Origin of the sequence: uncultured Roseovarius sp. (assembly GCF_947489715.1) — a bacterium.
GTDB lineage: Bacteria > Pseudomonadota > Alphaproteobacteria > Rhodobacterales > Rhodobacteraceae > Roseovarius.
The window spans coordinates 168,225-224,650 of record NZ_CANLER010000003.1; the positions used below are offsets into that span (position 1 = coordinate 168,225).

At 60.0% G+C, this 56,426-nt stretch carries 55 protein-coding genes (2 of these 55 cut by a window edge); 23 read left to right on the plus strand and 32 right to left on the minus strand.

The features are described from left to right. The 3 genes from Q1B27_RS10405 to Q1B27_RS10415 form a co-directional block, all read right to left on the minus strand. On the minus strand, positions 1–386 hold the start of the coding sequence (locus tag Q1B27_RS10405; RefSeq protein ID WP_367181349.1) for an FAD-dependent oxidoreductase. 1,105 nt of this gene lie to the left of the window's left edge; only the first 386 of its 1,491 coding nucleotides appear in the window; the start codon lies at positions 384–386; the stop codon falls past the left edge of the window. Positions 387–479: 93 nt separating this feature from the next. Further along, positions 480–884: a hypothetical protein gene (locus Q1B27_RS10410; protein ID WP_299847193.1), complete on the minus strand. Its 405-nt coding sequence runs from the start codon at positions 882–884 to the stop codon at positions 480–482. Then, the gene (locus Q1B27_RS10415) at positions 885–1,703 is read right to left on the minus strand and encodes a sulfotransferase family protein (RefSeq protein ID WP_299847195.1); all 819 of its coding nucleotides are present in this window, start codon (positions 1,701–1,703) and stop codon (positions 885–887) included. A gap of 150 nt (positions 1,704–1,853) precedes the next feature. On the opposite strand from Q1B27_RS10415, the gene Q1B27_RS10420 reads away from it, so the two are divergent. Then, positions 1,854–3,431: a DUF5928 domain-containing protein gene (locus tag Q1B27_RS10420; protein ID WP_299847197.1), complete on the plus strand. Its 1,578-nt coding sequence runs from the start codon at positions 1,854–1,856 to the stop codon at positions 3,429–3,431. A gap of 11 nt (positions 3,432–3,442) precedes the next feature. After that, positions 3,443–3,820 carry an HIT domain-containing protein gene (locus Q1B27_RS10425; protein WP_299847198.1) on the plus strand — a complete coding sequence of 126 codons (378 nt, stop codon included), beginning with the start codon at positions 3,443–3,445 and terminating at the stop codon, positions 3,818–3,820. Positions 3,821–3,973: 153 nt separating this feature from the next. On the opposite strand, the gene Q1B27_RS10430 is transcribed toward Q1B27_RS10425, so the two are convergent. After that, positions 3,974–4,429, minus strand: a complete 456-nt coding sequence (locus Q1B27_RS10430) for an Lrp/AsnC family transcriptional regulator (RefSeq protein ID WP_299847200.1) — start codon at positions 4,427–4,429, stop codon at positions 3,974–3,976. 118 nt (positions 4,430–4,547) lie between these two features. On the opposite strand from Q1B27_RS10430, the gene Q1B27_RS10435 reads away from it, so the two are divergent. Then, positions 4,548–5,744: a methionine gamma-lyase gene (locus Q1B27_RS10435; protein WP_299847202.1), complete on the plus strand. Its 1,197-nt coding sequence runs from the start codon at positions 4,548–4,550 to the stop codon at positions 5,742–5,744. Positions 5,745–5,756: 12 nt separating this feature from the next. Then, positions 5,757–8,147, plus strand: coding sequence for a transketolase (locus Q1B27_RS10440; protein ID WP_299847204.1), 2,391 nt, complete (start codon positions 5,757–5,759; stop codon positions 8,145–8,147). Positions 8,148–8,261: 114 nt separating this feature from the next. On the opposite strand, the gene Q1B27_RS10445 is transcribed toward Q1B27_RS10440, so the two are convergent. The 7 genes from Q1B27_RS10445 to Q1B27_RS10475 form a co-directional block, all read right to left on the minus strand. Further along, positions 8,262–9,575 (minus strand): pitrilysin family protein, encoded by a 1,314-nt coding sequence (locus Q1B27_RS10445; protein ID WP_299847205.1) that lies wholly within the window; start codon positions 9,573–9,575, stop codon positions 8,262–8,264. Continuing rightward, the gene (locus tag Q1B27_RS10450; protein WP_299847207.1) at positions 9,572–10,900 is read right to left on the minus strand and encodes a pitrilysin family protein; all 1,329 of its coding nucleotides are present in this window, start codon (positions 10,898–10,900) and stop codon (positions 9,572–9,574) included. The genes Q1B27_RS10445 and Q1B27_RS10450 overlap by 4 nt, the downstream gene beginning before the upstream one ends. Positions 10,901–11,013: 113 nt before the next feature. Further along, positions 11,014–11,532, minus strand: a complete 519-nt coding sequence (locus Q1B27_RS10455) for a DUF3035 domain-containing protein (RefSeq protein WP_299847209.1) — start codon at positions 11,530–11,532, stop codon at positions 11,014–11,016. A 52-nt stretch (positions 11,533–11,584) separates the two neighbouring features. Next, positions 11,585–12,055 carry a signal peptidase II gene (lspA, locus tag Q1B27_RS10460; RefSeq protein WP_299847211.1) on the minus strand — a complete coding sequence of 157 codons (471 nt, stop codon included), beginning with the start codon at positions 12,053–12,055 and terminating at the stop codon, positions 11,585–11,587. Between the two features lie 13 nt (positions 12,056–12,068). Beyond that, the gene (gene purH / locus Q1B27_RS10465) at positions 12,069–13,658 is read right to left on the minus strand and encodes a bifunctional phosphoribosylaminoimidazolecarboxamide formyltransferase/IMP cyclohydrolase (RefSeq protein WP_299847213.1); all 1,590 of its coding nucleotides are present in this window, start codon (positions 13,656–13,658) and stop codon (positions 12,069–12,071) included. A gap of 36 nt (positions 13,659–13,694) precedes the next feature. Then, positions 13,695–15,440, minus strand: coding sequence for a heparinase II/III family protein (locus tag Q1B27_RS10470; protein ID WP_299847215.1), 1,746 nt, complete (start codon positions 15,438–15,440; stop codon positions 13,695–13,697). A gap of 99 nt (positions 15,441–15,539) precedes the next feature. Further along, positions 15,540–16,805: an RsmB/NOP family class I SAM-dependent RNA methyltransferase gene (locus tag Q1B27_RS10475; protein ID WP_299847217.1), complete on the minus strand. Its 1,266-nt coding sequence runs from the start codon at positions 16,803–16,805 to the stop codon at positions 15,540–15,542. Between the two features lie 69 nt (positions 16,806–16,874). Here Q1B27_RS10475 and Q1B27_RS10480 point away from each other — a divergent pair, with 69 nt between their 5' ends. Further along, a complete protein-coding gene (locus Q1B27_RS10480; RefSeq protein ID WP_299847219.1) occupies positions 16,875–17,051 on the plus strand; it encodes a DUF1674 domain-containing protein in 177 nt (58 codons plus the stop codon). A gap of 12 nt (positions 17,052–17,063) precedes the next feature. Here Q1B27_RS10480 and Q1B27_RS10485 read toward each other — a convergent pair whose 3' ends face one another. Beyond that, positions 17,064–17,684, minus strand: coding sequence for an XRE family transcriptional regulator (locus tag Q1B27_RS10485; protein WP_299847221.1), 621 nt, complete (start codon positions 17,682–17,684; stop codon positions 17,064–17,066). Positions 17,685–17,749: 65 nt separating this feature from the next. Between Q1B27_RS10485 and Q1B27_RS10490 the strand changes: the two genes are divergently transcribed. The 5 genes from Q1B27_RS10490 to Q1B27_RS10510 all read left to right on the plus strand — a co-directional run bounded on the left by Q1B27_RS10490 (position 17,750) and on the right by Q1B27_RS10510 (position 23,924). Then, positions 17,750–19,267 carry a class I adenylate-forming enzyme family protein gene (locus Q1B27_RS10490; protein ID WP_299847223.1) on the plus strand — a complete coding sequence of 506 codons (1,518 nt, stop codon included), beginning with the start codon at positions 17,750–17,752 and terminating at the stop codon, positions 19,265–19,267. Then, positions 19,264–19,908 (plus strand): DsbA family oxidoreductase, encoded by a 645-nt coding sequence (locus Q1B27_RS10495; protein WP_299847225.1) that lies wholly within the window; start codon positions 19,264–19,266, stop codon positions 19,906–19,908. The genes Q1B27_RS10490 and Q1B27_RS10495 overlap by 4 nt, the downstream gene beginning before the upstream one ends. A gap of 141 nt (positions 19,909–20,049) precedes the next feature. Next, a complete protein-coding gene (locus Q1B27_RS10500) occupies positions 20,050–20,412 on the plus strand; it encodes a potassium channel family protein (RefSeq protein WP_299847226.1) in 363 nt (120 codons plus the stop codon). Then, a complete protein-coding gene (locus Q1B27_RS10505; RefSeq protein WP_299847228.1) occupies positions 20,409–21,626 on the plus strand; it encodes an MFS transporter in 1,218 nt (405 codons plus the stop codon). The genes Q1B27_RS10500 and Q1B27_RS10505 overlap by 4 nt, the downstream gene beginning before the upstream one ends. Before the next feature lie 93 nt (positions 21,627–21,719). After that, positions 21,720–23,924, plus strand: a complete 2,205-nt coding sequence (locus Q1B27_RS10510) for an NADP-dependent isocitrate dehydrogenase (RefSeq protein ID WP_299847230.1) — start codon at positions 21,720–21,722, stop codon at positions 23,922–23,924. Positions 23,925–24,172: 248 nt separating this feature from the next. On the opposite strand, the gene Q1B27_RS10515 is transcribed toward Q1B27_RS10510, so the two are convergent. Together Q1B27_RS10515 and Q1B27_RS10520 are read right to left on the minus strand one after the other, a co-directional pair. Beyond that, the gene (locus Q1B27_RS10515) at positions 24,173–24,970 is read right to left on the minus strand and encodes a class II glutamine amidotransferase (RefSeq protein ID WP_299847232.1); all 798 of its coding nucleotides are present in this window, start codon (positions 24,968–24,970) and stop codon (positions 24,173–24,175) included. Then, a complete protein-coding gene (locus tag Q1B27_RS10520; RefSeq protein ID WP_299847234.1) occupies positions 24,971–25,177 on the minus strand; it encodes a DUF6356 family protein in 207 nt (68 codons plus the stop codon). It lies immediately after the preceding gene. 122 nt (positions 25,178–25,299) lie between these two features. Between Q1B27_RS10520 and Q1B27_RS10525 the strand changes: the two genes are divergently transcribed. The 4 genes from Q1B27_RS10525 (at position 25,300) to Q1B27_RS10540 (ending at position 28,866) form a co-directional block, all read left to right on the plus strand. Beyond that, positions 25,300–25,776, plus strand: coding sequence for an Lrp/AsnC family transcriptional regulator (locus Q1B27_RS10525; RefSeq protein WP_299847236.1), 477 nt, complete (start codon positions 25,300–25,302; stop codon positions 25,774–25,776). Then, entirely contained in the window at positions 25,773–26,747 is a 975-nt protein-coding gene (locus tag Q1B27_RS10530) for an alpha/beta hydrolase (protein WP_299847238.1), read from the plus strand. The genes Q1B27_RS10525 and Q1B27_RS10530 overlap by 4 nt, the downstream gene beginning before the upstream one ends. Positions 26,748–26,763: 16 nt before the next feature. Then, complete coding sequence (locus tag Q1B27_RS10535) at positions 26,764–27,552, plus strand: exodeoxyribonuclease III (protein ID WP_299847240.1); 789 nt, start codon at positions 26,764–26,766, stop codon at positions 27,550–27,552. Between the two features lie 156 nt (positions 27,553–27,708). Next, positions 27,709–28,866 carry an exo-alpha-sialidase gene (locus Q1B27_RS10540; protein ID WP_299847242.1) on the plus strand — a complete coding sequence of 386 codons (1,158 nt, stop codon included), beginning with the start codon at positions 27,709–27,711 and terminating at the stop codon, positions 28,864–28,866. Here Q1B27_RS10540 and Q1B27_RS10545 read toward each other — a convergent pair. Together Q1B27_RS10545 and Q1B27_RS10550 are read right to left on the minus strand one after the other, a co-directional pair. Then, positions 28,863–29,249, minus strand: a complete 387-nt coding sequence (locus Q1B27_RS10545; protein ID WP_299847244.1) for a hypothetical protein — start codon at positions 29,247–29,249, stop codon at positions 28,863–28,865. The genes Q1B27_RS10540 and Q1B27_RS10545 overlap by 4 nt on opposite strands. A 10-nt stretch (positions 29,250–29,259) precedes the next feature. Continuing rightward, on the minus strand, positions 29,260–30,180 hold the full coding sequence (locus tag Q1B27_RS10550) for an EamA family transporter (protein WP_299847246.1): 921 nt from the start codon (positions 30,178–30,180) through the stop codon (positions 29,260–29,262). A 111-nt stretch (positions 30,181–30,291) separates the two neighbouring features. On the opposite strand from Q1B27_RS10550, the gene Q1B27_RS10555 reads away from it, so the two are divergent. Beyond that, positions 30,292–31,740: a pyridoxal-dependent decarboxylase gene (locus Q1B27_RS10555; protein ID WP_299847248.1), complete on the plus strand. Its 1,449-nt coding sequence runs from the start codon at positions 30,292–30,294 to the stop codon at positions 31,738–31,740. A 184-nt stretch (positions 31,741–31,924) separates the two neighbouring features. On the opposite strand, the gene Q1B27_RS10560 is transcribed toward Q1B27_RS10555, so the two are convergent. Continuing rightward, positions 31,925–32,074: a hypothetical protein gene (locus tag Q1B27_RS10560; RefSeq protein WP_299847250.1), complete on the minus strand. Its 150-nt coding sequence runs from the start codon at positions 32,072–32,074 to the stop codon at positions 31,925–31,927. A 97-nt stretch (positions 32,075–32,171) separates the two neighbouring features. On the opposite strand from Q1B27_RS10560, the gene Q1B27_RS10565 reads away from it, so the two are divergent. The 4 genes from Q1B27_RS10565 to Q1B27_RS10580 all read left to right on the plus strand — a co-directional run bounded on the left by Q1B27_RS10565 (position 32,172) and on the right by Q1B27_RS10580 (position 36,669). Further along, on the plus strand, positions 32,172–32,873 hold the full coding sequence (locus Q1B27_RS10565) for a hypothetical protein (protein WP_299847252.1): 702 nt from the start codon (positions 32,172–32,174) through the stop codon (positions 32,871–32,873). Positions 32,874–33,013: 140 nt separating this feature from the next. Next, a complete protein-coding gene (creD, locus tag Q1B27_RS10570; RefSeq protein ID WP_299847254.1) occupies positions 33,014–34,441 on the plus strand; it encodes a cell envelope integrity protein CreD in 1,428 nt (475 codons plus the stop codon). Between the two features lie 67 nt (positions 34,442–34,508). Then, positions 34,509–36,152: an FAD-binding dehydrogenase gene (locus Q1B27_RS10575; RefSeq protein ID WP_299847256.1), complete on the plus strand. Its 1,644-nt coding sequence runs from the start codon at positions 34,509–34,511 to the stop codon at positions 36,150–36,152. Positions 36,153–36,267: 115 nt separating this feature from the next. Continuing rightward, entirely contained in the window at positions 36,268–36,669 is a 402-nt protein-coding gene (locus Q1B27_RS10580) for an ACT domain-containing protein (protein ID WP_299847258.1), read from the plus strand. Between the two features lie 166 nt (positions 36,670–36,835). On the opposite strand, the gene Q1B27_RS10585 is transcribed toward Q1B27_RS10580, so the two are convergent. From Q1B27_RS10585 to rpe, 3 genes are all read right to left on the minus strand, one after another. Continuing rightward, a complete protein-coding gene (locus tag Q1B27_RS10585; protein ID WP_299847259.1) occupies positions 36,836–37,453 on the minus strand; it encodes a class I SAM-dependent methyltransferase in 618 nt (205 codons plus the stop codon). A 289-nt stretch (positions 37,454–37,742) separates the two neighbouring features. Then, positions 37,743–39,023 (minus strand): acetylornithine deacetylase/succinyl-diaminopimelate desuccinylase family protein, encoded by a 1,281-nt coding sequence (locus Q1B27_RS10590; protein WP_299847261.1) that lies wholly within the window; start codon positions 39,021–39,023, stop codon positions 37,743–37,745. A gap of 146 nt (positions 39,024–39,169) precedes the next feature. Then, a complete protein-coding gene (gene rpe / locus Q1B27_RS10595) occupies positions 39,170–39,856 on the minus strand; it encodes a ribulose-phosphate 3-epimerase (protein WP_299847263.1) in 687 nt (228 codons plus the stop codon). A 211-nt stretch (positions 39,857–40,067) separates the two neighbouring features. Between rpe and Q1B27_RS10600 the strand changes: the two genes are divergently transcribed. The 4 genes from Q1B27_RS10600 (at position 40,068) to cueR (ending at position 44,469) form a co-directional block, all read left to right on the plus strand. Beyond that, positions 40,068–41,090, plus strand: coding sequence for a phosphotransferase family protein (locus tag Q1B27_RS10600; protein ID WP_299847674.1), 1,023 nt, complete (start codon positions 40,068–40,070; stop codon positions 41,088–41,090). Further along, a complete protein-coding gene (locus Q1B27_RS10605; protein ID WP_299847265.1) occupies positions 41,087–41,503 on the plus strand; it encodes a PaaI family thioesterase in 417 nt (138 codons plus the stop codon). Before Q1B27_RS10600 ends, Q1B27_RS10605 begins: the two co-directional genes overlap by 4 nt. A gap of 72 nt (positions 41,504–41,575) precedes the next feature. Then, on the plus strand, positions 41,576–44,071 hold the full coding sequence (locus Q1B27_RS10610; RefSeq protein ID WP_299847676.1) for a heavy metal translocating P-type ATPase: 2,496 nt from the start codon (positions 41,576–41,578) through the stop codon (positions 44,069–44,071). Positions 44,072–44,082: 11 nt separating this feature from the next. Next, positions 44,083–44,469, plus strand: coding sequence for a Cu(I)-responsive transcriptional regulator (gene cueR / locus Q1B27_RS10615; RefSeq protein ID WP_299847267.1), 387 nt, complete (start codon positions 44,083–44,085; stop codon positions 44,467–44,469). A 6-nt stretch (positions 44,470–44,475) separates the two neighbouring features. Here the strand turns inward: cueR and Q1B27_RS10620 are convergent, their stop codons facing one another. The 12 genes from Q1B27_RS10620 to Q1B27_RS10675 all read right to left on the minus strand — a co-directional run. Continuing rightward, positions 44,476–44,985, minus strand: a complete 510-nt coding sequence (locus Q1B27_RS10620) for a DUF4334 domain-containing protein (RefSeq protein ID WP_299847268.1) — start codon at positions 44,983–44,985, stop codon at positions 44,476–44,478. Between the two features lie 42 nt (positions 44,986–45,027). After that, the gene (locus Q1B27_RS10625; RefSeq protein ID WP_299847270.1) at positions 45,028–46,359 is read right to left on the minus strand and encodes an FAD-binding oxidoreductase; all 1,332 of its coding nucleotides are present in this window, start codon (positions 46,357–46,359) and stop codon (positions 45,028–45,030) included. Next, positions 46,356–47,087, minus strand: a complete 732-nt coding sequence (locus Q1B27_RS10630) for an SDR family NAD(P)-dependent oxidoreductase (protein WP_299847272.1) — start codon at positions 47,085–47,087, stop codon at positions 46,356–46,358. Before Q1B27_RS10630 ends, Q1B27_RS10625 begins: the two co-directional genes overlap by 4 nt. After that, positions 47,087–47,815, minus strand: a complete 729-nt coding sequence (locus Q1B27_RS10635; RefSeq protein ID WP_299847274.1) for an SDR family NAD(P)-dependent oxidoreductase — start codon at positions 47,813–47,815, stop codon at positions 47,087–47,089. Before Q1B27_RS10635 ends, Q1B27_RS10630 begins: the two co-directional genes overlap by 1 nt. Next, positions 47,812–49,002 (minus strand): cytochrome P450, encoded by a 1,191-nt coding sequence (locus Q1B27_RS10640; protein WP_299847276.1) that lies wholly within the window; start codon positions 49,000–49,002, stop codon positions 47,812–47,814. The genes Q1B27_RS10635 and Q1B27_RS10640 overlap by 4 nt, the downstream gene beginning before the upstream one ends. A gap of 3 nt (positions 49,003–49,005) precedes the next feature. Then, a complete protein-coding gene (locus tag Q1B27_RS10645; protein WP_299847278.1) occupies positions 49,006–50,112 on the minus strand; it encodes a mandelate racemase/muconate lactonizing enzyme family protein in 1,107 nt (368 codons plus the stop codon). Further along, entirely contained in the window at positions 50,112–51,662 is a 1,551-nt protein-coding gene (locus tag Q1B27_RS10650) for a trimethylamine methyltransferase family protein (protein ID WP_299847280.1), read from the minus strand. Before Q1B27_RS10650 ends, Q1B27_RS10645 begins: the two co-directional genes overlap by 1 nt. Then, positions 51,659–53,149 (minus strand): aldehyde dehydrogenase, encoded by a 1,491-nt coding sequence (locus tag Q1B27_RS10655; RefSeq protein WP_299847282.1) that lies wholly within the window; start codon positions 53,147–53,149, stop codon positions 51,659–51,661. The genes Q1B27_RS10650 and Q1B27_RS10655 overlap by 4 nt, the downstream gene beginning before the upstream one ends. After that, positions 53,146–54,054, minus strand: a complete 909-nt coding sequence (locus tag Q1B27_RS10660) for a dihydrodipicolinate synthase family protein (protein ID WP_299847284.1) — start codon at positions 54,052–54,054, stop codon at positions 53,146–53,148. The genes Q1B27_RS10655 and Q1B27_RS10660 overlap by 4 nt, the downstream gene beginning before the upstream one ends. Beyond that, positions 54,044–54,748: a GntR family transcriptional regulator gene (locus Q1B27_RS10665; protein WP_299847286.1), complete on the minus strand. Its 705-nt coding sequence runs from the start codon at positions 54,746–54,748 to the stop codon at positions 54,044–54,046. Before Q1B27_RS10665 ends, Q1B27_RS10660 begins: the two co-directional genes overlap by 11 nt. 264 nt (positions 54,749–55,012) lie before the next feature. After that, the gene (locus Q1B27_RS10670; protein WP_299847288.1) at positions 55,013–55,603 is read right to left on the minus strand and encodes a hypothetical protein; all 591 of its coding nucleotides are present in this window, start codon (positions 55,601–55,603) and stop codon (positions 55,013–55,015) included. Beyond that, a protein-coding gene (locus Q1B27_RS10675) for a carbon-nitrogen hydrolase family protein (protein ID WP_299847290.1) crosses the window boundary here: on the minus strand, positions 55,600–56,426 show its 3' portion. 22 nt of this gene lie beyond the right edge of the window; the window shows 827 of its 849 coding nt (coding positions 23–849); its start codon lies beyond the right edge, outside the window; its stop codon occupies positions 55,600–55,602. Before Q1B27_RS10675 ends, Q1B27_RS10670 begins: the two co-directional genes overlap by 4 nt.

Genomic DNA, 56,426 nt, shown 5'->3' on the forward strand with positions numbered 1-56,426 from the left:
CGGAAGGTACCGTTTGCCGTGTCCGGCTCGATCCAACCATTGTCATAGGTGACCGCATAACCTTGACGGGGAATCGCCTGCCCGCCCATCGAGTGCCGCGCCGCACCGACGTTGAATGGCAGCCCGTTGGCTCGGGCATCACTTAGCTCGGCACGGATCGCGGCGACCAGCGCATCGCCGGGGTCCTGGTTCAGGATTGCATGTCTGAAAATCGGTGTTTCGCTGAGCCCACTGGCGTCGTTCATTGTAGTGGCGGCCCCAGTGGGCTCCAGCGATCTGGTCCCATCCAGAATGGGTTTGGCGGGGGTGAAATGCCGGGTCGCCCACCCGCCAATCACCGCCCCGCCGCCCAAGAGCAAAGTACGTCGGGAGATACTATTCATCATACTAAAATTTGCCCCTAAAATCAGTTTTCAATATTTTGGAAAAAATAGATAGGTCTGGAAATCCTGACCTTGTGCAACTATGGCACGAGTGCATCACCGCAGTTCTTTCCGTATCATCAGCTTCAGCCCCGACCAGGTGTCATCGACGGCGCAGACCTTTACATCCACCAGCCCCAGGGACAGCGCAATGTTGCGGATCACATCCTCGGTCAGGTCCGTGGGTTGTTTCGAGGCTTTCTTGGGCCAGCTGACCCAGATCATCCCGTTCCGTGCCATCAATGGCAGCGCTGCTTGTAGGTGACTTTCCACATCAACCCGCCGGTTACTGAAGATGTGGATAAAATCCGCGCCCGCCGCCAGCGTCTTTCGAAACACAAGATCGGGCGCCTCCGGCCCCAGCAGATCGGTATACCTGTCCGGAGCATCCAACAGCACGGCGTTCTGGCCGGCTTTCAGCCCTAGCTTGGCATGCAGCGGACGGCCCGAATACCCTGCCATTTAGTCACCCAGCTTGACGTGCACCTCGTCCAGATCGATCTCGCCAATGGGCATCTTGTTGGACGGGTCCTGAAAATCATATTTGAAAAGCTCGAAATCGCGTTTGTAGATTTCGTAGACCAAATGCATCGACAGATCGTCGAAATAATCTTCGACCGGGTGCGCACGCTTCGGGCCGTGACCTTCGGATTCGTTAAACCGCGGTATCTTCTTGATGTTCACCTTCTTCGGCGTCTTGATGGATTTCAGAACCTCGGCCATGCCGTCGTTGAATTTCTCGGTCCAGAAAATCTTGTCATAGGTACCGCCGTTTACGATGAAGGTCGACACATGGCCCGACTGTGCCGACCAGTGAATATCCGGCTCCATCGGGCGGCGCCAGCGGATGGTATCGCGGGCAAAAAGCAGGAACCGGCGGAAGCTTTTGATCTGGTCGAACTCCTGCTTGCCGTCATCACCACCGACCTCGATCCCGTATTTCTGCACCAGGAGAGGCACGAGCTTGCCACGATAGCGTTTGCCATTGCGCTGAATGCCACAAATCTTGTCGAAAAAACTACTCAGAATACGTGTGTAAGGGTTACGCACGCAGGTGAAGGCATAGGATTGGTGCGCAGTTACGTTGGCCGAGATCGTCGGCTGACTGTCTTCGCGCGCCCATTTGTGCAAGCCATCGGTGGCGTCGTGGATGTCGCCATCGAAAAATTCGCCGTGATCTGAATAATACATAATCTGACCAATAGTCGAGCAGGCGCATTTCGGCACCACGCGATAGACCACACTTTCACTTTCGGTCATCCAGGTGCCGGGAAACCCCATTCTGCCGCCTCCACGCTCGATCTGCCCGCTTTTTGAGAGCTTTATGGTTTTTAACCCGTTAAAAAATTCAAAGAAAGCCTGTTTATTCAAGGCTTGTTCATGCGTATCAATGTAAACAATCGACGCAGCATCGGGTAGATCGTTTCCAGAATGGCTAAAATCGCCTTTATTCTTCTGTGCCACAAGGATCCGGATGCGATCATTGGTCAGGCCGAGATGCTGACTGCGGCGGGCGATTACATGTCGATCCATTTCGATGCTCGCGCCAAACCTGAAAATTACCGCAAGATCCGCGAAGCGCTTGACGAAAATCCTAACGTCACATTCGCAAAAAAACGGGTCAAATGTGGCTGGGGGGAATGGTCACTGGTGCAGGCAACGCTGAACGCGATAGATGCCGCAGCCACGACCTTTCCGCGCGCCACGCATTTCTACATGCTCTCGGGTGATTGTGCGGCGATCAAATCCGCGAAATACGCGCATGATTTCCTGGATGCGCGGGACATGGATTACATTGAAAGCTTCGATTATTTCGAAAGCGATTGGATCAAGACCGGCATGAAGGAAGAGCGGCTGATCTACCGCCACTACTTCAATGAACGCAAAAACAAGCGCCTGTTTTACACCAGCGTCAATCTACAACGAAAACTGGGCCTGACCCGCGAGATTCCGAACGACATTCAGATTCAGATCGGCAGCCAATGGTGGTGCCTGCGTCGGCGCACCGTTGAATGGATTTTGGATTTCACCCGTCAGCGCAAGGACGTGATGCGGTTTTTCCGCTCGACCTGGATCCCGGATGAGACTTTCTTTCAAACCCTTGTGCGCCATGTCGTGCCCGAGGCCGAAATCGAAACCCGCACCCTGACCTTCCTGATGTTCACCGATTACGGGATGCCGGTTACATTCTACAACGATCACTACGATCTGTTGCTTTCCCAGGATTTCCTTTTTGCCCGCAAGATCAGCCCCGAAGCGCTGGAACTCAAGGAACGGCTGGGCGCGCTTTATGCCGACGATGACGCACAGTTCCAGATCTCTAACGAGGGGCGCAGCCTGTTCAAGTTCCTGTCGGGGCGCGGCCGGATCGGACGGCGCTTTGCCAGCCGCTTCTGGGAGACCGAAAGCACGCTGGGGCGCGAGCGCGAACTAATGATCGTGATCTGCAAAAAATGGCACGTCGCCAAGCGCCTGCTGGACCGCATCCGCCAGATCACCAATGTGCCGGCGATCGAATATCTCTTTAATGAAGAGGATACCGCCCTGCCCGATCTGGGCGGCATTCAGGCGACGCTGGGCAAGCGTACCCGCCACCGTCGCGCGCTGATGCGGATGCTGTTTGACTATTACGAGACGGATCGCCTGATCGTCTGCATTGATCCCGGCAATTTGGATCTGTTGCAGGATTTCTGCGGCGACCGCTCCACCACCAAGCTCTTGGAGGTGCAATGCGACTTCACCGACAGTTATCTGATAGGCCACGCCATGCGCGTGGGGCTGGCGGGCGAACAGACACCTGCGGAAACGCTGGAGCGACTATTGCCCACGATCCGCGGCGACATGACATTCGAAAGCGACCGGATCAGGGATGCCGAATTTGAAAACCACATGGTGATGCGGCAATCTGCGGATCGCGACCAGAATGCCAATCTGCTGGCGCGTTTCCTTGATCTTCCCGCCGAGAAGACGCAAGAGATTGTCGAACAGGACTATCTATTTGCCGATTAAGGATGTGCCCCATGCCCTACAACTATGATGACCAGAATATCTTTGCCAAAATCCTGCGCGGTGAAATCCCCAACGACACAGTGCTGGAGACCGAACACACATTAGCTTTCAACGACATCCAACCTCAGGCCCCCGTGCATGTGCTGGTTATTCCGAAAGGGCCTTATGTCTGCCACGACCATTTCGCCCTTAATGCCAGCGATGCCGAGATTGCTGATTTCACCCGTGCGGTTGGCAAAATCTGCCAGATGAACAGCATCCAGCCGGGTGAGGGTGGCGAGGGTTACCGCACCATCGCAAACGCTGGTTCGGACGGCGTACAAGAGGTGCCGCATTTCCACATGCATATCCTTGGCGGTCGCCCATTGGGTCGGATGCTTTCAAAATAGCGAATGACCACGACGCATGAAGTTTCTGTTTGTCGCATTGGTCGATGCGCAGACCAAAATTTCGATCCGAAATACGAATTGAGTGCTAGCTTTGCTTTGGCGGCCCGATTTGCAGCCCTACCAATTCAAACCAAAATCTCTCACCCATGAAAACTACAGTTGAGGAAACACGCTCGTCTTTTTGACCACACCATAAACAAAGCTTGTATCAATCGACCCGACACCACCAATGGAGTGGATGCGCCTACGAATAAAATTCTCGTAGGCATCCAATCCCGACACCATCACTTTTAGGAAGTAGTCGGTGCCACCGGTCAGCATGTAGCATTCCAGTACCTCTTCCATCCGTCCGACCTGTTGCTCAAATTGCTTCACTGTCTCTTCGTTGTGCCGTTCCAGACGAACCTGCACGAAGGCAGTGATCGGCAATCCGTAGACGGCTGGATCAACATCCGCGCTGAAACCGACGATCGCACCGGAAGATTCCAGATTGCGCAAACGGCGCAGGCAGGGTGATGGTGACAGGTTTACACGCTCTGCAAGATCCTGGTTCGTCATCCGGCCTTCTTGTTGAAGAGCACGTATGATTTGGCGATCTTTTCTGTCCATTCGTATCTCTCTGGCATTTTATGCCAATATTCTTACTAATGTTAGCATAAAAGGCAATATACCACCTCGTGACCTGTGCCATGATTCCCGAAAATCATTCACAGGAGTTTGCCGCCTCATGACCCAAGGTTTCGCCACCCGCGCCATCCACCACGCCTATAACCCGCAGGAAAACGAAGGTGCCCTGACGCCTCCCTTGCATCTGACGTCAACCTTCGCATTTGAAAGCGCCGAGGCTGGCGGGGAGATGTTTGCGGGTGAACGACCCGGCCATTTCTATTCCCGGATATCAAACCCCACTTGCGATCTTCTTGAGAAGCGTATCGCCACCCTGGAAGGCGCCGAAGCAGGGCTTGCTTTGTCCTCTGGCATGGGTGCCATCACAGCGACCCTATGGACGTTACTCAGCCCCGGTGATGAGGTGATCGTCGACAGAACGCTTTATGGCTGCACTTTTACCTTTCTTCAGCACGGGCTGGCGAAATGGGGGGTAAAGGTGACCCATGTGGATTTGACGAATCCCGACAACCTTAGGGATGCAATCACCGGAACGACCCGTGTCATCTATTTTGAAACCCCAGCAAACCCGAATATGCGGCTTGTGGACATCGCCGCCATTTCCGAGATTGCACATGACATGGGTGCGACGGTTGTCGTGGATAACACCTATGCCACACCGTACCTGACCCGGCCGATTGCATTAGGGGCGGATATCGTTGTTCACTCCGCCACCAAGTATCTTGGCGGCCATGGTGATGTGGTGGCTGGTCTGGTGGTCGGCAGTACAGAAAAGATTACAGAAATACGTCTGATCGGCATGAAGGATCTGACCGGGGCAGTGATGGCGCCGTTCAATGCGATGCTGATCTTGCGGGGACTGAAAACCTTGGCGCTCCGTGTCGATCGTCACTGTGCCTCAGCCCAGATCGTTGCTGAATGGCTTGAAAAGCAGCAGGGTGTCGGCAAGGTATTTTATCCAGGTCTGGATAGTTTTGAACAACATGATGTTGCCAAGTCTCAAATGGATCAGCCCGGCGCTATGATTGCCTTCGAACTTGATGGCGGTTTTGAAGCAGGCCGCGCGATGATGAACCGGCTGAGCATGATCCAACGCGCTGTCTCACTTGGTGATGCGGAAACGCTGATCCAACACCCAGCCTCTATGACCCATTCGGTCTACACGCCTGAAGAACGCGCTGCGCATGACATCAGCGATGGCCTCATTCGTCTCTCGGTCGGGCTGGAAGAAGTAGACGACATCATCGCGGACCTGCAACAAGCGCTGCCAGCACCCGCCCGCATGGCTGCCGAGTAAGGGAGCAAGACCATGAGTGACAAAACCCACCTGAAGACCATCGAGCAGCGGCTTTTATGGCTTTCTCACTGGATGGTCCATCATGCGAACCATATTCGCCCCAAGGAAGACGGGATTAAAATCGGCGGTCATCAGGCCAGCTCAGCCTCGATAGTGTCGATCATGACTGCGCTCTACTTCTCGGCGCTCAGGCCCGAGGACCGTGTTGCGGTGAAGCCCCATGCCAGTCCGATTTTTCACGCGATACAATATCTCATGGGTAATCAGACCCGCGAGAAGATGGAGAATTTCCGTGGTTTTGGCGGCGTGCAGAGCTATCCCAGCCGAACCAAGGATATTGACGATGTAGATTTCTCCACCGGCTCGGTTGGACTTGGCGTGGCGATCACATCATTTGCGTCCATGATGCAGGATTACATTCAGGCGAAACCCTGGGGGCAGGACGTGCCCATGGGACGGATGGTTGCGTTGGTCGGTGATGCTGAACTGGACGAGGGCAATATCTACGAATGCCTTCAGGAAGGTTGGAAAAACGACCTGCGCAACACCTGGTGGATCATCGACTACAACCGCCAATCCCTTGACGGGATAGTCCGCGAAGGTTTGTTCTCGCGGCTGGAAAAAATCTTTGATGCGTTTGGGTGGGATGTGGTGCGCGTGAAGTACGGCGCGCTTCAGCAGGCAGCGTTTCAGGAACCGGGCGGCGAAAAGCTGCGCGCGTGGATCGACGCCTGCCCAAACCAGGAATATTCCGCACTGACCTTTATGGGCGGTGCTATCTGGCGCAAAAGGCTGCTTGATGACCTTGGGGATCAGGGCGAGGCGAGCGCACTCATTGAACGGCGCAGTGATGCGGAATTGGCCGCGCTGATGGAAAATCTCGGCGGCAATTGCGTACAGACGATGGCCGACACCTTTGCCGCCATAGCACACGACCGCCCCACCTGCTTTCTTGCCTATACGATCAAAGGATGGGGAACACCCATCGCTGGTCACAAGGACAACCACGGCGGATTAATGAACAAAGCCCAAATGGCCAAATGGCAGCAACATATGGGTGTGGCCGAAGGCACGGAATGGGATATGTTTGCAACGGTCAAGGACATCCCCGGGTTGCAGAATTTTCTTGGCAAGGTGCCTTTCTTTGCCAATGGCCCGCGCCGGTTCAGCGACACAAAATTGCCCGTGCCAGCCATTGCCATAGACACGGATCGAGAGATTTCGACCCAGATGGCCTTTGGGAAAATCCTTGACACATTGTCAAAAGGTAACACCCCTTTGGCGGAGCGTATCCTGACCACCTCTCCCGACGTGACCGGTACGACCAATCTAGGGCCTTGGGTGAATAGACGGAAGCTATTTGCCCGCGAGGCACAGGCTGACGTTTTCATCGAACATCGCATCCCGTCCACCGCTAAGTGGGAGTTTGCACCTGAAGGTCAGCATTTGGAACTCGGCATTGCCGAGATGAACCTTTTTCTGCTGCTGGCTTCAGCGGGGCTGTCACATAGCCTGTTTGGCAAGCGCGTGATCCCGATTGGAACGGTTTACGATCCGTTTGTGTGCAGGGGCCTCGATGCCCTGAACTATGCTTGCTATCAGGATGCGCGGTTCATGATCGTCGGCACTCCCTCGGGGCTGACATTGGCGCCCGAGGGTGGTGCACATCAATCCATCGGCACCCCGTTGATTGGCATGGCGCAGGATGGGCTGGCATCGTTCGAGCCCGCCTTTGCCGATGAGCTTACCGTGATAATGGAATGGGCGTTTGATTACATGCAGCGCGATGGCGAGGATGACCCGGATGAGCGCACCTGGCTGCGTGACGAAACCGGCGGCAGTGTCTATCTGCGTCTCACGACCAACCCGATTGAACAACCCGGCAAGCGCGTTGATGACACCTTCAGGCAAGGCGCCATCGACGGGGCCTATTGGCTGCGGCAGCCGGGTCCGAATTGCGACGTGGTCATCGCCTATCAGGGTGCGGTCGCACCCGAGGCGATCAAGGCGGCTGGTGCGTTGGCAGATGCGCGTCGCGATATCGGTGTGCTGGCCATCACCTCGGCCGATCGCCTGAACGCGGGTTGGTCGGCGGCGCAACGCACCCGTGCGCGCGGCAATGAACACGCCACCTCCCATATCGAACGTTTGTTGGGCGTGCTGCCTGCCCACTGCAAGATCATTACTGTGATAGATGGTCATCCGGCGACTTTATCATGGATTGGCAGCGTTGCCGGCCATCAGACAATTCCTCTTGGTGTCGAGCATTACGGTCAGGCCGGCACCATCGGCGACCTTTATCGCCACTACGGGATTGATGCAAAAGCGATCGTCGACAAGGTACATGGCCTAACGATCGGAAGACCCCGGCGATCAGCCTCGACTACTACCTTGTCAGCCTAGCGACACATCACAACCAAAAACCGGGGCTATGATCGTTCACAAGGCATATCTAAATCGCTGGTCTGACCAACATGTCGCCGCAGGATTTTTCGAGCCAGCTCGGAGGCTTCGGTCCTAATTGATCGTAGTTTCCAGGCCTTCGGGTTTTCCTGTGACCACAAAGGTCAGGCTGTCAGGATCCAGCAATTCCTTTGCGACGCGATTGATATCCTCCAGCGTGACGGCATTAACTTTGTCATTGCGCCTGGCGATGTAATCGGTCGGCAGACCTTCCATCTGCATCCCTACAGCGATGTTTGCAATCGGACCGTTGCCGTCAAACCGCAAGGGATAAGCACCGGTCAGATAAGTCTTAGCGTCGTTCAACTCAGCCTCGGTCACACCATCTTCTCGGATACGCTCCCACTCGGCGCGTATCACCTCAATTGCTTCGGCTACGCGATCATTGGCAGACGAAACTGACCCCATCCAGACCTGCGCGCTATCCATGTCCAAAAGGTAGGAGTAAACACCATAGGTCAGTCCGCGTTTCTCGCGCACTTCGGTCATCAGACGGCTTTCGAACCCACCGCCCCCAAGAATGTGGTTGAGGATATAGGCGGCAAAGAAATCATCATCATCACGGTCAATTCCAGGCTGTGCAAAGGTCGCTACCGACTGCGGCGTGTCAAAATCCACCACCTTTATACCACCCGGTAGATTGGTTTCGGCATAGCCAGGCATCGGCGCGCCCTCGGCAGGCAACCCTCCCAGCAGATCGTCCAGTAGAACTGTCAATTCCCCAGCGGTAATATCGCCGACGGCACTTACATAGACCCGGTCCAACGCCAGCGCATTCTGGTGCGCCGCAATGATATCTTCGCGGGTCAGGGCAGCCACGCTTTCCAGCGTGCCATTGCGCGACGAGCCATAAGGATGATCACCATAGACCAGCGTATCGAAGGCACGAGCAGAGATGTCGCGCGGATCTTTCAGGTCGGACTGGATGATCGAAATCACTTGCCCCCGCACCCGATCCAAATCCGCCTGTTCAAAGCGCGGTTGTATCAGGCTGGCCCGCAACAGTGCTGCTGCCTCATCGCGGTTTTCGCTCAGCATCTTGGCCGAGACCGACACCACGTCGTCGCCGGTATCATATTTGAAAGATGCCGCCAGCCCTTCGACAGCACGGGCAAAGCCGCGCGAATCCAATCCGTCAGAGCCTTCTTCAAGCAGGGCCATCATCAGGTTGGTCGCCCCGCGCTTGCCCGGTAGATCCAGCGCAGCACCACCGCGAAAACGCAGTTCAAGTGCCACGAAAGGGATCGAATGATCCTCAACCAGCCAAGTATTAATACCGCCCGGCGTCGTCAGTTCCTGTATCTCGACCTCTGCACTGGCTGGCAGGGCCGCGAACAACGCAACAAAGGCGAAAACAAAACGGATCATTGGGTCACCTCCGGGGCGCGCAGCCATCCAGTGACGGCATTCTTGCGGTTAAACACATTCTCGGCCGCTGTCATGATGTCCTCGGCCGTGACCGCATCCAAAATATCAGGCCAGGCCTGCACATCCTCGATCGTCAACCCTTGCGACAACGCCCGGCCATAGCGATTGGCAAGTGAGCCGACATTGTCTCGCTCATAAATCTGGGAGGCCCGAATCTGCATCTTGATGCGCTCCAATTGCTCGGCATCAATCCCATCCTTCATAAAATCGGCAACGACCTGATCCATCGCCGCCTCTGCATCTGCCAGCGAAACACCCGCAGCCGGGACAACGAAAAGATTGAAAGTCGTATCATCCAGTGAAGACCCACTATACCAAGCGCCGGATTGCACGGCGGTCTGGGTGTCGAATTGTAGCTTCTCGGCAAAGACCGAGGTCGTACCGCCACCCAAAACCTCCGACAATATGGTCAGGGCTGCGGCCTCTTCTTGCGCACCGCTATCGCGTTCCGGTGCCAGATAGGAACGGCTCACATAAGGCTGTGCAACGCGTGGATCTTCAAACACCAACCGACGCTCAGCCATCTGCTGCGGTTCCTGAGCGCGCAGACGTTCGGGCAGCGCAGGATTGGCCGGAATCACGCCATAATAGGTCTCCGCCAGCGCACGTACATTCTCTGGTTCAACGTCACCAGCCACAACCAATATCGTGTTGTTGGGTGAATAATAAGTACCATAGAAGGATAGCGCATCCTCCAGCGTCAGTTCCGGCATTTCATGCCGCCAGCCGATGATGGGAACCCCGTAGCGGTGATTGAGGTACTGTGCCGCGTTCTTTTGCTCACTGAACAGGGCCGACGGGTTGTTTTCGACCCGCTGGTTGCGCTCTTCGATGATCACGTCGCGCTCGGTCAGGATCTCTTCTTCACCCAGCTGGATGTTTTTCATCCGGTCACTTTCCATGCGCATCATCAGCTCTAGCCGATCGGCGGCAACCCGCTGGAAATAGGCAGTGTAATCATAGCTGGTGAAGGCGTTATCAGTACCGCCATTGCGTGCCACGGTGGCGGAAAACTCGCCCGGTTCCAGCGTTTTTGTGCCCTTGAACAGAAGATGCTCCAGGAAATGCGCAACCCCCGACGCGCCCGGCGGTTCATCCGCCGAGCCTGCGCGATACCACAGCATGTGCACGACCACGGGCGCGCGGTGATCCTCGATCACAACCACCTGCATCCCGTTATCCAGATTGAAACTGCTGACCTGATCGTCTGCCGCTGCGGGCAGGGCCATTGCGATAAAGGCAAAAGCGGCAATTAATCTGCGCATCAAGAACGTCTCCCTTTGGCCCGGATGCCGGGCAGTGAGATAAAAGATACGGGTCCGCCGCCCCGGTTCAAGGTCCGGACAAGCAAACCTGACAGATATGTGAGGTCAACCGTCTACTCTTCGGGCGGAGCCGACGGCACCGTGATGCCCGCCCGGCGCAGGCGCCGGAACTCGGCATCGCCGTTAAGCCACTGGCGTTTATAGGCATTGGTGTAGTCGTCAATCGGACCGATATTGAAGATATTGACCCGCCCGTGACGGCGACGCACCTCTTTGTCCTCGGCGCGCAATGTCTCTCGGATGCCAGCTTTGACACCGTAGCGACCGGTGTGGCGCACCAGACCAGCATCCGCCGCCGGAATACCAGCGGTGGCCAGTGCCGCCGCATTGCCGCCAAGCGCCGCAGCACTATCAGCCAGAGGGTTCTGGTCGGTCAGGTTGGACCCACCCGGCGTCGGCGTGGGCAGCGCGGCATAGCTTTCCGGTGCCTGCAATGGCTTGCCCGGGATGATGGTAAACTCATCCGGCCCATCCCCGGTCTTCTTGATCCGTGTCAGCGGCTTGTCTTTGTTGCCACAGGCCGAAACAAGGCCCAGCATCAGAAACACCATCAATACGCGCGACCAGCTCATCGCCACTCTCCTGCAACATCTCGGGTTGGTTTATCGCATAGCTTTGCCAAGGTCACGAGGGCTTTTTATCCGAGGTGAACAGGATCAGACCAAAGGCGCCGGCAAAGACCGCGATATCGGCCACATTGAAGGCATATGGGTTGTCGAATCCGCAGCAGGACATGTTCAGGAAATCCGCGACGGCACCGTACAATAGCCGGTCGATCACATTGCCCAAAGCCCCCCCCACCAGCACCCCTGCCGAGATTTTCTGCCAGCGGTTAGGCACGATGCGCGACACCCACCAGAGCACCCCGACGGTGATGGCCAATGCGACAATGATCAAAATCCAGCGTGTTAGTGGGCTATCTTGTGAAAAGAGGCCAAAATTGATGCCATAGTTCCACGCCATACGAAAGTTGAGGATCGGCGGCCAGACGTCGATCCGGCCCAGTTCCTTCAGGTTCATCGCGTGGACAACAAGGTACTTGCTCATCTGGTCCAGCAGGAACGTCAACGTAGCGACCGCGATTATAGTGCGCATGAACGGACTGCCCTTAATGCCGGAAATGACGCATGCCGGTCAGCACCACGGCCAGCCCTGCCTCATCGGCGGCAGCGATCACCTCGTCATCACGCATCGACCCGCCTGGATGGATTACGGCGGTGGCTCCGGCTTCTGCGGCAGTCAGCAGACCATCGGCAAAGGGAAAGAACGCGTCCGAAGCCACGACGCTGCCTCGGGTCAGCGGCGTGGGCAGCCCCAATGTCTCGGCCATGTCCTGCGCCTTGCGCGCCGCAATCCGGCAACTGTCAACGCGGCTCATCTGCCCCGCGCCGACACCCACGGTGGCGCCGTCCTTGACATAAACGATAGCGTTGGATTTCACGTGTTTCGCGACCTTCCAGGCAAACAGCATATCCGCCATCTCCTGATCCGTCGGTGCGCGTTTGGTCACGACCTTCAGGTTCGAGGCGTCAATATGACCATTATCCTTGTCCTGCACCAGATACCCGCCCGACACCTGCTTGAGCATCATCGCGGCCGTGCGCGGGTCGGCCAGGCCATCTGTCGTAAGCAGGCGCAGGTTTTTCTTGGCCTCAAAGATCTTGCGCGCATCATCATCAGCGCCCGGCGCGATCACCACCTCGGTGAAGATCTGGCTGATCTCTTCGGCGGTGACCCCGTCCAGCGGCTGATTGAGCGCGATGATCCCGCCAAAGGCCGACGTGCGGTCGCAATCAAAAGCGCTGGTGTAGGCCGCTTTCAGAGTGTCCGCCCGGGCCACGCCGCACGGGTTGGCATGTTTGATGATCGCACAGGCCGGGCCCTGCGCCGGGTCGAACTCACTGACCAGTTCAAAGGCCGCATCGGTGTCGTTGATATTGTTATAACTCAACTCCTTGCCCTGCAGCTGCATGGCGGTGGCCACGCCGGGCCGGTTAGAGCCATCGGTATAGAAGGCCGCGCTCTGGTGCGGGTTTTCGCCATATCGCAAGGTCTGCGCCAGTGTCCCGGCCACGGCGCGGCGGCGCGGGGTTTCGACATTGATCGCTTCGGCCATCCAGGATGAAACGGCTGCGTCATAGGCCCCAGTCCGGGCATAGGCCGTCTGTGCCAGATGCTGGCGAAACCCAAGCGTGGTCTGCCCGCCATTTGCATCAAGCTCGGCCAGCAAGGGCTCGTAATCCGCAACGTCGACCACGACATTCACAAAGGCGTGGTTCTTGGCCGCCGCCCGGATCATCGCCGGGCCGCCAATGTCGATATTCTCGATGCAGGTATCATAATCGGCGCCCTTGGCGACGGTTTCCTCGAACGGGTAGAGGTTCACGACAAGCAGGTCAATCACCCCGATGCCATGTGTCTCCATCGCTGCCTGATGGTCGGCATTGTCGCGCAACGCAAGCAACCCGCCATGTACCATCGGGTGAAGGGTCTTGACGCGGCCATCCATCATCTCGGGGAAACCTGTCACTTCCGCGACGTCGCGTACATCCAGCCCGGCCTCGCGCAGCGCCTTCGCGGTGCCGCCGGTCGACAACAACTCGACCCCGCGATCAGCCAGCGCCTTACCCAGCTCAATCAGGCCGGTCTTGTCAGATACAGAAAGAAGCGCGCGGCGCAGGGGGGTGAGGTCGGTCATTTTGGCAGCTATCCCGTGGTCGTTTGACGTTGTTGATCAGTCTTCGGCCACCGGTTCAAGCGCTTCGCGTTTCAGATCACGGATGCTGATCGGAGTGTCCTGCGCCTTGGACAGTGACCATCTGGTGCGGGTCGCATACTCCATTGCGACAGAAGATAGAACAATCTGTTTGGTCGCACGTGGCTTGAGGCGTGTTTTTTCCAGATAAACACTTGGGTCGAGCGATACATTCATCGGCCCATCCGTGCGGAAAATCCACATTTCTCCCGATTTCAACGCCATTGATACCGCCGTCCCACCCAGATCAACCGCCGTATCGACATCCGGGTGCAAATGGAACCGAACCTCGTAGGGAATGCCCTGCAAGGCCCGCGCTTCCATCACCTTGTCGAACTGGCGCTGTTGCCCCTCGTTAAGCGCGATCAGCATATCTTCTCCGGCGATGCCCCTGCCATCAAAGGTCATTTCCACCTTGCGCACATGGGTCAGCCCGTGGGTCTGCGCGTAGCCATCATGCGCTCCTTCGAATCGCAACCCGTCCGGTGCCTGGCTCATCTTCACCGGTACGTCCTTGGGGGTGTCCGTCAGCCATTCCTTGCTCAGGCTGCCAGTACCCAGTCGCGCGCTAGACCGGCTGGCCAGTACCAACGTCGAATGCGATGGCGTCGCCCGGCCTGCACGTCGCCAATCTCGACCGAAACTCGCACCCGAACCGCAATTCACGATCAAGGGCCGCCGTCCCGAGGTGAGCTCGAACGCCAAGGTCGACGCGTGCCCGTTGGCCGAAGCCTTGCCCGTGGGCGGTGGGGCCGCATCAATGATTACGCTGGTACGCCCCGCACTCAGCCGCGCATAACCCATCGACAATCCATCAGCCTGGCGTGTCTTGATCCCGCTAGAGGCCAACGCGTTGTCCAATCGCCCTTCAAGACCCCGACCGCCGCCATGAAACCGCGCCAAACCGCCATCTGAATGGCGCAAAGTCCGCAAGGTTGGGGCAATCCGCTCGATCGCCTGCCAATGTTCACGGCTGGGCGTCCGACCGGATTCCGTCAGCGCCACAGCCGCCCAGTTAAGCAGGGTGAAAACTTCCAGCAGGTCCTCGGGGTTGCGCGTGGGCAAACCCCCTTCAAGCCCGATCTGGCTATCGCATTCCTGTGCCAAGGCCTTGATCGCAGGCTCGACATGCGCCTCCATCCCCTCAAGGGACAGACCCGCATAAATCAGCCCGGTCAGCGCCTCAAACCGCGCAAGGCCGGGCCGCGAGGCCCGCCACCTGCGGCCCAGAAAGATCGTTTGCTGCGCCAATGACCGGTAGAAAGGCCCCGTCACCGCGGCATCGTTACGCCCCAACATCACGAAAAGCGCATGGTTGATCCACCGAATCAGACGCCGCCCTGTCAATTCTGGCGTCCAGCCGGGGCCGCTGCCCTTACCGTACCGTTTGATCCATCCGCTCAACCAGTCCTGCGCCCGTTGCCGCGCCGGGGCATCGCCGGCCGCCGCCAGATCATCCAGCCAGACAAAGCCGTGCAATTCCTCGGTGAAGCCCGGGTCCGGGCTGGGCAGGTCCCAGATACTTGTGTCAGGCTGTTGCACCAGATGACCGGCAAAAACGAAGTTGCCCGCCGACAGCTGCCGACCCCGGGCGAAACTGCCAATGGTGCGTGGTTCAGGTTGCGAAACAAACGCCGTCGCCGGTTGCGCAAGCACCGCGCGCTTTGCTTGCACGCGGTCCATCATCCGCGTCCATTGGAGCGTCATATTTTCCGAGTTGAACATTGCCTTGCCTCTGAGCGCTCTTTCCGGCGCCATTTCGGGCAGTATAACGTGGTTCTTTCACAGGTCACGCAAAGAATGCTGCGGTTGAATGTTCGGCACTTACCGGCGCAGGCAGGCGATGTAAAATCCGTCCATCCCACCTTGTTCGGCCCAGTAATCCGGGCGTAGCCGTAGCCCGCCCTCTTCGGTAATCCATGCAGGATCGACACCGGGCAGGTTCAGCGCATCCGCGTCTGTGTGCAGCCCATCATGGCGGGCCAGCGCCTCATCGACCTGGCATTCGCCCTCGTCGGGCAGCAGCGAGCATGTGCAATAGACCAGCCTGCCGCCGGGCTTGAGCAGGGTCAAAGCATGGTCGATCATCCGTGCCTGAAGCGCGATTAGTTCACCGAAATCCGACCCATCCTTGGCATAGGCAAGGTCCGGATGACGTCGGATCGTGCCTGTGGCAGAACAAGGCGCATCCAGCAGTACCGCATCGTAAAACCCTTGGTGTTCCAGCGCGTCACCGACCACGCAGGTGGCCTCCAGCCCGGTCCGTTTGAGGTTTTCAGTCACCCGTTGCATCCGTCTTTCGGACAGGTCAAGCGCGGTTACGTTGGCCCCAGCAGCGGCCAGTTGCAGGGTTTTCCCTCCTGGCGCGGCGCAAAGGTCGAGGATTTTCTCACCCGGCTGCGGACGCAAAACCTGTATTGGCAGGGCCGCAGCCGCATCCTGCACCCACCAATCACCCGTCTCGAACCCCGGCAGGGCCGACACCTGACCGGCATCCATCAACCGGATCGTACCTGTGGACAAAAGCGCACCGCCGAGCTTCTCAGCCCAGCCCTCCGGCTCAACCTTGATCGTGATATCCAGCGGCGCCCCTGCAAAATGCACCTTTTCCATCATATTCACCGGGTTCGCGCCCCAAGCGGCCACCAGCGGCTCGCGCAGCCAGGTGGGCAGTCGCGGCAGGCGCAGATCGTTCCAGGGCTTGCCCGCATCTCCCGCCATCTTGCGCAGCACGGCGTTGACCAGACCCTTCAGCTTGGCATGGCGGCGGTCATTACCCAGCAGGCCAACAAGCTCGTGAACCACCCCATGCGCATCGCCGCCCATACACAGCTCGACCGTGCCCAGGCGCAGGATATTATGTACATGCAGCGCTGGCGCCTTGCGCAATTGACGGTTCAGCAGCCGATCAGCCCGGTCAAGTCCCCGCAACGTATCATTTGCCAGCCTTTGCGCGCGGGCCCGGTCGGCGGGTTCCAGACGATCCAGCTTACCACTGGCGATCAGGTCCGACATCAGCCTCCCTTCGCCCAATATCTGATCCAGCAGGTAAACCGCTGATCGGCGGGCGGTGAAGTGCGGGGCGTTCATGGGCATTTTCCTTGGCGGCGGGCTGCGCGCGGCATATATCAGGGGCACAAGACCAAAGGAACCCCGACGATGAGCGATAACGCCCACGACCTGCCCCCCGAAGCCATCCGTGCGCTGGCGGAGGCCGAAGAGCGCCGCAAGCAAGCCGAGGCGCTGGATCTGCCGAAAGAGCTGGGTGGCCGCAAAGGCCCTGAACCCGTGCGTTATGGTGATTGGGAGAAAAAGGGGATCGCGGTCGATTTCTGACGCGGAAACCCTTCAGACCAGCGACGTCACCCACAGGATCGTGGCATCCTCTTCGCTGGTCGAAGTCACGTTATGCCCCATCGTGGCATCGTAATAAGCGCTGTCGCCCCGGCGCATCTCGATCGGCTCATAGAACTCGGTATATAGCCGGATCACGCCAGTCAGCACATACAGAAACTCCTCGCCATCATGGCGCACCCAGCCATCGAATTCTTCGATACTGCGGGCGCGGATGCGGGCGCGGTACGGCAGCATCTGCTTCTTGGTCAGCATCTCACCCAGCAATTCATGCTCATAGGTGGTTGTTGCCTGATGCGCGCCTGTCCCGGCTTTCGTCACCGACATCCGGCCATTGATCTTGTCCCGCTGCGGTGGGGTGAAAAGCTGAGGAACCGAAATTTCCAACCCAACCGCCAGCTTTTTCAGCGCATCATAGGTGGGCGACATCTGCCCGTTTTCGATCTTGCTGAGGGTCGAGCGGGCCAGACCCGCCTGCGTCGCCGCCTGCTCCAGCGTCCATTTGCGTGCCTTGCGCAACTCGCGCACCCTTTCGCCCAGGTTCAGGGGCTCGGTCTCGGCCGATTTGCCGTTTTCACGGGCGATGCGGATCAGGTTGCCATGCGATTGGGTCATGGGTCCAGTTTACCGCATCGCTCGCAACACTTGCAACCAGCGGCATGGGGGCCTAAGCCATCAAAATGACCTCGCTTTTCGATCAAGGCCCGCCACCGCCCTGCCCCCAAAGTTTCAACATGGCTGCACATGTGCTGGGCCGTGCGGATACGCAGCCTGATAAGGTTGCGCTCGCGGTTCTGGGGCTGTCGGGTGCTGAACGCTGGAACTTTGGCCGGTTGAAGGCGGCCGTGCTGGGCACCGCGTCCGGGCTGCTGGAGACAGGCTTGAAACCCGGTGACATCGTGCTGATGCGGCTGGGCAACACGGTTGAATTCCCCATCGCCTACCTGGCCTGCATGGCTGTCGGGCTGGTGCCGGTGCCGACCTCGTCGCAACTGACCGAACCCGAAGTTGCGAACATTATCGACACGCTGGCCCCCGCCGCGATCCTGCTGGGCGAAGGCATCGCGTGTCCGGAAACCGAAACAGCAACCATCGACCAGCGCACGCTTGAGGCGATGCGCGATTTACCACCTGCCGCCTATCACATGGGCGATCCCGACCGGCTGGCCTATATCATCTACACTTCGGGTACCTCGGGCGTGCCGCGCGCCGTGGCCCATGCCCATCGTGCGATCTGGGCGCGGCAGATGATGTTCGACGGCTGGTATGGCCTGCGCGAGGATGACCGACTTCTGCACGCTGGCGCCTTCAACTGGACCTACACGCTGGGTACCGGGCTGATGGACCCCTGGACCAAGGGTGCCACTGCCCTGATCCCGCAGCCCGGCATCGCACCCGACCAACTGCCGCTGTTGATGAAACGCCACGATGCGACGATCTTTGCCGCAGCCCCTGGCGTGTTCCGCAAATTCCTGCGCGATGATACACCGCTCAGCCTGCCGAAACTCCGCCACGCGCTTTCCGCAGGCGAGAAGATGTCGGACCGGGTGCGCGCCAACTGGAACGCGGCCACGGGCACGAAGGTCTACGAAGCCTACGGCATGTCCGAATGTTCGACCTTCATCTCCGGCAACCCGACCCATCCCGCCGCGCCGGGCACACTGGGCCGTCCGCAGCAGGGCCGCCATGTGGCGATCATCGACGAAAACGGCCCGGTGCCGCTGGGACAGGAAGGTACGATTGCCATCCACCGTTCCGACCCCGGCCTGATGCTGGGCTACATGCACGCCGCCGAAGACACCGCCGCGCACTTTCAGGGCGACTGGTTCGTGACCGGTGATCAGGGCAGCATGGATGCCGATGGCCAAATCACCTATCTGGGCCGCGCCGATGACATGATGAACGCAGGCGGCTACCGCGTCTCCCCGCTCGAGGTCGAGGCCGCGCTCAACTCCCATCCTGGCATCACCCAGGCCGCCGTCACCGATATCGTGGTGAAAGAGGATGCCCGCCTGATCATGGCCTTCTATACCGGCCCTGAACCCCTTCCGATCGAGACGCTTCAAGCGCACACAGCCCAAAGCCTCGCGCCTTATAAATGCCCCCGTGGGTTCTTCCACGTCGACACCCTGCCGACCGGGGCAAATGGCAAACTCCTGCGGCGCAAATTGCGCCCGATTTATGAAAGCCTGCAATGATTAAGCTTGATATAATCTCCGATCCGATCTGCCCGTGGTGCTATATCGGCAAAACCCTGCTGGATCAGGCGCTGGCGCAACGCCCCGACCATCCCTTCGTGATCGAGTGGCACCCGTTTCAACTGAACCCGGACATGCCCGCCGAAGGCATGGACCGCCACGCGTATCTTGAAGGCAAGTTCGGTGGCAAGGACGGCGCGATCAAGGCTTATGCCCCGGTGCTGGAACGCGCCGAACAGGCAGGCCTCAAGATCGACTTTGCCGCGATCAAGCGCACCCCTAATACGATCAACGCTCACCGCCTGTTGCATTGGGCCGGGATCGAAGAGCGGCAGGATGCGATGGCAATGGCGCTTTTCGCCGCCTATTTCGATGAGGGTCGCGATATTGGCGACGCTGAGGTGCTGGCGGATGTGGCAGATAGCCTCGACATGGATGGCGCCATGATCCAACGCCTGCTGGAAACCACCGCCGATCTGGAAGACATCCGCGCCCGAGACACGCAGTTCCGCGAGATGGGCATCACCGGCGTGCCCACTTTCATCGTCGGTGGCCAACAAGCCGTGCCCGGTTGCCAACCCGCAGAGCTATGGCTCAAAGTGATCGACGAACTGACCGCCCCGGCAGATGGTACCAGCTAGGATCACCGCCAGCCGGGCCGCACCCGTGGCAATGCCAAACAGCTTGTCGGCCCTTAACGTGATCAACTACCGCTGCGCTGGATCACGCTGCGCAACAAGTGTCGAACAGATGCCCGAATGACAGACCGGAAAGGGACAGGAATGACCTTGCTCAGAATATTCACACTTATCACCACCCTGCCGCTGATCATCCTCTCCGGCACCATCTTCTTTCACTATGTCGAGGGTTGGGACTGGCTTGATGCCTATTTCTTCACCGTCGTGACGCTCTCGACAGTGGGCTATGGCAACCTTGTGCCAGTCACCGCATTGGGCAAGTTCGGGACAACGATCTTTATCTTCACCGGCCTGGGCGTCTTTGCCCTTACCATCCAGCAATTCGCCTCTTTCGCCGTGCGCAAACGCGAGCAGCATACCGAAAAACTGATGGGGCACATGACCACGAAATCACAACATGAAAGCCCGGCGAACACCGCCAACGCGGATGAAAGATCCACGCGTTGAAACAATCGCACCAAATGGGTCGGGTCGAGTTCGTGGCCCTGATGGCCATGCTGGGCGGGGTTGTCGCCTACTCGATTGATGCAATGCTACCTGCTTTGCCTCAGATCGGGGCGGAACTTTCGCCCGACGCGATCAACCGCGCACAACTGGTTGTCACCTCCTTCGTCTTTGGCATGGGGATTGGCACCTTCTTTGTCGGGCCGTTTTCAGATGCGTTCGGGCGCAAACCGGTTATTCTGGCGGGCGCCGCAATCTATGCGCTGGCAACCCTTCTGGCGCTGCTGGCCCCGTCATTGGAACTTCTGGTACTGGCCCGCATCTTGCAGGGCCTTGGCGTGTCGGCAGCGCGGATCGTGTCGATGGCCATCATCCGGGATCTCTATGCCGGGCGCGAAATGGCACGGCTGATGTCCTTTGTGACGATGGTGTTCACGCTTGTGCCCGCCATCGCGCCGCTGATCGGCAGCGGCATCATCGCCATTGCCGGATGGCGCGGCGTTTTTGCCAGTTTCCTGATTTTCGCGGCAATTTACAGCCTCTGGATGTCACTCCGCCTGAGGGAACCCCTGCGCCTTGAAGACCGCTGCCCGTTTCATCCAGCCTCTCTCCGGCAGGCGGTGAAAGAGGTTCTGTCTGACCGGGTGGTGCTTATGTCGATCACGGTGCAGACCCTCTGCTTCGCGGCACTTTTTGCCTCTCTCAGCTCGATCCAGCAGATCATGGGCGACAGCTATGATCGCGCCGCGCAATTCCCCTACTGGTTCGCGATGATCGCCCTGATTGCCGGGGGCGCCAGCCTGATGAATGCCGCGCTGGTGATGCACTTTGGCATGCGACAGTTGATCAGCACGGCCCTTTCTGCGCAAATCCTCCTCTGCCTGCTCGCGCTTGTCCTGTTCCAGACCAATCTGTCCTCCGGTATGGGCTTTGCTGTCTACATCGCCTGGCAGGCCAGCGTTTTCTCGATGGTGTCGCTGACCCTGGGCAACCTCACCTCCCTAGCGATGGAACCGCTGGGCCATATCGCGGGCATGGCCGCCAGCGTGATCTCTGGCCTATCGACCGTCGGTTCGGTCCTGCTGGCAGTACCCATTGGGCTAAGCTTCGACGGAACACCCCTGCCGCTGATCCTGGGTGTGCTGGGCTGCATGTGTCTTGGGCGGATACTCATGCTGCGGCTGGCTGCCCGCGAAAAACTTGCCGAGGAAGGCTAGACATTATATGTATACTATTGCATACCGACTTTCGCGAGACAGCAAACTACGCTAAGACACGCACAGCTTAAATCGGATCGAAAGGGTTCACTCATGGCCACAACTTCCAGTCCCGACATTATCTACACCAAGGTTGACGAAGCGCCGGAACTCGCAAGCGCGTCCCTGCTGCCAATCATCCAGCGCTTCGCCGCCGCCGCAGGCGTTTCGGTCGGCACCAAGGACATTTCGCTGGCCGGCCGCATCCTCGCGACTTTCCCCGAGAACCTCACCGAAGAACAGCGCATTCCCGATGACCTTGCCGAACTGGGCGAACTGGTGAAAACGCCCGAGGCGAACGTGATCAAGCTGCCCAACATCTCGGCCTCGGTGCCGCAACTGGTTGCCGCGATCCAGGAATTGCAGGGCAAGGGCTATGCGATACCGGACTATCCCGAATCCCCCGCCACCGACGCGGAAAAGCAGGTGCGCGCGCGCTATGACACGATCAAGGGCTCGGCGGTGAACCCGGTCCTGCGCGAAGGCAACTCGGATCGCCGCGCTGCCAAGGCCGTCAAGGCATTCGCCCAGGCCAATCCACACCGCATGGGGGACTGGTCCGCCGACAGCAAGACCCGCGTCGCCGCCATGTCGGGCAATGATTTCTACACCAACGAAGCCTCGGCAATCCTCGACAAGGAAGCGACCGCGAAGATCGTGCTTGAAACGGCAAATGGTGAAACCGTGCTGAAGGATGGCATCAGCTATCCCGCTGGCACCGTGGTTGATGCTACCTTCATGTCGGCCCGGGCGCTCGGCAGTTTTCTGACCGAAGAGATCGAAAAGACCAAAGCCGAGGGCGTGCTCTTTTCATTGCACATGAAGGCCACGATGATGAAGGTCTCGGACCCGATCATCTTTGGCCACGCGGTCAAGGCATGGCTCGCCCCGGTCTTCGAAAAATTCGGTGACCAGATGGCCGAACTGGGCGTGAACCCCAACTCTGGCCTGGGTGACCTGCTGGAGCGGGTGAAAGACGCGCCCGAAATCATGGCCGCCATCGACGATGTCACCAAAGAACGCCCGCCGATGTACATGGTGAACTCCGACAAGGGCATCACCAACCTGCATATACCCTCCGATGTGATCATAGACGCCTCGATGCCAGCGCTCATTCGCGCGGGCGGCAAGGGCTGGGGCCCGGATGGCAACGAAGCGGACACTGTCTGCGTCATCCCCGATAATTCCTACGCTCCGGTCTATGACGAGGCGATCAAGTTCTTCAAAGCCAATGGCAAGCTTGATCCCGCCACCGCGGGAACCGTGCAGAACCTGGGCCTGATGGCGCAGAAGGCCGAGGAATATGGCTCGCACCCGACCACGTTCGAGATCCCCGAGGACGGCACCGTCAGGATGATCCTGGACGATGGCAGCGTGCTGCATGAACACACAGTCGAAAAGGGCGACATCTGGCGCTCGGCCTCGGCCCGCAAGGCCCCGATCGAAGACTGGATCAACCTTGCGATCGAACGGCAGAAGGCGACCGGGTATCGGGCGATCTTCTGGCTGGACGGCTCGCGCGCCCACGACGCACAGCTGATCGACTACGTGGTTCCCCTGCTCGAGGCCAAAGGCGTCAGCGACAAGTTCGAAATCATGGCCCCGCGCGCAGCGACCCGTGCCTCGCTCGAAACCATCACCAAAGGCGAAAACACCATCGCGATTACCGGCAATGTCCTGCGCGACTACCTGACCGACCTTTTCCCGATCCTGGAACTGGCAACGTCGGCCAAGATGCTATCGATCGTGAAGCTGATGAAGGGCGGCGGCCTCTTTGAAACCGGCGCGGGCGGTTCGGCCCCCAAACACGTCCAGCAGCTTCACGCTGAAAACCATCTGCGATGGGACAGCTTGGGTGAATTCTGCGCCCTTGGCGAAAGTTTCAAATTCCTTGCTGACGTGCGCGGCAACGCCCGTGCGCAGGTGCTGGGCGAAGCGGTCGAGGCCGCCACCCAGGGCATCCTCGATAACGGTCGCTCCCCCAGCCGCAAGGTCGGAGAGCCGGACAACCGCGACAGCCACTACTGGTTCGCCCGCTACTGGGCCGAAGCACTGGCCGCACAGACCGACGACGCGGAACTGGCGCAGGAATTCACGCCAATCGCAGCGGCGCTGGCAGAAAACGAGGCCGCGATTACCGCTGAACTTGCGGCACCACAAGGCGCGGCTGCGGACACTGGTGGCTACTACACCGCCGATCCGGACAAGCTGTCCGCCGTCATGCGACCAAGCGCCACTCTGAACGGCATCATTGGCTAACGCGTAACGCCTTTTCATGGCGGTTAGCTTCGAACCGCCATCATAGATTTAGCCGGGCCGTGAAAATACGTGGCCCGGCTTTTTCGTTGGTTTTCCAGAAGTGATGCCCCTAAGCGAAACGCGCTAACAGCGCCAAGGGACAGATGAACCAGCAGCATTCCAGGGCGACCGGCACCGGGACAATGCGGAATAATCAAGCAAGCTGGTCGAGAACCCGGATGGCGCAGAAAATCTGCGCCATCCGGTACTTAGGCTGCGCGTCCGTGAGTGGTTTCTTGTAAGAACGCCCGCTGCTCAACACCATCCGCCGCGAACTGGCAAATGGCCCCCTGCGGCACCGCTACCCAGCCTTGAACGTCGGAAATCAACGGCTCGGACACCACCATATATCCGCCCAGACGCTCGCAATGCCGATAATAAAGTGTCGGCGCCCGGCTATCCGACGCATAGCGCACCGCATAAAGATGAGTGCCATCGCTATAAGCCACCGACAGGCGCATATGCGGTGTGGTGCCCCGCGCCTCGGAAAGGCGTTGCATTTGTAAAACGGCCTCTTCCATCGCCTCAACTGGCCGTTCATCCAGCCCCAGCCCCAATGCCATCAGAAAAATCGCTTCGCTGTCCGTGGCTCCTTTGCGGTGCGAATAAAGGTGATCCGGCACCGCCATATCGACCTGTTTGCGGATCGTCTCAAACCCGCCGACCTGGCCGTTATGCATGAAGCTCCAGCGACCAACCGCGAAAGGATGGCAATTATTGCGGCTGATGGCAGACCCGGTGGAGGCGCGCACATGCGCCAGGAACAGCCGCGATTTCACCTGCGCTGCGACCGCCGCCAGGTTGGGATCCGACCAGGCAGGATAGACATCGCGATACAACCCCGGTTCGGGCTTTTGGTCGTACCAGGCCACGCCAAAACCATCAGCATTTGTTGCCGTCTTGCATTCATCCGCCTGCTGGCTCTGCACGATCAGCGAATGGTTCGGGCGGCTGACAATCTCTTCCAGAAAAACAGGTGCGCCGACCCAGGCAGCCCAGCGACACATCTACTGGCCCCGATTATGGGTTTTGGCATACATCTCGGCGATCATCCGGCTGGCAGTCTTCTCGAACGCACAAGGGATCACCGCGTGGACCAATGCGCAAATCCCGGCGGCAAACAGCCTGAGGCCGAATTTCCCGGCAAACGCCATATGCTCAAGATAGGTTTCATCGACGCTACGGGGATGTTCCAAAAATACGCGGCTGATCATCGGTCATATCCTTTGTGTTCGCGGTGTATTCAAAAGACTATCCCGGGACAGGGTTGAAATTTTCTCAATTATTGAACAAATTTCCTTGATATTGAGATATATTCCTATGATACTTCTAATTCATGGGCGAAATTGACGATATTGACCGAAAACTGTTGACGGAGTTACAGCGCAACGCCGGTCTCCCGCTCGAAGAGTTGGGCAATCGCGTCGGCCTGTCACGCAACGCCTGCTGGCGGCGGGTACGTGCGATGGAGGCATCAGGCATCATCCGCGCCCGTGTCGCCCTGCTGGACCCGGCCAGGATCAATCTGGGGCTCGAGGTGTTCATCCAGATCAAGGCCACCGTGCATGACGCCCAATGGCTCGACAAATTCGCCCGCGCCACCCGCGCCATCCCCGAGATTACCGGCACCTATCGCATGACCGGCGACCTGGATTACCTGATCCGCGCCCGCGTGGCCGACATGGCCGATTACGACCGCCTCTATCAGACCTTGATTGCACGGGTGCCGATGGGTGATGTCTCGGCCAGCTTCGTGATGGAAGAAATCAAGGACACAACCGAATTGCCGCTACACCGCGCCGGTCAGCCATGAACCGTCTCAAACGCATCGTTCTGGCAGTGCTGATCGCCCTGCTGGTGCCATTGCTGGGCTTTCGCGGCGCGGCAATGCTGCGAGAGGACCAGACCGCGGCAGAGGCAAGACCAGACATCGGCCGAATGATCGAAACGGATCTGGGTGCGATCTATGTGCAGGAAGTCGGCCCCGTTGCCGGAACACCCCTGTTATTGGCTCATGGCACCGCCGCATGGTCGGGCCTATGGTCCGACACGGCGCAGGCCCTGGCCAACCAAGGCTACCGCGCTATCGCCTTTGACATGCCACCCTTTGGCTTCTCCGAACGGGTCGGGGATCGGGATTACAGTCGCCGGACCCAAGCCAAGCGCATCCTTTCCCTGACCGCTGCTATGCAGATCAAACCCATCCTCATCGCCCATTCCTTCGGCGCCGCCCCTGCGGCCGAAGCGTTGATGCTCGATCAATCCGCCTTTGCCGGGCTGGTACTGATCGACGGTGCCGTCGGTCTGGGCACCCACGAAAACCCGAAATCCCTGGCGCTGCCGCTGCGGCCGCGCTGGCTGCGTCAGGCTTTGATCTCGCTCACCGGGACCAATCCCCTGCTGACCAAGACCCTGTTGGCGCAATTGCTGCACAACAAAGACGCCGCCACGGCGCAGGTCGTCAACATCCTGCAACGCCCGATGGTGATCAAAGGCGCCACCGCCGCCTTCGCCGATTGGTTGCCCTCGCTTCTGGTCCCGCCGCAAAACGCACTCAGCACGCGTGCGGAGAATTACCAAACCCTCACCCTGCCCACCCGTCTGATCTGGGGTGACCGGGATACGGTGACGCCGCCCGATCAGGCCGACGCACTGGCGGCGCTGATCGACCAAGGCCCGCCGCACCTGCTGACAAATGTTGGCCACATCCCCCAGATTGAGGCCCCCGAGGCGTTTCAGGCCCTTCTGTTTTCCGTGCTTTCCGATATGAAGGCCGGGAACTGATCTGACAGGAGCACCCATGTCCTTCACCCTTGCCACCTGGAACATCAACTCGGTCCGCCTGCGCGCACCCATCGTCTGCAAATTGCTGACCGAAGAAGCGCCCGATGTGCTCTGCCTTCAGGAATGCAAATCCCCGGTCGACAAGATCCCGCTCGAAGATTTCGCGGCGCTTGGCTACAGCCACATGGTTGCCCGCGGACAAAAGGGCTATAACGGCGTCGCCATCCTGTCGCGCCTGCCGATCACCGAGGTAGGCTCAGAGGATTTCGCCAGTCTGGGCCATGCCCGCCACATCGCCGGGCAGCTGGAAAACGGTGTCACGATCCACAATTTCTATGTGCCCGCAGGTGGTGACGTGCCGGACCGCGACAAGAATGAAAAATTTGGCCAAAAGCTCGATTATCTGACCGAAATGCGCGACTGGTTCCACTCTTACAAACCACAGAAATCGGTTCTGGTCGGCGACCTCAATATCGCGCCGCGCGAAGATGATGTGTGGTCTCATAAACAACTGCTGAAAGTGGTCAGCCACACCCCCATTGAGGTCGATCATCTGGCCGAAACACAGGAGGCCGGCAACTGGGTCGATGTGACCCGCGCCGACATTCCCGAGGGGCAGCTATATAGCTGGTGGAGCTACCGCGCCCGCGACTGGGATGCCGCCGACAAGGGTCGCAGGCTGGATCACGTCTGGGCAACACCGGACATTTCCAGCGCCGCCCATTCCAGCCGTATCCTGCGCGATGCGCGCGGTTGGGAAAAACCATCAGACCACGCCCCGGTATTCGCCACATTCGACCTCTGAGAATCCGGTTGCATTACCGCTGAAGTCCAAAACAGGAAAAGCCTGGGTTTCATCCACCCTGCGATCGTGACTGCAACGGGTTCGATCCAACACCCGCGCGCCGGATGAAAATACACCATGGTTATGCTATTCTGCTGCGGCAGGGAGGCGCGTGTCATGCCAGCATCAACCACTATCCTCATCGGCACCACCAAGGGGGCATTTCTGTTATCCTCCCCAAACGGGCGGCAAGGCTGGGCCCTGAACGGACCGCTCTGCGATGGCTGGCCGATCAATCACATCATTGGCGATCCTGAAACCGGCACGATCTGGGCCGCAGGCGGTGGCGACTGGCAAGGCGCGGGTGTCTGGTCGTCCCGGGATAATGGCAACAACTGGACCCTAGCAAAATTCGCCCGGGGCGAGCTTGACGCCTGGGCTGCCGAAGACCCCGAACTTGCCAGGAATTTCGGATGGGAGCCGGTCGACGCCCCCTTCGATGGCGATCTCACGTCGCTCTGGTCGCTGCATTATGCCCATGGCACGCTTTATGCCGGGGCCAAACCCGCAGCACTTTTTGCCAGCCGCGATGGCGGCACCTCATGGGCAAGAATCGACGGGCTCAGCAACCATCCGTCCCGCGACAGCTGGAACCCCGGCGGCGCAGGGCTTGTGCTGCATACGATCGTCAGCACGCCTGAAAGCGCGGACAAACTCTGGCTCGGCATTTCAGCCGCCGGCGTATTTGCGACCGAAGACGGCGGTATCAGTTGGGAACGCCGCAACCGGCTGTCGAATGCGGACGCCTGCGCGCATCATTTTCACCCGGCGGCACCGCGCGACGGCGAAACCGGACATTGCGTGCACAACATGGTGCGCGCGGGCACCGGCGACCTACTTTACCAACAAAACCACCACGGCACCTGGCGCAGCCCCGATGGCGGGCGCAGTTGGGAAGATATCACCGAGGGCCTGCCCTCTACCTTTGGCTTTCCCATCGCCGTGCATCCACATGACCCGCAAACCCTCTGGGTGCTGCCACTCAATTCCGACAGTGATGGGCGCTATCCGCCAGAGGCCTCGGCCAAAGTCTGGAAATCCACCGATGGCGGTGCAAGCTGGACCGCCCGGCAAAACGGCCTCCCGGCCCAAAACTGCTTTTTCACGGTACTGAGACAGGCAATGGCAACCGACATGGCAACCCCTGCCGGGATATATTTTGGCACAAATACCGGATCCGTGTTTGCCAGCACAGACGAGGGGGACAACTGGGCCGAAATCGCCCGCCACCTGCCCACGATCCTGTCAATCGAGGTGTTGGAAGATAAAACCTAGGCGCGCGACATAAACCGTGGCAAATACGTGCCAATCAACGTAACGAAAAGCGCCACTGTTGCATGGTATCCCAGATACCAGACCTTCCCCGCAAACGGTTCGTAATCCGCCGAGTTGATAAAATATTGCGCCGCGTACCAGGTCACCGCCAAAGCCACCGGCAAACCCAGCATGCACAGCCAGCGCAAGGCGCGTGCCACGCCCGGCGCACGCCCTCCCAGCCAGCACAATCCCACCGTCAGCGCCACACCGATGCCCGCCCCGATCATCGTCGCCTGCACATGCCAGAACGGATGCGACAGGCCCTGGGATTTGATCACGCCGCTCAGGTGCAGAATCAGCACCAAACCAAGTGCGACCGCCAATGCGATGATGCGGATCATGGCTTTCCTCCTATCCCTTGTCGGACAAGATAATCGCCACACCGGCAATCACAATAGCACCGCCCAGCATGACCCCTGCATTCATCACCTCTCCCAGAAATACCACGCCTCCCAGCACGGCAAAGACCGGTAATAGCAGCAGAAAAGGCGCCACGTGACTGACCGGGTTGCGCCGGATCAGCGTGTACCACAGTCCGTATCCAAAGGCGGTCATCACCAGCCCGAGATAGAGAACCGTTCCCCAGACCACGAGACCCGCACTCTGGATCGCTTGCCAATGGCCATCCTCTACCACCAGTGACACGGCAAAAAGCTGCGGCGCGGCCATCACCGCGATCCAGGCGGTGACCGTCAACCCGTCGATATCCTTTAACTTGCGGATCATGGCCTGCCCGATGGCCCAGACAAACGCCCCCGAAACGACCAGAAGGACAGATCCCAGCGCCGCTGAAATTCTGGGCTCTCCGGCAATCTGGTAAACCCCGAAAAACGCCAGCCCGATCCCTGCCCATTTCCGCCAGCCGGGCTTTTCACGCAGGAAAATCGCGCCGACCAGTACCAGAAACGGGACCTCCAGCTGGACGATCAGCGCGGCGACCCCCGCATCCAACCCCTTGAGGCCGGTAAAGGTCAGGCTGTATTGCAATGCCGCCGAAATCAGCGCGATCCCGAATAGGGCGGCCAGTTGCCCACGCGGTATTCGCACGAACCAGACCAGCACCAGCGCCGTGACGGTAAATCGCAATCCCATCAGAAGGATCGGTGGGAAATGCGCTATCGCAGCCTTGGAAAAGACGATCCCGAGACCCCAGGTCAGCGCCACTCCCACACCCATGGCAATGTCGATCAGCGTCAGGCGGGTTGGGTGCAGTTTGGTCTCAAGTGACATGCCTGACACCCGATCATGCAGGGCAGAGCGCGTCTGTCCCATCCCCGACCTCTGCGTTGTCGCGAACGGCGGCGCCGCCATCCGAAGAATTCACAACGTTTGACAGTGCTTGCACGCCACACCTATCGTCATCAAAATTTAGCTGAGGGCAAAATGGATTTTGAAGCGCTCGATCCCGAAGATTGGGAACCCACCCGCAAACTGGCTCATGATCTTGTGGACGGTGCCATCGACCACACCCGCGATGTACGCGACCGGCCGATCTGGCGGGAAATGCCCGCCGACATCCGGGCACAGTTCGAAACCGTCGCCCCGCAGGAGCCTGAACCGCTGGGCGATATCCTGGGTGATGTGCGTGACACGCTCATGCAATACCCGATGGGCAATATCCACCCGCGGTTTCTGGCCTGGTACATGGGCACCAGCAATTTCACCGGCGCGCTGGCCGATTTCATCGCCGCGATTCAGGGCTCCAACCTGGGCGGCGGCAATCACGCGGCGGCGCTGATTGACCGGCAAGTGGTCGAATGGCTGCGCCAGATGATCGGCCTGCCCGCCGGGGCAAGCGGCACACTGGTCAGCGGCGGCTCGGTCGCCAACCTGATCGGGCTGACCGTGGCCCGCAACACCAAGGCCGGCATCGATTTGCGCGAACACGGGCTGGCGGCGCTGCCCGCTCCGATGCGGTTTTACGGCTCGGACCAATTGCACGGCTGCCATCAGCAGGCGATGGAGACACTGGGCCTCGGCAATCGCGCCCTGATCCGGATTGCAACCCACAATGACCTGACGATAGACATCGAGGCGCTGAAACAGGCCGTCGCGACCGATCGTGCAAATGGCATCACACCCGCCTGCGTCATCGCCACCGCCGGCACCGTCAACACCGGCGCCTTCGACGATCTGACCGCCATCGCCGATTTCTGCGCCGCCGAGGATCTGTGGTTCCACGTCGATGGCTGCATCGGCGCGCTGATCGCCATTGCGCCCGAAAACCGCTGGCGTGTCGCGGGCATTGAACGTGCAGATTCTGTAGCACTTGATCCGCATAAATGGCTCCACGCCCCGTTCGACGTCGGCTGCGCGCTGGTCCGCTCCAAGTCGCAACATCTTGAAACCTTCTCGCTCAGCTCCGAATATCTGGAAAGCACGGCGCGCGGTGTCGCCGCAGCGCCTTTTCTGCATGATTTCGGGATCCAGACGTCGCGCGGGTTCCGGGCCCTCAAAGTCTGGATGTCGCTGCGCGAACACGGCGTCCGGAAATTTGGCCGGCTGATTGATCAGGACATTGCCAAGGGAGCGTATCTCTCGCAATTGATCGAGCAATCAGACAGTCTTGCGCTGTTGTTTCCGACCAATATCAACATCGTCTGCTTCCGCTATGACCCCGGCGGGATGGACGATACCGCGCTCAAATCTCTCAATACCGAGATCATGTTGCGCCTTCAGGAGGACGGCACCGCCGTGCTGTCGGACACCACCGTGCACGGCCAGCATTGTCTGCGCGCCGCCATCAACAACCACCGCACCCGGCCCGAAGACCTTGATCTGCTGATCCGCGAAATCGAGCGTCTCGGGACGGAAATCCGGGGCAATCCCTGACCACGCCTTGGTGTCACTCCCCCTCGTCGTGTAAAGACGATGCTACAGGGCAGCCGCTAGTCTCGGAGGATGAACCGGTCGACCAGCAGGTCAAATTTTGACCAAAATCCGCAGCTATTCCTTGAGATGATCCGGACCATAACCAAGCTGTCATGACCAAATCTGACCTTGTAAGACTGACATCCTACAGCACGGCTGCAATGCTATTGGTCATGGCATGTAATACGCTGTCCGCCACCGCCAGGTTTGACAGCTTATGGTTTGCGGCAGCCACGTTGATTTCCATTTTGGCAGCGCCGTTCTTTATCTGGCTGACCAAGACCCAAAGGGGCATCGCACGTCACATACCTTTGTGGGATCTGCAAATCTTTCGACTGCTCTATTTTGCGGTTCTGTTTGTTCTGTCCCTGCTGCTGGCCATTTTCCTGCCGTTGAAATTCAGCCTGCCGATACTGATTGTGTTCGTTCCTGCCTATACGTTCTGTTTTCTGATGCCCGGCGCGATCTATGCGCCCTATCAACACCTACGCCCAGCACGTCCAGTGTTTCTGTCGACCTATGGTGTCGATCCAGGTTTGCGCAAAGATACCCGATTTCGGTTCGCTTGTACTTTGATGTTGCTGCTCATCCTCGCGGCATTTGTGTCGGTCGCGGCTGATGAGTTCTGGATTGCACCGCCCTGGTCTTCCGTTGTGTTCCTGAGCATTTATTCCACCCTGTCTGTATTTTTGGTGTCGTATTGCTACATGTTTTGGAGACAGCAGCGGCAACGTATCAAAAACCCCCGCCTCCACGTACTGGATTTCCTGACCTGGGGCCTTGCGCTTCTGGCGATTGGTTTCTTTTTGGGGAAATCCATAACGCACGGCATTTTTTCAGGCATTCTTCACGAACAAAGCGTTCAACTTGATGAAACACGGACCTATGAAATTCTTGGCAAGAAAAATTGCATCAAAGGCCGGTGCAAAGTAGCAGTCCAACCCCAAGACCCACTCTCCATCACTGAAGAACACAAGCTTATTCGCAGCACAATTTATGAACGTGCCCGTGTGGGCGACACGCTTGAATTTTCCGGAACACGCAGCACATTCGGGTTCAAGCCAGAGAATGTCCGCATCATCCCGCGTGGATGACGCCCCCTAGCGACCTCCATTGCCTGAAATGATCAGGCCTTGTCCGTAAATCTGCTGAAATCCTGCACAACCTCCCCCTGCCGCTTGCACAAACCGATGACTATCTCTTGGGGGACGTTCAACAGACAGGAAGTTCTCTCATGCTACGATCCCCCGGCCTGCGGTTTTTCATCGTGGGGCTTCTCATCCTCCTCATGTTCATCCCAATCCTTTTTGTCAGCGAGATCATTAACGATCGCGCCAACTATAACCGCTCGACCCGCGACAGCGTCGGCCAGGAATGGGGCGGGCGGCAGTTGATCAGCGGCCCGGTTCTGGTGGTGCCGGTGCAGGAAACAGTGACCGTGCGCGAAAAGCGTCAGGTGCTGGATCCGCTGACCGGTGAACAAAAGCTTGATGCCGATGACAAGCCAGTCTTTCGTCATGTCGATGTGCAAAAGACCGTCAACCGCGATCCGGTTTTCCTTTATCCCAACCAGTTCACCACCAGCATCGACACCACCACGCAGGAACGTCACCGAGGCATCTTTACCGTCCCGGTCTATACTGCCAGCGCCGAGATGAGTTTTGATTTCCCGACCGATGCCGTGGCCGAGGCGCTCAGAGGCAAAGAAGTCGCCATCTGGGAAAAATCCGAGATCGAGCTGCATGTCACGTCCAACCGGGCGCTGCGTGGCGCGGCCGAGCTGACCACCGGCACAACATCGTTGCAGATGGAGCCGTTGGCCCCCAATGACAACCGCATCGGTGGTCTGCGCGCACCAACGGGCGATCCGCGCAAACATGGGGCTTACAAGATGAAGCTGGGCTTCAACGGGGCACAAACCCTGTCGATCGCCCCCGTGGGTCGCACCAGCAAAGTGTCCTTTACCAGCGACTGGGCGCACCCCTCGTTCAACGGGGCCTTTCTGCCGAATGAGTATGAGGCGTCGGAAGAGGGCTTTACCGCAAACTGGCTGATCCCGCATCTGGCCCGGCCCTTGCCGCAGGTCTCGCGCGACAATCAGGAATACACCGCCCGGCACGAGGCCAGCTTTGGCGTCGATTTCTATCAACCCAACGATTTCTACCAGAAATCCTATCGCGCGGCGCGCTATGGCCTGATGTTCATCGGGCTGACCTTCCTGACGATTTTCCTGATCGAAGGCCAGGCCAAACGCCCCACCCATCCGGTGCAATACCTGCTGGTGGGCCTCGCGCAATCCACCTTCTTCCTGTTGATGCTGGCGCTGGCAGAACAACTCGGGTTCGGCGCGGCCTATCTGGTAGCGGGCGGGGCCACGGTCGCGCTGGTCACGGCTTACGGTGCGACCGCATTGGCGCTTGGCAAACGCACCATCGTGCTGGGGCTGTTACTGACCCTGCTTTATGCCGTGCTCTACCTGATCCTGCGCAGTGCCGACTATGCGCTTCTGGCCGGGTCGATCCTTGCGTTCGGGGCGATAGCGGGCACCATGTACGCCACGCGGAACGAAAACTGGTACGGCGAAAAACGCGAGCATTCAGGCTTTGGCTGGTTCCGCAAAGCACCGCCACCAGCACCCGAGGTGAAAAAACCGCAACACTGACGCCGATTTTTTCCCCAACGACCCCAGCCTTTTGCTAGGCTGGGGTTATCTGTTTAAGGGACGTTGTATGTACAAAGCCGATATTATTATCGTCGGCGGTGGTCTGGCCGGTCTTGCAGCCGCACACGAGGCCACCAATCGGGGACGCAAAGTATTGCTGGTAGATCAGGAAGGCCCGCAATCACTCGGGGGACAGGCATTCTGGTCTCTGGGCGGTCTTTTCATGGTGAACACCCCCGAACAACGTCGCATGGGCATCCGCGACAGCCACGAGCTTGCCTTGAAAGACTGGATGGGCAGCGCCCGGTTCGACCGTCCCGAAGACGCCATGCCGCAGAAATGGGCCAACGCGTATCTTGATTTCGCAGCCGGTTCGATGCGCGGTTACCTGCGCGAGTTGGGGATGCGCTGGTTTCCGGTCGTCGGTTGGGCCGAACGCGGCGGTGCGGCGGCCATGGGCCACGGCAATTCCGTGCCGCGCTTTCACATCACCTGGGGCACCGGCGAAGGCATCGTCGCCCCCTTCGTCCGACGCACATTAGAGGCGATCGACATCGGCCTGCTGCGCCTTGCCTTCCGCCACAAGGTCACCACGCTTGAGATCAGCGACGGCCGCGCCACCGGCATTTCCGGTCATATCCTGGCCGACGATTCCGCCCCGCGCGGCGCCGCCACCAATCGCAGCCGCGTCAGCGATTTCACCTATCAGGCAGAAAGCGTCCTCATCACCTCCGGCGGTATCGGCGGTGATCATCAAAAAGTCCGCGATCTCTGGCCGGTGGACCGTCTGGGCACGCCGCCCCAGAAAATGGTCGCCGGCGTGCCGGATTACGTCGACGGCCAGATGCAGGACGCCGCCAAGGCCGCCGGTGCCGATGCCATCAACGAGGATCGCATGTGGCACTATTGCGAGGGCCTGCGGAACTGGAACCCGATCTGGCCCAATCACGGCATCCGTATCCTGCCGGGTCCGTCCGCGATTTGGCTGGACGCAATGGGCGACAGGATGCCCCCCCCCTGTTTGCCCGGCTTTGACACGCTTTCGACGCTCAAGCGCATCCTGTCCACGGGTCACGAACATAGTTGGTTCATCCTGACGCAGAAGATCATCGAAAAGGAATTCGCGCTTTCGGGCAGCGAACAGAACCCGGACCTGACCTCGGGAAAATGGCTCAATGTGCTGCGCGAACGGCTGGGCAAGGGTGCCACCCGCGCGGTCGAGGCGTTCAAGGAGAAGGGCGAAGATTTCGTCGTGGCCGACAGTCTGGAGGCACTCGTCGCCGGTATGAACCGCCTGACGCCCGACAACCCGCTTGAGCTTGATCATATCCGGAACCAGATCGCCGAACGGGACGCGCCGCTGACCGATCCTTCGGCCAGTGATGAACAGATCAGCGCCATCCACCATGCCCGCACCTACCGCGGCGACAAGTTGATCCGCACCGCCAAACCGCATGCCATTCTTGATCCACAGAACGGCCCGCTGATTGCCGTGCGCCTCAATATCCTGACCCGGAAATCTCTGGGCGGTCTGCATACCAACCTGGAATCCCAGGTCCTTCGCCCCGACGGCACCGTGTTCGACGGCCTTTACGCCGCAGGCGAAGTCGCCGGTTTCGGCGGCGGCGGCTATCACGGCTACAACGCCCTGGAAGGCACCTTTCTGGGCGGCTGCATCTTCTCCGGGATGACGGCAGGGCAGAACGCTTGATCCGTGATACCGGCCAAAATCAGCTTCATCCCTCCTTTCGCTTCCAATCGCTTTCAAAGTAGAATGCGTCGGGTGCCTTTTAGCGCGCAAATTTTCAATCCGGATCGGAGCCAATGTGAGCGGCGAGACAAATCTGAACAAACTCATTGCATCACTTTCGGCCGTTCTGGTCGAAGGTCTTTACGTGTTTGTGACCGTGCAAGCGGATCAACGGCCAAAAGACCTGGTGCCTCGCATGAGCTTTGAAGAAGCTGAGGGGACAACCCTTATCATATTGAAATCTCAGGCGGAAAAGCATGGATTGCCATATGAATTCCCATGTCGGATGATCACCCTGAACATTCATTCATCCCTCGAGGCGGTAGGATTCATGGCTCGTATCGCGTCGGAACTCGCCAAGCATGAGATGGGTGTGAACCCGGTTTCAGGCTTTTTCCACGATCATATTTTTGTTCCTGATGGCCGCGAGGGCGATGCCATGAAAGCATTGCAACAACTCGCGATGGCGCACCGGTAACCCAGAGGGCAGAAAAAACCGCTAAGTCGCCGTACCCCCAAAAAGCACGGTTATTTGCCTCAGGTGGCGGGCTTGCCATGCTTTGCGTCTTCTGAAACCAGCCGCTGTCCGGTCCAGGCTCAACATACATGATCCGGCGCAAAGATTTTGGGCCACTTCCCGGGTTCTAACGCTTTTGCCACTCCATCATCATGAGATACGGCATCCTCTCATACGCCTTGATTCTGCTCTCCAGACCGCTGGTTGGTTCCGGCTCGTCAAAATGCGTAAGTGTCAGATCATTTGCCAAAAAGGTTTTCATGTATCTCGAAAGCGGGCGATGCCAGTTCTGGACACGCAGACCGCTCCATTCAAACCAATGCTTCCCTTCCTCCAGATACAGCCCAAGGGGCCGCAATTCTTCACCGGTATCTTTGCAATAGCGCCGTCCGACCACACTGCTTGATGTCGCAAAACTGGACAGATTCGCGACAAGCAACCGCCCCCCGGGCTTCAGGACCCTCGACATCTCGCGGACAGCATTTTCAAGCTGGTCGATATCAATGAGCGACAGGTAGGAAACAACAAGGTCAAAGGCGCTGTCCTCAAACGGCAATTCTTCCGCAAATCCAACGGTATATCTTCCATCGGGGTGCTTTTCTCTTGCGGCGTCGATCATGGTATCGACGGGATCGACACCAAAGGTTTTCACATCGAGTTTTTCCAACTTGCGACAAAAGCGACCCTCGCCACAACCGACATCCAGTGCGGTTATCGGCATGAATTCCCTGATCCGATCCAGCATCGGTTTGTCCAGAACATGCTGTCGCGAAAAATCACCATCATCGCCCACGCCATCTATCCAGGCCAAAGCAGAGGAGACCCATCCATTTTCGTCCGGATCACGCATTTCATCACCTCTCCCCATTTCGCCTTAAACTCACGATCTATGCTTCATCAAAGACGGAAAGCAGACACAACAGGGAAATTTGGAAACAGCAGCAAAACCCCGCCTTCCCTCTTGCCCATAAGGCCCGCCTAAATCGCCGCGCGAGGGTGTCAGGGAGGGCGGGTGGGACGCCCGAGCGCGGCGATCACCCCGCCAGCAAATCCCGCAACGACAATGCCATCACCTGCGCCGACTGCACCATATCCTCGATCCCGATATATTCATCCGGCTTATGTGCCAGGTCCAATATGCCCGGCCCGTAGGCGATGCAGTTCTTCAGCCGCCCGATCCGGTCGATATGTTTCTGATCGTAGGTGCCAGGGCTGACCACGTAATCCGGCTCCCGCCCGAAGGTTTGCGAAACCGCCTTCGCGACCGACACCACCACCGGCGCGTCACGCTCGGTCATCGTCGGCAACACCCGGTGCAGTTCGCGGATGTCGTAGTCAAAGCTCTCGCGCCCCGCCCGTACCCGTTCCAGCACGGCGCGGATCTCCGCTTCGACCTCGTCAATATCCTCTTCGATCAAAAAACGCCGGTCGATCACCATCCGGCAACGGTCCGGCACACAGGGGCTTGGCAGTCCGGTATAGTCAGCCTCCTGTTCGGCTTCGCCGCCATGAATTGAATTGATGTTGAGCGTCGATTGCTTGGCCCCGTCCGGCACCACCGGCATTTCGGTGCGTTTCTCGGACAAAGCTGGAAACAGGCTTTCTTCCATCTCGGCCACCACCGCTCCCATGTGCCGCACCGCGCAATCCCCAAGAAAGGGCATTGAGCCATGGGCAATCTCGCCCTTGGTCTCGATCTCGGCCCACCAGACACCGCGATGACCCAGGCAGATGCGGTCCTTGTTCAACGGCTCTGGTATGATCACATGCTGCACCCGGTCCGGGCTGAAATACCCTTTCTCGGCCAGATAGGCGACTCCGCCAAAACCACCGGATTCCTCGTCCGCCGTGCCGCTGATCTCGATCGCACCCACGTAATCCGGGCAGAGGGCAATAAATGCCTCGGCGGCCACGATACTGGCGGCCAGCCCGCCCTTCATGTCACAGGATCCGCGGCCATAGATGCGCCCATCCCGCACCTCGCCGCCAAACGGATCGGTGGTCCAGCCATGCCCGACCTCGACCACGTCGATATGTGAATTGAAATGCACGCAGTCTCCGGCGCCTACCCCCTCGCGCCGGGCCACGATGTTCCAGCGCGGATGCCGGTCGCTGTCGCCGATCGCACCCTTGGCCCGGATCAGTTCGGTATGAAACCCGGCCCGCAGCAGGCGGCGATCCAGATAATCGCAAATCTCGCGATAATTTTCCCCCGGCGGGTTCAGCGTCGGGATACGGATCAGATCCTGGGTCAGCGCCACCAGATCATCACGCCGCGCGGCCACCTCTGCCTTGAGTTTTTCCGTCTGATCCATCTCCGGCCTCCCCTGTCCGACTATGCGGCGCGGCCCGCATACGGGCAAGGATTTCCGGCCAGAACGTACGTCCCGTACGCAGGTGACCCAAAAGACCCCGATTTACGTACGAAACACGCGTACGGATCGTACGTATTGTACGTTTCTCAGGCGGCGTCAGTGGCGGTGCGGATGGCGCGGATGTTGTCACCGTAAGGGGCGGGATTCACGACCGAGCCGCCCTTGAACACTGCCGACCCGGCCACCAGAACATCCGCCCCGGCCTCGGCCATCAGCGGCGCTGTTTCCGGCGTGATGCCACCGTCAATCTCGATATGGATGGGCCGATCGCCAATCATGGCGCGCAGTTTGCGGACCTTGTCGATCTGGCTGTGAATGAATTTTTGCCCGCCAAATCCGGGGTTTACGGTCATCACGCAGATCAGGTCAACCATATCCAGAAGGTAATCCAGATCCTCGATCCCCGTCCCGGGATTTAGCGCCAGCCCGGCCTTGCACCCAGCGCCGCGAATGGCCTGCAACGTCCGGTGCACATGCGGCCCGGCCTCCAGATGCGCGGTCAGGATGTCCGCGCCGGCGTCGGCAAAGGCGTTAATGTATTGATCTACCGGGGAAATCATCAGGTGCACATCCATCACCGTCTTGATATGCGGGCGGATTGCCGCACAAAGCGGCGGACCGAATGTGAGGTTCGGCACGAAATGCCCATCCATCACATCGACATGGATCCAATCGGCCCCCTGCGCTTCAACGCATTGAATTTCCTGACCAAAATTCGCAAAGTCGGCGGACAGGATCGACGGGGCGATCTTGATCTTGCGGTCGAAACTCATGGGCTTTCTCCTGATCTGGACACGGGGCCTGATTTCTCATGCGGCCTGATGCGCACAAGGTCAAGACCCGCGCCAGACCCATGTCGGTATTACGTCAGTAAAACGTCGGTATTCCGTCGGTGCCCAACACCGAAACCGCACAAGGCGTGCTGAGAATTGAACCCGCCCGCCACTTGTGCGACCGTCCGGCAAGGGGTGTCCGATGACCGCAATGACCACCGCAGAACAGAGCGCCGTTTCCGACTGGCTGACCGACCACCTTGCAGGGGCCGGGCCGGTTCTGAGCAGCGAGAAATTCAGCGGCGGACAGTCCAACCCGACTTACCGACTGACCACGCCCGACACGACCTATGTGCTGCGCCGCAAGCCGCCGGGGGTATTGCTGAAATCCGCCCATGCGGTCGATCGCGAGTTCCGCGTACAACGGGCACTTGCCGGTTCCAACGTGCCCGTCGCACGAATGTATGCGCTCTGCGAAAATGACAATGTGATCGGATCGGCCTTTTACATCATGGAAGAGGTGCAGGGCCGCATATTCGACGACCCGCGCCTGCCCGAACTTGCTGCGGATCAACGCGCCGCGATCATGGATGAGATGAATTGCGTTCTGGCCGCCGTCCACGACATCGACCTGAGTGCCACGGGACTCGCTGATTACGGCCCTACCGGCAACTACTGCCAGCGCCAGCTGGACCGCTGGACCACGCAATATCATACCACCCAGACCGGGGATCTGCCCGCGATGACCGCGCTGATTGACTGGCTGGGCGACAACATGCCCGACGATGACGGCCAGCGCACGCTGGTGCATGGCGACTATCGTCTGGACAACCTCCTATTCGCGCCCGAGGGCACCAACTGCCGCGCCGTGCTGGATTGGGAACTTTCCACCATCGGTCACCCGTTTGCCGATCTGGCCAGCGTGATCATGCAATGGCAGATGCCCCCCGGACGCGAGGGGCGCGGGCTGGCCGGTGTTGACCGCGCGGCGCTTGGCCTGTGGTCGGATCAACAGTTCATCGACGCCTATTGCCAGCGCAGAGGCCTGAAACCCATCCGGAATTTCAACTTCTACCTCGCCTTTTGCTATTTCCGAATGGGGGCGATATTGCAGGGGGTGAAGAAACGCGCGCTGGATGGCAACGCCTCGGACCCGGACCGCGCGCTGAGGCTGGGCGCGCATGTGCCCGAATTTGCACGACAGGGCCTTGAGGCCGCGAAAGGTGCCGGATGACCACCCCCGATCTTGACCCAAAACTTGTCGAGGACAGCTATCCGCTGCAACAGCATCTGGGCTTTCAGATGACCGCCTGGCAGCCGGATTACGCCCGGATCGAAGTGCCGCTGACCAAGGTGTTGATGAACCGTCAGGGCCTGCCGCATGGCGGGGTGCATGCCACGCTGCTCGATAGCGCGATGGGTTTTGCGGGCTGCTACACCGGTGATCCGGACCGGCGGCAAATGGCGCTGACCCTGTCGCTGACGGTGAACTATCTGGCGCAGGCCGAGGGCAGCCACCTGATCGCCGAAGGCTGGCGGGTGGGCGGCGGGCGCAAGACCTATTTCGCCGAAGGCAAGGTCAGCGACGCGCTAGGCACGGTGATCGCCACCGCCACCGGCGTTTTCCGCTATCGCAGCATGGAATGATCGCACCCCCTTGACCTTCCAGTGACTGGAGACCTTATCTGTATCGTGACGACTCAGATGATCGAGACCCGGATGACCGCGCCACAGACACTTCGGATTGAAATTGACGGCATGTCCTGCGCCGGATGCGCTGGCCGTGCCGAACGGGCGCTGACCGCCCTGCCCGGCATCCGTGACGTGTCGGTGAATTTCGCCGCCGGATCGGCGCAGATGCAGCTGGTTAGCGCCGAGCTGCATGAGGTGACCGAAGCACTGAACGCCGCCGGGTACCCGGCGCGCGCGCGGGAAATTACCCTGTCGATCAGGGATCTGAGCTGTGCATCCAGCGTTGGTCGGGCCGAGGCAGCGCTGCATGCCGTGCCGGGCGTGGTGACGGCCAGCGTCAACCTGGCCAGCGCGCAGGCGCAGGTAAGGTTCCTGGCGGGCATGACCGATGCGGAAACGCTGGCGCGGGCGCTGACACAGGCCGGGTATCCCGCGCATCAACATGACGCCGCAGCCGATGACCAGACCGACCGCCGCCAGCAAGAAGCGCAACACGCCAGACGTAGCTTTCTGATCGCCGCCATCCTGACCCTGCCAGTTTTCGTGCTGGAGATGGGCAGCCATTTCATCCCCGGCATGGCGGGGCTGATCGACGATACGATGGGGCGGCAGAATTCTTGGATGCTGCAATTCATCCTGACGACGATTGTTCTTTTCTGGCCGGGGCGCGAATTCTTTACCCGCGGCATACCGGCGCTGATCCGGGCCGCGCCGGATATGAACAGCCTTGTCGCGCTTGGGACAAGCGCCGCCTGGGCCTTTTCGACCCTGTCGCTTCTTGCCCCCTCCCTGCTGCCCGCTGAGACGCTGGCAGTTTACTTCGAGGCGGCGGCAGTGATCGTCACGCTGATCCTGCTGGGCCGCTGGCTTGAGGCGCGGGCCAAGGGCCGGACCGGTGCCGCGATCCGCAAGCTGATCGGATTGCAGCCCAAGACCGCACAGGTCGAACGCGGCGGTGAGGTCATCGAACTGGCCATCGAAGAGGTAACCGTGGGCGACATCCTGCATGTCCGCCCCGGTGAGCGGATCGCCGTGGATGGCGAAGTGACCGAGGGCAGCTCTTACGTCGACGAATCCATGATCTCGGGCGAGCCGGTGCCGGTGGCGAAAGACCCGGGCGCGGCAGTTGTCGGCGGCACGATCAATGGCAGCGGCGCGCTGGCGTTCCGTGCCACCAAGGTGGGCCGCGACACGGTTCTGGCGCGGATCATCGCGATGGTGGAACAGGCGCAGGGGGCCAAGCTGCCGATACAGGCGCTGGCGGACCGGGTGGTGCGGGTCTTCGTGCCGGTGGTGATCGTGCTGGCGGTGCTGACGGTTCTGGTCTGGGGTTTTTATGGCCCCGCCCCGGTGCTGAGCTATGCGCTGGTGGCGGGCGTGTCGGTCCTGATCATCGCCTGCCCCTGCGCGATGGGTCTGGCGACGCCAACTTCGATCATGGTGGGCACGGGCCGCGCGGCGGAACTGGGCGTGCTTTTCCGCAAGGGCGACGCGTTGCAGCAGTTGGACGAGGTGCAGGTGATCGCCTTTGACAAGACCGGCACGCTGACAGAAGGGCAGCCAACGCTGATCCGGATGGACCTGGCCCAAGGGTTTGAACGCGACGTGGTGCTGCGCCTGGTGGCGGCGGCCGAGGGCAAGTCAGAGCACCCTATCGGGCGCGCGATCGAGGCGGCGGCACGCGGGTTGAACCTGCCGAACGTGTCAGGTTTCACGGCCATCGGCGGGCATGGGTTGCGCGCAAAGGTCGAGGGCCGCGACGTGTTGGTCGGCACCGAACGGCTGATGCAGCGCGAGGGCATTTCCTGCGATGCGTTTGCCGGGGCGGTCACGGCGATGGCCGCCAAGGGACAAACCCCGGTCTTTGCCGCCATTGACGAAACACTGGCGGCGGCAATGGCGGTGTCGGACGCGATCAAACCCTCGGCGCGGGCGGTTGTCGAACGGCTGCATGCGGCAGGGTTGAAAGTGGCGATGATCACCGGCGATACCGAGGCGACGGCGCAGGCCATCGCTGGCGAGCTGGGCATAGATCACGTCACCGCCGGCGTCCTGCCCGAAGGCAAGGTTGAGGCCGTGCACGCCTTGCAGGACCGGTTCGGCGCGGTGGCCTTCGTCGGCGACGGCATCAATGACGCCCCCGCGCTGGCCCGGGCCGAGGTCGGACTGGCCGTGGGCAGTGGCACGGATGTGGCAATAGAAGCCGCCGATATTGTGCTGATGTCGGGCGATCTGTCGGGCGTGGTCAATGCACTGCACCTGTCGCGCCGCACGATGCGCAACATCCGGCAGAACCTGTTCTGGGCCTTTGCCTATAACGCCGCGCTGATTCCGGTTGCCGCGGGTGTGCTCTATCCGCTGACAGGGATGCTCTTGTCGCCGATGCTGGCGGCGGGGGCGATGGCATTGTCGTCGGTCTTTGTGCTGAGCAACGCGTTGCGCCTGCGCGGGATGACGCCCGCGATGCACGCGCAATCCGATCCAGCGCCGCAACACCGGCTGCACGCCGCCGCCGCAGAATGAAGGAGGGCAATATGAACATCGGGGACGTGGCCAAGCGCATCGACATGCCGGTCAAGACCATCCGCTATTACGAGGATATCGGTCTGATCAGCCCGCTGCGCGACACCAATGGTTACCGCGTGTTTCGCGAAACCGACATGCACAAGCTGGCCTTTCTGGGCCGCGCCCGCGCGCTTGGTTTCTCGATCGAGGATTGCCGCACCCTGATGGCGCTGTACGAAGATGAGACCCGCGCCAGTGCCGATGTAAAGCAACTGGCGCAAGAGCATCTGAAACAGATCGAGGACAAGATCGCGCAGTTGCAATCCATGCAGGCCACCCTGACCGAACTGGTCCATGCCTGTGCCGGGGATAACCGCCCCGATTGCCCGATCCTGAAAGACCTTGCCTCCGGTTAGAAACGCCTATTTGCGTTCCAGCAGAAAGAAGAACGGGCACGCGTCAACCCGGAGATCCATCAGACCCATCAGGCGCTGATCATCGACCCGGCGGAAATGATCTATGATCGCCTTCTGGTCATAGATCATCGCGGCGGAGCTGACGCCCTCATACGTAACCATACGCAACCGCGCCTTCGGCTTTCCGGTCCTGAAAAGCGGGCAGATCAGATAGAAAATCTGGCGCATGAACGGCCAATGGGCAAGGTTCAGCGCCCGCATCAGCGACAAGGACATCAGGCCGGGGTTGAGGCTGATCTGGCCCATGATGCTGCGATGAATAAGCGGGTGCACCTCCTCGGCACTGTCAAAGCGTTTTCCGACCCAGCCCGAGACCTCAAGCAGCGCATCCAGCGGGTGCCCGGTCGCAATCCCGCTGCCAGACCAGCCGCCAAGCAGATCCGCCACCTCGACCGGCGGCAGCGACGCGAAAAGCGCCGCGACCTCATCGTTTGGCATCTGCTTTGGAATATCCATCCAGGCCACGTTAGGCAGGCAAAGCCGTGGCGTCAAACGCCGTCAGATTTCGCGGCCCGCCTTGTACTCGCCCCACCGCAGCACGGCCCTGGCGCCAAGGGTTGCGAAGGGTTCGGGCGGCAGGCGCGAGGGCAGTGGTTGGTCCAGCACCTGATCCAGCAGATCCGATCCGACACCCGAGGCCAGATCGGCCATCAGCATCCCGTGCAGCGTACCCTTGGCCACGCCCAGCCCGTTCTGACAGCAGGCGGAATAAAGCCCCTCGTCCACCTCGCCCAAGGCAGGCGCGCCATTGCGGCTGAGGCACAGCCGCCCGCCCCAGCGATATTCCATCTCAACCCCTTTGAGCATCGGAAACCGCGCGGCAAACCCCTTGTCGTGATCGCACGCCATGCGGGCCAGTTTACCCTCGCTGATCTGCATCGACGGGTCATAGCTGAACCGGTTGCGCACGATGATCCGGTCGCCGCCGGTGCCGGAAATCCGCCGCACGGTCGAGCCCATTGGATCGGCAGGTGTCAGCCCCCATCGGCGATCACCGCCTAGCGTTTTGATTTCATCCGGTGTCAGCGCGCGGGTCATCGAGCCGTAAAGGTGGATATGCATCAACCGGCCCCTGAAATGGCCGAAGCTGTTGGCGTGGCCATTCACTCCCAGAATGACCTTGGGCGCGGTAACGGACCCGTTCGGCGTTTGCGCTGTCCAGTCACGATCCCGCTGCAACCGGATCACCGGGGCGTTTTCATAAAGGCTGACCCGGTTCGACCTCAGCCCCTTTGCCATGCTGCGGACGAACAGGGCAGGCTGCACCAGCCCGGCCCCCGGCGTGACAAGACCGCTTTGATAGTAGGACGTGCCGGTGATCTGGTGCATCTGCGCGGCATCCAGCATCTCGTGCGGCTCGTTCATATTCGTCAGATGCTGCGCGTATTCCAGGTTATGGGCATGGCCGTGATCCGAGGCGGCGGCGTTGATCTTGCCGGGGCGATCAAACGCCTCTTTGCTCAGGCCGAACTCTGTCGCCATCTGCGCCGTAAAGTCGATGGCCGCGCGGTTGGCGGCAGCATCCTTGCGGTCACGTTCCATCTGGCCGCCATAGCCCTCGGATGTCAGGTGATGCGGCAGGTCGATCATGAAGCCAGTATTGCGCCCGGCGGGGCCTTCGCCGATGCGTTTCGCCTCCAGCAGCACGATGCGGGCATCCGGGTGCAGGATCGACAGACGGCGCACGGCGGCAAGCCCGGCAAAACCGCCGCCAATCACCAGCCAGTCGGCGGTGATATGATCGCTAAGCTCATCCGGTGCATCCGGCGCGGGCAGGATGGCGTTCCAGCCCGAGATGCCGGTGTCGACAGGCAGGCGTCTGATTTTCATGGCAGGCTCAATTGTGCGGTGCGGCCACCGTCGATGGTATAGACCTGCCCGGTGACAAAACTTGCCTCATCCGAGGCCAGCCAGCAGATCAGCTGCGCCACTTCCGCGGGCGTGCCGGTCCGGCGCACCGGATGAATACCGCCGATCTGTGCACGGAACGCCTCCGGATCGCCCAGGCTTTCGATGAAATCCACGTTGAGCGGCGTGTCGATCCAACCCGGTGCAACAGCGTTGCAGCGCACCCCATCGGGACCATGATCGACAGCCACCGCGCGGGACAGCCCGTGCAGCCCCGCCTTTGAGGCACAATAGGCCGGGTGGCGCGGGTTCGATCCCAGCCCTTCGATCGAACCGACATTGACGATGGCTCCGCTGTTCTGCTTCAGCAATGGCATGGCGTGGCGCGTCAGCAGGAACGGCGCGGTCAGGTTGACCTGTAGTTGCAGGTGCCAGTCGGCCTCAGAAGTTTCTTCGACCGTGCCTTCGCGCATGACGCCGGCATTGTTGATCAGGATATCAAGCTGCCCGGCGGTCTGCGCAATGTGGTCGATCACCTGTGCCGGTGCCGTTGGGTCGGCGAAATCGGCGGCGATAGCTTCGTGATCCGCCGCGCCACGTTGCGCAGTAAAGACCCGTGCGCCCTGCTCTGCCAGTAGCCGCGCCGTGGCCTGCCCCATACCGCTGGAGGCGCCGGTAACCAGGGCGGTTTTGTTTGCAAACCGTCCCATCACGCCACCGGTTTCGCGCCGTTGACCTCGACCAGCGCGCCGCAGACATAGCGCGCCGCATCCGAGGCCAGGAAGGTGATCACGTCGACGATGTCCTGCGGTTCAGCGATCCGGCCCAGGGGCACGCTGGCATTCAGGTCATCGACCGCCTTGTCGGGATCGAGCCCGCGAATGGCAAAGCCGGTGCGCAGCATGGGTGTGTTGACCTCATTCGGGCAGACGGCGTTGACGCGGATGCCCTGTGGCGCGTGATCGCGGGCGAGGCATTGGGTAAGCGAGGCGATCGCCGCCTTGGACATGATGTAAAGCGGATGGTTGGGGCCGGGGCTGAGGCCCCAGCAGGATGCGGTGTTGACGATGGTGCCGCCTTTGTGCGCCATGATCGGGATGGCCGCGCGGCACAGCCGGAAAGGCGCTTCGACATTCACGCCCATGGTCAGGGCGTAATCGGCATCGGTGGCCTGGGTGATGTCACCCCGGGTGATGACACCCGCGTTGTTGCAGAGGATATCAAGGCTGCCAAGCGCTTCGGTCACCTGCCCCGGCAGCGCATCGCAAAAGGCCTTGTCCAGCAGATCGCCATCGAAATGCGCGTCAGCCTCGATCCCGGATGTATCGCGGTCCGTTACCGCCACCCGCGCGCCCTCGGCCCTGAGCGTGGCAACAAGCGCCTTGCCGATACCGCCGGCGGCACCGGTAACCAGTGCGGTTTTGCCTTGGAACCTCATGGGCTTACCTCATATCTGATAGGGAGTTTGATCGCCCCGGTATTGCCACTGTCGGGCATCCAGTCGGGCGTGCCGTCATAGGCGATTGTGGCGAAAGTCTCGCGCAGGGCGGTCAGCGCCGCGGCCATGTCGGTGCGGGCCACGAAATGCCCGATGCAGTGATGCGCCCCACCGCCAAAACCGAAATGTTGTTTACGCGGCAGGGTGATGTCGAAAGTCGGATTATCGCAGATCTCGGGATCGCGCGCCGAGGCGTGAACCAGCAGATGCAGGACAGTGCCCCTGGCAATGGTGCGGCCATTCATCTCGATCTGCTCGGTGGCCTCGCGCGTGGCCCAGGTGGTTGTCGGACGGGCACGGATGAATTCCTCGACAGCCGCCGGGATCAGCGACGCATCGGCGCGCAACGCCTGCCATTGCACGGGGTGCTCGATGAAAAGCGACAGGCCAAGCCCAAGCAATGCGCGGGTAGTATCAACCCCGCCGAAGATCGAGATGACGATGGTGTTGAGCAATTCTTCGTGGCTGCAATCGCCGTTGCGGTCGAATTCCGCCACCATCCGGGCGACGTAGCTGTCGGTGTCGCGCCCCTGCCGCACCCGGACCACCAGCCGCGCGGCCAGATCGAACAGGCGTTCACAGGCGGCATTGCAACGGCTCTCGTAGTGTTTGGCGGTGATGCCCATCGCCAGTCCCAGCTCCGAGGCATCATGGGCGACGCCCGGCCATTCATCCGGCGAAAGGTCCAGCAACGTGGCGATGACCTGTCCGGTGAACGGATCGCTGAAGGCCGATTGAAATTCCGCGTGGTCGGTCTGGCGTAGCCCGGCACAGAGATCACGCGCTATGCGCAGGAAGGTGGGCGCCAATCCCGTCACATAATCCTCGCTCAGCGCGGGCACGGCGAGGGCGCGCATGCGCTGATGCGCCGGGCCTTCCTGGCCGATGACCGATTGCCGCCAGAAATCGGCGAACCTGCCGCTGATCCCCACCGTGTCGGGCCAGTTGTGACTGCCCTGCCGGAATCGTTTGTCGCGCAGGATTTTACCAACTTCACGGTAGCGCAGTACGGCCAGGCCATAGGGTGTCTCGGCACACCAATCCGCGTCGCGCGCGGCCAGAACTTGCGCCCCCCGGGTTGAAAACCCCGGATCGGCAAGGTCCAGATATGCCAGCGTGCCCGCCATCGCCTAGCCCCCGAAAGACGCGACAGGTGGGCCAAACTGCGTGGCATCGGGCACAACCCCAAGGCCGGGTCCCTGCGGCAAGGCGATATGGCCGCCCTTGATCGCGATGCCGTTTTCCGGGTCGTAATTGCCCTCGATATAGGGTGCTGCAAGCCAGACACCTTCCAGCAGGCGCGGGTTCACCGTGGCCCCGATATGGGTGCAGGCAGCGGCGATGATGTCCCCGCCCCAGCTATCATCGCAGGTATGCGGCAGGCTTCGGGCCTCGCAGATATCGCGGAACGCCGCCATGCGGTGCAGCCCGCCGATCCGTGTAAGCTTCATGCCGAACCCGTCAACCAGCCCGGTGCCTGCGGCGCTGATGACCGTGCCCAGATCGACGGCGTTTTCGTCCATATAGATCGCGTGGCTGACCTGCGTGCGGATCTGGCGCAACTCATCGACGGTATTGCAGGGCTGTTCCATGATGAAGGGAATATCCGGGCATTCGCGACTGACGCGCAGCGCATCCCTTGTGGTCCAGCCACGGTTACCATCGACCGCGAGGCGTGCCTTGCCACCGATGGTTTCCCAGACCTTGCGGATAACGGCGATATCCACTTCTACCGGGCGGCCGCCGACCTTGATTTGCAGGCGCGGATAACCTTCGGCGACTTTCTCGACGGCCAGCCGGGCGATCTCGTCGGGTTCGCCCACCCCAGTGGCGTAGTAGGAGGGCACACGTTCGGTCGCCACCCCGCCCAGCAGATCCGCGACACGCAGGCCGGTTGCCTTGCCGATCAGATCATGGGCGGCAATATCAATCGCCGCCTTGGCATAGTTGTGCCCGTTCAAAAGCCCGTTCATCACCCGGTGCAGGGTCAGCGGCGCAACCTCGGCCCCGATCAGTCCGGGCGCCATTTCCATCAGCGCCGCGCGCGCCCCTTTGGCATGCGCCTCGGCATAGGTGGGGCCGACCGGGCAGGTTTCACCCCAGCCTTCCAGACCGGTATCCGAGACCAGCCGCACCAGCGTCGTATCCAGCGCCCAAACCTGCGCGTTGGCCATGGTATATGGGCCATTCCTGACCGGCAGGTCGTGCTGGAAGATATGAACCTCGGAGATACGCATCAATGATCCTGATTGAGCGCGTCTGCCGCCGGAATTTCGCGTTCGCGGCGGGCGATGTAATCCAATAGGGCTTCGTTCACGCCTGCGTCCAGCTTGGGTTCTTCGTAGCTGCCCAGCAAATCGCGGGTGTAATTGAGCGCGCGTTCATTGATCTCGACACCGCCCTCGGCCTGCCATTGCTCGATCGAGTTATTGTCGAAAAGCTCTGGCATGAAAAACGCGCGCTGGAAGTTCTCCAGCGTGTGCGGATGGCCCAGGTAATGCCCGCCGGGGCCGATATCGCCGACCGCCGCCAAGGCCTCGTCAAAGTCATCCCAGCGGATACCCTCGGCCATGCGGTAGGCCATGGCGCATTGTTCAGCATCGACCACGAATTTCGCCATTGAACAATGCATCCCGGCCTCGTTCCAGCCAGCGGAATGCCACATGTAATTGGTGCCCGCCATTTGCAGGGCCATCAGGGTCGTGGCGCTTTCGTATCCGGCCTGCGCGTCAAAGGTCTTGGCGCCGCCCAGCGTGTTCGAGGACCGCCACGGCACGCCATAGAACCGCGCCATCTGGCCGATCATCAGGTTCATCAGTGATATTTCGGGCGTGCCCGCCATCGGCGCACCGGATTTCATGCTGACAGTGCTCAGGTAATGGCCATAGATCGCCGGGCAGCCCTTGCGCACGACCTGCGTATAGGCCAGCGCGCTCAGCGCCTCGGCATTCAGTTGCGCCACGGTGGGCGCGACCGAGGCGGGCGTGTTGGCCCCACCCAGCACGAAGGGCGAGCAGAGCACCGGCTGGTTGCGCTTGCAGAAAGCCCGCATCGCCCCCAGCATGGTTTCATCCCAGACCAGCGGCGAGTTGCCGTTGCAATTGCCGGTACAGACCGGATGGGTTTCCAGATACGCCTCGCCAAAGAGAATGGCGCACATCTCCATCACATCCTCGGCATTCTTCGGGCTGGTGGTCATGCCCATGAAGGTCTTGTCGGAATGCTTCATCGACGAATAGGTGATGCGCAGATGCCGCTGGCTGATCGGATGATCGTAAGGCTCGACAATGTGATGTGCCGAGCTGTGCAGCGCGGGCAACATATGCGCAAGCTTGTGGAAGTTCGCCAGGTCTTCCATCGTCGGGTTGCGGCGCACGTCATCCAAATCGCGCAGAAAAGGCGCGCCGGTCATCGGCACGAAAATCCCGTGGTCGCGACCGAAAGGCAGGTTATTGGCCGGGTTGCGGGCGTGATAGGTAAAGGTTTCGGGGATCGTTGCAATCAGGCCGCGCACCAATCCCCGATCCAGGAAAACCGTTTCGCCAACGATCTTGGCACCCGCTTTGCGCCAATCCTCCAACGCGATGTCATCGCGGAAATGTACACCGACATTTTCCAGGATATGCATGCTGGCCGCGTCGATCCGGTCGATCTGTTCGGCATCCATCGGCTCGGTCAATGGCAGGTTGCGTTTAAGCGCGGGCAACATGGTGAAATCCCGCGTCTGCCGTGCCGATTTGCGTGCCCCGCGTCCGCGACGGACAGTGCCTACTGCATCAACGCTCATCCAACGTTGTCCCCTTCGGATGGATCGCTGAGGTCGATCCAGATTGTCTTGAGTTGGGTGAACTGGTCATGGGCGTGGGCCGAATTGTCGCGCCCGCCAAACCCCGATTGCTTGAAGCCGCCAAAAGGCGTGCTGATGTCACCTTCGCCATAACAGTTGACCGTCACCGTCCCCGCCTTGATCTCGCGCGCCGCGCGGATGGCTTGCCGTGTGTTGGCGGTGAACACGCTAGCCGCGAGGCCGTAGGAGGTGTCATTGGCAAGCTGGATCGCTTCCTCGGTGCTGGCAACCTCGATCACGCTCAGGATGGGGCCAAAGATTTCCTCACGCGCCTTCTTGTCCGCCGGTTTGACCGCATAGATCGTGGGCGGCACGAAATTGCCCTCGGCCTTGCCGCCGACCAGCGCCTTGCCTTTCAGGTATGTGCCGACCTTCTTGCAGTGGTCCGCGTCGATCAGCGCGCCCAGATGGTTGGCCGGGTCCAGCGGATCGCCGGTTTTCCAGTCGCGGGTGCGGGCGATGATCCGCTCCATCAGCGGCTCCCTGACCGATTTATGCACGATCAGTCGCGACGCGGCTGAGCAGTTTTCGCCCATGTTCCAGAAGGCGGCATTGACCACATGGGCCGCCACATGATCAAGGTTTTCGGCATCTTCCAGAACAACAGCGGGGTTCTTGCCACCGCATTCCAGCGTGATTTCCTTCATGTTGCTGTCGGCGGCATAGCGCAGGAACCGCTTGCCGGTCTCGGTCGAACCGGTGAAGCTGACCATGTCGACATCCATATGCATCCCCAGCGGCTCTCCCACCGACGGGCCATCGCCGGGCAGCACCTGCAACACGCCGCGCGGCACGCCCGCCATATGGGCAATCTCGGCCAGCCGCAGCGCCGTCAGGCTGGTCTGTTCCGCCGGTTTCACGATGACCGAGTTGCCAGCCGCCAGCGCCGGGCCGATCTTCCACGCCATCATCAACAGCGGGAAGTTCCACGGCAGCACCACGCCCACGACGCCGATGGGTTCACGCACGATCATGCTGATCGCGTCATCGCCCGACGGGCCAGTCTGGTCATAGATCTTGTCGATCAGCTCGGCATGCCATTTGATCGTGTGGATCACCTCGGGGATGTCGATGGTTTCGCAATCAAGAATGGGCTTGCCGCTGTCGAGGCTTTCCATCACCGCCAACTCGCGACGCCGACGGGTGATCAGTTTGCACATGCGGATCAGCACATCCTTGCGCTCAGACGGGTGCAGCCGCGACCAGTGCCCCTGATCGAAAGCTTCGCGGGCCTTCTTGACCGCAAAATCAACATCCTTGGCATTGGCGGTGCTGATCTTTGTCAACACATCGCCGGTCGCCGGGTTGATCGTGTCCATCATCGGGCCAGCGCCTTTGCGGAACTTGCCGTCGATGAAGGGGGTCGCGGGCAGGTCGATCTCGGCGGCGATGGCACCGTATTCGTCGCTGGTCAGAAGGTCAGTCATTTGGCCTCTCCTGTGATGTTGGCGACGCTGGTGTTCATCGTGCGGATGACTTCCTCAAGCGCGCGTTTGTCGTCTTTGTTCAGCGGGTGCAAAGGCTTGCGCGGCGGCCCGCCGGGGATGCCCCGCATCGTCAGCCCATGCTTGATGCACTGAACGAATTTGCCGCCCTGTTCCAGCACGCGCATCAGTGGCAACATCGCCGACATGATCGCACGACCCTTGGTAAAATCCCCCTCGATCACACATGCCTGATAAAGCGCGATATGCGCCTCGGGCGCGAAATTCGATCCGGCGCAGACCCAGCTGCGCGCGCCCCAGGCGAAGAATTCCAGGGCCTGGTCGTCCATCCCGCAGCTCAGTGCGATATGCGGGTAATCCCGCGCCAGCATATGCAAACGGTTGATATCCCCGGAACTTTCCTTGATCGCGCAGAAATTCGGTGAGCGCCCCAGACGGTCGAGCGTTTCTTCGTCCATGTTCACGCCCATCCGCCCCGGATAGTTATAGAGCATCACCGGCATGTTGGCGGCACGATCGACAGCAAGGCAGTGCAACGCCACTTCGCGGCCCGTGGGACAGGAATAGGGGGGCGTGGCAATCAAAAGGGCATCTGCCCCGACTTTCCTGGCCGCCTTGGCATATTCGATGCTGTTTTCGGTGCGGATGTCACCGGTGCCCACAATCATCGGCACGCGGCCTTTGATCAGCTTATGAACGCGCTGCATCATCCACACGCGCTCCTCGAAGGTCTGCGCGTAATATTCGCCGGTGGTGCCCGCGACGATGATGCCATGCACACCGGCACCGATCAGCAGGTCGACCGTGTCGGCAAGCGCCTTTTCGTTGACGCTGAAATCATCATGATAGGGCGTCACGATGGGCGTGTAGATGCCTTCAAAGCGCATGTTTATGGTCCTTCATTGCAATCACGTCCAGCGGCAGCGGATCAGGAGAGACAAAGCGCTCCAACCGGTCACGGGACAGGTTCCAGTGGTCGATGGTCAGGTCGACGATGACCGCCGGTTCCTGACGTTCGATGGCGACGATCATGGCGTCGTGGTGGTCAATGGCGCGGGTCACCCGGTTCTGGTCATCATCCGAAGTGGGGCGATAGAATGTCTGGCTAAGCCGCGTGTGGTCGATCAGCATCCGGCCCAGGCTGGCGCGCAGGTAGGGGTTGTGGGACATGACTCCGATCTGCTCATGAAACGCATGGTTCAGCAGCGCCGATTGCCCGGTGTCACCGGCCAGAACGGCAGCGCGAAATTCTTTCTGAATGGCCTTGAGCGGCGGGATTTCATCCGAGCGGCGATTCTCGGCTGCCAGACGTGCAACATTGGCATAGATCATCGGGGCGGTCTGAAAGAACATGCGCATCACCCCCAGGTCCATCGAGGCCACCTTGGCCCCGCGATTCTGTTCGATCCGCAGATAACCTGCGCCGCTAAGTCTTTGAAAAACCTCGCGCATTGGCGTGCGTGAGATACCGTATTGATCGCAGAGCGATGCTTCGTCCAGATCGCTGCCGGGCGCAATATCCAGCATCAGGATACGCATGCACAGGTCTTCGAGACAGGCAGTTTTCTTGTCCTTGGTCATCATCCCTCCCTACTTGAATACAATTTGTATACATTTTGAATTTCGAGTCCAGAAAAAACCCACCGACCCGGTTTCTTTTGTGAGATACTGTCCCCGATGGTATTGCAGTGTTGGCTAAGCTCGGCGCGGGCCGCAATCAGCCGCATTCGCAGCACGAACGTTCACACGCATGCGCGTCATCCCCAACGATCATGTTGATCGGCAGGTTCGCTCTTCAAACGGGCGTTTTCCGCGCAGTTCAGCGATGTGGTGACAGACCTTTTATCAGCCGTAGGCCGGGTCGGAACTGCTGTCTTTCCAGTTCGGCTCGAACCCCAGCACCTCGGTATCGGGCGGTAGGGCCGGGTTGAACAGCTTGTTATGCGCCACCGTGGCCTGATGCAGCAGGTTGTGCTGGGCCAGACGCCAGACCTTGCAGGTCAGGTCGAACTTCTGGGCATAGGCGTCAAAGATCAGGCGGCATTCCCCGGCCTGATGGATTTGCGCAGCCCCTTCCGATCCGGGTGGAAACGTGGCGGTCAGGATGTCCGAAAACTCCACAGCGTTCTGATAATATCCCGCCGACAGGAACCGGATCGCCGTATCGCGGCGCTGCGCCGGGTCGTTGGTCTTGGCGGACATATGCACCAGCTCCGACGTCACCGAATAGGCCGGGGATTTGCTCATCACCGTGATGATATGGCCCATCGGTTCATCCTGATCGGGCAGGATCACCGCGGGCATGATCGCGTCATCGGGCCGCCCGTCCTGATCGCGCATCGACATCTGGCGCACGCGGCATTGCCAGCGCAGGAACGCCTTGCGCAGAGGGTGGTCGGAATAGCTTTCACCAAGTTGGGAGGCGACGGAGCTCATGCAACATTCCTTTTGGTGTCAGTGGTCAGCGTGAAAGGGCGATCATGCCCAAGGCTCGGGATGCGCGCCTGTGTTTCAGCCACCTTATCCAGATCAATCCGCGCCTGCACAACCCCCGGCAGGGTTCCGCCATCGCTGATGACCTCTCCCCACGGATCGACCACCAGCGAATGGCCATAGCTTTCGCCGCCGCCGGGCACGGGGCCGATGGCGCAGGGCGAGATGACAAAGCGCGTGGTTTCGATGGCCCGGGCACGGTTAAGCACATGCCAATGCGCCTCACCGGTCTTGCGGGTGAAGGCGGCGGGGCAGATGATGATCTCGGCCCCGGCCTTGGCGAGGCTGCGGAAGAGATCGGGAAAGCGCAGATCATAACAGATCGTATGGCCGATCCGGGCAAAGGGCGTGTCGTGGATCACCGCCTGATTACCGGCGCTGACGCAGACGCTTTCGCGGTAAACCTCGTCCTCGGAGAGCTGGATATCAAACATGTGGATCTTGTCATAGGTGCCACGGATATTGCCGGTATCATCCAGCATGTAGCCGCGGTTGATGATCCGTCCGTCGGGGCCGTCAATGGCGATGGAGCCAAGATTGATCCAGACCTGTCTCTTGGCGGCAAATTCCTGCATCGCGTCCAGAAACGGATGCGCGCCCTCGGGCGCGGCCGGCGGCGTGACGCGCGGGCCATCCGTGGCCAGCCCGCCGCAATATTCCGGTAGAAAAAGGATATCCGCGCCCGCTGTGACCGCTGAACTGGCCAACGGCATCGCCTCGTCCAGGGCTGATGCGAAATCGGGCATCGGCCGGGTCTGTAGGCAAG

What these genes read in the sequence shown, in the direction of transcription:
- Q1B27_RS10550 (WP_299847246.1), bottom strand. Translation starts at nt 30,180, where the DNA reads ATGGGACAGACGCGCTCTGCCCTGCATGATCGGGTGTCAGGCATGTCA.
- Q1B27_RS10620 (WP_299847268.1), bottom strand. Translation starts at nt 44,985, where the DNA reads ATGGATATTCCAAAGCAGATGCCAAACGATGAGGTCGCGGCGCTTTTC.
- purH (WP_299847213.1), bottom strand. Translation starts at nt 13,658, where the DNA reads ATGACCGACCTCACCCCCCTGCGCCGCGCGCTTCTTTCTGTATCTGAC.
- Q1B27_RS10490 (WP_299847223.1), top strand. Translation starts at nt 17,750, where the DNA reads ATGACCTCGCTTTTCGATCAAGGCCCGCCACCGCCCTGCCCCCAAAGT.
- rpe (WP_299847263.1), bottom strand. Translation starts at nt 39,856, where the DNA reads ATGAGTTTCGACCGCAAGATCAAGATCGCCCCGTCGATCCTGTCCGCC.
- Q1B27_RS10425 (WP_299847198.1), top strand. Translation starts at nt 3,443, where the DNA reads ATGCCCTACAACTATGATGACCAGAATATCTTTGCCAAAATCCTGCGC.
- Q1B27_RS10515 (WP_299847232.1), bottom strand. Translation starts at nt 24,970, where the DNA reads ATGTGTCGCTGGGCTGCCTGGGTCGGCGCACCTGTTTTTCTGGAAGAG.
- Q1B27_RS10445 (WP_299847205.1), bottom strand. Translation starts at nt 9,575, where the DNA reads ATGATCCGTTTTGTTTTCGCCTTTGTTGCGTTGTTCGCGGCCCTGCCA.
- Q1B27_RS10440 (WP_299847204.1), top strand. Translation starts at nt 5,757, where the DNA reads ATGAGTGACAAAACCCACCTGAAGACCATCGAGCAGCGGCTTTTATGG.
- Q1B27_RS10670 (WP_299847288.1), bottom strand. Translation starts at nt 55,603, where the DNA reads ATGAGCTCCGTCGCCTCCCAACTTGGTGAAAGCTATTCCGACCACCCT.
- cueR (WP_299847267.1), top strand. Translation starts at nt 44,083, where the DNA reads ATGAACATCGGGGACGTGGCCAAGCGCATCGACATGCCGGTCAAGACC.
- Q1B27_RS10605 (WP_299847265.1), top strand. Translation starts at nt 41,087, where the DNA reads ATGACCACCCCCGATCTTGACCCAAAACTTGTCGAGGACAGCTATCCG.
- Q1B27_RS10545 (WP_299847244.1), bottom strand. Translation starts at nt 29,249, where the DNA reads ATGATCCGCATCATCGCATTGGCGGTCGCACTTGGTTTGGTGCTGATT.
- lspA (WP_299847211.1), bottom strand. Translation starts at nt 12,055, where the DNA reads ATGCGCACTATAATCGCGGTCGCTACGTTGACGTTCCTGCTGGACCAG.
- Q1B27_RS10500 (WP_299847226.1), top strand. Translation starts at nt 20,050, where the DNA reads ATGACCTTGCTCAGAATATTCACACTTATCACCACCCTGCCGCTGATC.
- Q1B27_RS10410 (WP_299847193.1), bottom strand. Translation starts at nt 884, where the DNA reads ATGGCAGGGTATTCGGGCCGTCCGCTGCATGCCAAGCTAGGGCTGAAA.
- Q1B27_RS10510 (WP_299847230.1), top strand. Translation starts at nt 21,720, where the DNA reads ATGGCCACAACTTCCAGTCCCGACATTATCTACACCAAGGTTGACGAA.
- Q1B27_RS10665 (WP_299847286.1), bottom strand. Translation starts at nt 54,748, where the DNA reads ATGACCAAGGACAAGAAAACTGCCTGTCTCGAAGACCTGTGCATGCGT.
- Q1B27_RS10520 (WP_299847234.1), bottom strand. Translation starts at nt 25,177, where the DNA reads ATGATCAGCCGCGTATTTTTGGAACATCCCCGTAGCGTCGATGAAACC.
- Q1B27_RS10495 (WP_299847225.1), top strand. Translation starts at nt 19,264, where the DNA reads ATGATTAAGCTTGATATAATCTCCGATCCGATCTGCCCGTGGTGCTAT.
- Q1B27_RS10450 (WP_299847207.1), bottom strand. Translation starts at nt 10,900, where the DNA reads ATGCGCAGATTAATTGCCGCTTTTGCCTTTATCGCAATGGCCCTGCCC.
- Q1B27_RS10435 (WP_299847202.1), top strand. Translation starts at nt 4,548, where the DNA reads ATGACCCAAGGTTTCGCCACCCGCGCCATCCACCACGCCTATAACCCG.
- Q1B27_RS10555 (WP_299847248.1), top strand. Translation starts at nt 30,292, where the DNA reads ATGGATTTTGAAGCGCTCGATCCCGAAGATTGGGAACCCACCCGCAAA.
- Q1B27_RS10455 (WP_299847209.1), bottom strand. Translation starts at nt 11,532, where the DNA reads ATGAGCTGGTCGCGCGTATTGATGGTGTTTCTGATGCTGGGCCTTGTT.
- creD (WP_299847254.1), top strand. Translation starts at nt 33,014, where the DNA reads ATGCTACGATCCCCCGGCCTGCGGTTTTTCATCGTGGGGCTTCTCATC.
- Q1B27_RS10535 (WP_299847240.1), top strand. Translation starts at nt 26,764, where the DNA reads ATGTCCTTCACCCTTGCCACCTGGAACATCAACTCGGTCCGCCTGCGC.
- Q1B27_RS10645 (WP_299847278.1), bottom strand. Translation starts at nt 50,112, where the DNA reads ATGCGTATCTCCGAGGTTCATATCTTCCAGCACGACCTGCCGGTCAGG.
- Q1B27_RS10475 (WP_299847217.1), bottom strand. Translation starts at nt 16,805, where the DNA reads ATGAACGCCCCGCACTTCACCGCCCGCCGATCAGCGGTTTACCTGCTG.
- Q1B27_RS10640 (WP_299847276.1), bottom strand. Translation starts at nt 49,002, where the DNA reads ATGGCGGGCACGCTGGCATATCTGGACCTTGCCGATCCGGGGTTTTCA.
- Q1B27_RS10600 (WP_299847674.1), top strand. Translation starts at nt 40,068, where the DNA reads ATGACCACCGCAGAACAGAGCGCCGTTTCCGACTGGCTGACCGACCAC.
- Q1B27_RS10430 (WP_299847200.1), bottom strand. Translation starts at nt 4,429, where the DNA reads ATGGACAGAAAAGATCGCCAAATCATACGTGCTCTTCAACAAGAAGGC.
- Q1B27_RS10660 (WP_299847284.1), bottom strand. Translation starts at nt 54,054, where the DNA reads ATGCGCTTTGAAGGCATCTACACGCCCATCGTGACGCCCTATCATGAT.
- Q1B27_RS10470 (WP_299847215.1), bottom strand. Translation starts at nt 15,440, where the DNA reads ATGTTCAACTCGGAAAATATGACGCTCCAATGGACGCGGATGATGGAC.
- Q1B27_RS10530 (WP_299847238.1), top strand. Translation starts at nt 25,773, where the DNA reads ATGAACCGTCTCAAACGCATCGTTCTGGCAGTGCTGATCGCCCTGCTG.
- Q1B27_RS10420 (WP_299847197.1), top strand. Translation starts at nt 1,854, where the DNA reads ATGGCTAAAATCGCCTTTATTCTTCTGTGCCACAAGGATCCGGATGCG.
- Q1B27_RS10625 (WP_299847270.1), bottom strand. Translation starts at nt 46,359, where the DNA reads ATGAAAATCAGACGCCTGCCTGTCGACACCGGCATCTCGGGCTGGAAC.
- Q1B27_RS10560 (WP_299847250.1), bottom strand. Translation starts at nt 32,074, where the DNA reads ATGCCCCTTTGGGTCTTGGTCAGCCAGATAAAGAACGGCGCTGCCAAA.
- Q1B27_RS10585 (WP_299847259.1), bottom strand. Translation starts at nt 37,453, where the DNA reads ATGCTGGATCGGATCAGGGAATTCATGCCGATAACCGCACTGGATGTC.
- Q1B27_RS10650 (WP_299847280.1), bottom strand. Translation starts at nt 51,662, where the DNA reads ATGAGCGTTGATGCAGTAGGCACTGTCCGTCGCGGACGCGGGGCACGC.
- Q1B27_RS10635 (WP_299847274.1), bottom strand. Translation starts at nt 47,815, where the DNA reads ATGAGGTTCCAAGGCAAAACCGCACTGGTTACCGGTGCCGCCGGCGGT.
- Q1B27_RS10655 (WP_299847282.1), bottom strand. Translation starts at nt 53,149, where the DNA reads ATGACTGACCTTCTGACCAGCGACGAATACGGTGCCATCGCCGCCGAG.
- Q1B27_RS10630 (WP_299847272.1), bottom strand. Translation starts at nt 47,087, where the DNA reads ATGGGACGGTTTGCAAACAAAACCGCCCTGGTTACCGGCGCCTCCAGC.
- Q1B27_RS10575 (WP_299847256.1), top strand. Translation starts at nt 34,509, where the DNA reads ATGTACAAAGCCGATATTATTATCGTCGGCGGTGGTCTGGCCGGTCTT.
- Q1B27_RS10525 (WP_299847236.1), top strand. Translation starts at nt 25,300, where the DNA reads ATGGGCGAAATTGACGATATTGACCGAAAACTGTTGACGGAGTTACAG.
- Q1B27_RS10415 (WP_299847195.1), bottom strand. Translation starts at nt 1,703, where the DNA reads ATGGGGTTTCCCGGCACCTGGATGACCGAAAGTGAAAGTGTGGTCTAT.
- Q1B27_RS10480 (WP_299847219.1), top strand. Translation starts at nt 16,875, where the DNA reads ATGAGCGATAACGCCCACGACCTGCCCCCCGAAGCCATCCGTGCGCTG.
- Q1B27_RS10590 (WP_299847261.1), bottom strand. Translation starts at nt 39,023, where the DNA reads ATGGATCAGACGGAAAAACTCAAGGCAGAGGTGGCCGCGCGGCGTGAT.
- Q1B27_RS10610 (WP_299847676.1), top strand. Translation starts at nt 41,576, where the DNA reads ATGACCGCGCCACAGACACTTCGGATTGAAATTGACGGCATGTCCTGC.
- Q1B27_RS10540 (WP_299847242.1), top strand. Translation starts at nt 27,709, where the DNA reads ATGCCAGCATCAACCACTATCCTCATCGGCACCACCAAGGGGGCATTT.
- Q1B27_RS10485 (WP_299847221.1), bottom strand. Translation starts at nt 17,684, where the DNA reads ATGACCCAATCGCATGGCAACCTGATCCGCATCGCCCGTGAAAACGGC.